Annotated in this window: 57 protein-coding genes (2 of these 57 cut by a window edge); 32 read left to right on the top strand and 25 right to left on the bottom strand. The window is 37.7% G+C overall.

The genetic code is table 11. From position 1 onward, the window contains the following. From J580_RS21285 to ribF, 4 genes are all read right to left on the bottom strand, one after another. A protein-coding gene (locus J580_RS21285) for an FKBP-type peptidyl-prolyl cis-trans isomerase (protein WP_014208021.1) crosses the window boundary here: on the bottom strand, positions 1 to 42 show its 5' end (the start). The gene continues 441 nt to the left of window position 1, outside the view; the window shows 42 of its 483 coding nt (coding positions 1-42); its start codon is at positions 40 to 42; its stop codon lies off the left edge, out of view. A 1-nt stretch (position 43) separates the two neighbouring features. Continuing rightward, on the bottom strand, positions 44 to 574 hold the full coding sequence (gene lspA, locus J580_RS21280; protein ID WP_005804840.1) for a signal peptidase II: 531 nt from the start codon (positions 572 to 574) through the stop codon (positions 44 to 46). Then, the gene (gene ileS, locus J580_RS21275) at positions 567 to 3404 is read right to left on the bottom strand and encodes an isoleucine--tRNA ligase (RefSeq protein ID WP_032005781.1); all 2838 of its coding nucleotides are present in this window, start codon (positions 3402 to 3404) and stop codon (positions 567 to 569) included. The genes lspA and ileS overlap by 8 nt, the downstream gene beginning before the upstream one ends. A 61-nt stretch (positions 3405 to 3465) precedes the next feature. After that, entirely contained in the window at positions 3466 to 4467 is a 1002-nt protein-coding gene (ribF, locus tag J580_RS21270) for a bifunctional riboflavin kinase/FAD synthetase (protein WP_032005779.1), read from the bottom strand. Positions 4468 to 4674: 207 nt separating this feature from the next. Here ribF and J580_RS21265 point away from each other — a divergent pair, with 207 nt between their 5' ends. Further along, complete coding sequence (locus tag J580_RS21265; RefSeq protein WP_032005777.1) at positions 4675 to 5808, top strand: TDT family transporter; 1134 nt, start codon at positions 4675 to 4677, stop codon at positions 5806 to 5808. 80 nt (positions 5809 to 5888) lie between these two features. Then, the gene (locus tag J580_RS21260; protein WP_002120771.1) at positions 5889 to 6455 is read left to right on the top strand and encodes a 5'-methylthioadenosine/S-adenosylhomocysteine nucleosidase; all 567 of its coding nucleotides are present in this window, start codon (positions 5889 to 5891) and stop codon (positions 6453 to 6455) included. 35 nt (positions 6456 to 6490) lie between these two features. Here J580_RS21260 and J580_RS21255 read toward each other — a convergent pair whose 3' ends face one another. From J580_RS21255 to ubiG, 12 genes are all read right to left on the bottom strand, one after another. Then, positions 6491 to 7111 (bottom strand): TetR/AcrR family transcriptional regulator, encoded by a 621-nt coding sequence (locus J580_RS21255; protein WP_005071782.1) that lies wholly within the window; start codon positions 7109 to 7111, stop codon positions 6491 to 6493. Between the two features lie 259 nt (positions 7112 to 7370). Next, positions 7371 to 8171, bottom strand: coding sequence for an ABC transporter ATP-binding protein (locus J580_RS21250; protein ID WP_032005775.1), 801 nt, complete (start codon positions 8169 to 8171; stop codon positions 7371 to 7373). A gap of 13 nt (positions 8172 to 8184) precedes the next feature. Then, positions 8185 to 8982, bottom strand: coding sequence for an aliphatic sulfonate ABC transporter permease SsuC (gene ssuC / locus J580_RS21245; protein ID WP_002120785.1), 798 nt, complete (start codon positions 8980 to 8982; stop codon positions 8185 to 8187). Then, the gene (gene ssuD / locus J580_RS21240; RefSeq protein WP_005071784.1) at positions 8979 to 10154 is read right to left on the bottom strand and encodes an FMNH2-dependent alkanesulfonate monooxygenase; all 1176 of its coding nucleotides are present in this window, start codon (positions 10152 to 10154) and stop codon (positions 8979 to 8981) included. Before ssuD ends, ssuC begins: the two co-directional genes overlap by 4 nt. Before the next feature lie 26 nt (positions 10155 to 10180). Continuing rightward, positions 10181 to 11164, bottom strand: a complete 984-nt coding sequence (locus J580_RS21235) for a sulfonate ABC transporter substrate-binding protein (RefSeq protein WP_032005772.1) — start codon at positions 11162 to 11164, stop codon at positions 10181 to 10183. 72 nt (positions 11165 to 11236) lie between these two features. Further along, complete coding sequence (locus J580_RS21230; protein WP_005804832.1) at positions 11237 to 12205, bottom strand: sulfonate ABC transporter substrate-binding protein; 969 nt, start codon at positions 12203 to 12205, stop codon at positions 11237 to 11239. Positions 12206 to 12541: 336 nt separating this feature from the next. Continuing rightward, the gene (gene argA / locus J580_RS21225; RefSeq protein ID WP_016802669.1) at positions 12542 to 13897 is read right to left on the bottom strand and encodes an amino-acid N-acetyltransferase; all 1356 of its coding nucleotides are present in this window, start codon (positions 13895 to 13897) and stop codon (positions 12542 to 12544) included. 120 nt (positions 13898 to 14017) lie between these two features. Next, on the bottom strand, positions 14018 to 14347 hold the full coding sequence (locus tag J580_RS21220; RefSeq protein ID WP_032005770.1) for an RcnB family protein: 330 nt from the start codon (positions 14345 to 14347) through the stop codon (positions 14018 to 14020). 240 nt (positions 14348 to 14587) lie between these two features. After that, positions 14588 to 15001 (bottom strand): RcnB family protein, encoded by a 414-nt coding sequence (locus J580_RS21215; protein ID WP_009387402.1) that lies wholly within the window; start codon positions 14999 to 15001, stop codon positions 14588 to 14590. Positions 15002 to 15216: 215 nt separating this feature from the next. Next, positions 15217 to 15963 (bottom strand): YciK family oxidoreductase, encoded by a 747-nt coding sequence (locus J580_RS21210; RefSeq protein WP_002120710.1) that lies wholly within the window; start codon positions 15961 to 15963, stop codon positions 15217 to 15219. Positions 15964 to 16031: 68 nt separating this feature from the next. Next, positions 16032 to 16733 carry an HAD family hydrolase gene (locus tag J580_RS21205; RefSeq protein ID WP_081403746.1) on the bottom strand — a complete coding sequence of 234 codons (702 nt, stop codon included), beginning with the start codon at positions 16731 to 16733 and terminating at the stop codon, positions 16032 to 16034. Continuing rightward, entirely contained in the window at positions 16730 to 17443 is a 714-nt protein-coding gene (gene ubiG, locus J580_RS21200) for a bifunctional 2-polyprenyl-6-hydroxyphenol methylase/3-demethylubiquinol 3-O-methyltransferase UbiG (RefSeq protein ID WP_032005766.1), read from the bottom strand. The genes J580_RS21205 and ubiG overlap by 4 nt, the downstream gene beginning before the upstream one ends. Before the next feature lie 180 nt (positions 17444 to 17623). Between ubiG and J580_RS21195 the strand changes: the two genes are divergently transcribed. After that, complete coding sequence (locus J580_RS21195) at positions 17624 to 18241, top strand: thiol:disulfide interchange protein DsbA/DsbL (RefSeq protein WP_005804825.1); 618 nt, start codon at positions 17624 to 17626, stop codon at positions 18239 to 18241. A gap of 89 nt (positions 18242 to 18330) precedes the next feature. Here J580_RS21195 and J580_RS21190 read toward each other — a convergent pair whose 3' ends face one another. Together J580_RS21190 and J580_RS21185 are read right to left on the bottom strand one after the other, a co-directional pair. After that, complete coding sequence (locus tag J580_RS21190) at positions 18331 to 18978, bottom strand: TetR/AcrR family transcriptional regulator (protein WP_002120773.1); 648 nt, start codon at positions 18976 to 18978, stop codon at positions 18331 to 18333. A 138-nt stretch (positions 18979 to 19116) separates the two neighbouring features. Continuing rightward, complete coding sequence (locus tag J580_RS21185; protein ID WP_000027531.1) at positions 19117 to 19755, bottom strand: TetR family transcriptional regulator; 639 nt, start codon at positions 19753 to 19755, stop codon at positions 19117 to 19119. Between the two features lie 173 nt (positions 19756 to 19928). On the opposite strand from J580_RS21185, the gene J580_RS21180 reads away from it, so the two are divergent. From J580_RS21180 to J580_RS23420, 6 genes are all read left to right on the top strand, one after another. Continuing rightward, entirely contained in the window at positions 19929 to 20954 is a 1026-nt protein-coding gene (locus tag J580_RS21180; protein WP_032005764.1) for a ferredoxin reductase, read from the top strand. A 30-nt stretch (positions 20955 to 20984) separates the two neighbouring features. Next, positions 20985 to 22127, top strand: a complete 1143-nt coding sequence (locus J580_RS21175) for a fatty acid desaturase family protein (RefSeq protein WP_081403752.1) — start codon at positions 20985 to 20987, stop codon at positions 22125 to 22127. Between the two features lie 159 nt (positions 22128 to 22286). After that, positions 22287 to 23003 (top strand): ribonuclease PH, encoded by a 717-nt coding sequence (rph, locus tag J580_RS21170; RefSeq protein WP_002120794.1) that lies wholly within the window; start codon positions 22287 to 22289, stop codon positions 23001 to 23003. A gap of 133 nt (positions 23004 to 23136) precedes the next feature. Then, positions 23137 to 23271 carry a hypothetical protein gene (locus tag J580_RS23930; RefSeq protein WP_255787789.1) on the top strand — a complete coding sequence of 45 codons (135 nt, stop codon included), beginning with the start codon at positions 23137 to 23139 and terminating at the stop codon, positions 23269 to 23271. 20 nt (positions 23272 to 23291) lie between these two features. Next, positions 23292 to 25460 carry a phosphocholine-specific phospholipase C gene (locus tag J580_RS21165; RefSeq protein ID WP_032005759.1) on the top strand — a complete coding sequence of 723 codons (2169 nt, stop codon included), beginning with the start codon at positions 23292 to 23294 and terminating at the stop codon, positions 25458 to 25460. 433 nt (positions 25461 to 25893) lie between these two features. Further along, positions 25894 to 26061: a hypothetical protein gene (locus tag J580_RS23420; protein ID WP_000938939.1), complete on the top strand. Its 168-nt coding sequence runs from the start codon at positions 25894 to 25896 to the stop codon at positions 26059 to 26061. Here J580_RS23420 and nadC read toward each other — a convergent pair. After that, positions 26058 to 26903: a carboxylating nicotinate-nucleotide diphosphorylase gene (gene nadC / locus J580_RS21155; protein WP_032005758.1), complete on the bottom strand. Its 846-nt coding sequence runs from the start codon at positions 26901 to 26903 to the stop codon at positions 26058 to 26060. The two genes, J580_RS23420 and nadC, sit on opposite strands and share 4 nt — an antisense overlap. A 171-nt stretch (positions 26904 to 27074) precedes the next feature. Between nadC and ampD the strand changes: the two genes are divergently transcribed. Continuing rightward, a complete protein-coding gene (gene ampD / locus J580_RS21150; protein WP_032005756.1) occupies positions 27075 to 27644 on the top strand; it encodes a 1,6-anhydro-N-acetylmuramyl-L-alanine amidase AmpD in 570 nt (189 codons plus the stop codon). Positions 27645 to 27716: 72 nt separating this feature from the next. After that, positions 27717 to 29267 carry a murein biosynthesis integral membrane protein MurJ gene (gene murJ, locus J580_RS21145; RefSeq protein WP_005804817.1) on the top strand — a complete coding sequence of 517 codons (1551 nt, stop codon included), beginning with the start codon at positions 27717 to 27719 and terminating at the stop codon, positions 29265 to 29267. A gap of 48 nt (positions 29268 to 29315) precedes the next feature. Here the strand turns inward: murJ and J580_RS21140 are convergent, their stop codons facing one another. The 5 genes from J580_RS21140 to J580_RS21120 all read right to left on the bottom strand — a co-directional run bounded on the left by J580_RS21140 (position 29316) and on the right by J580_RS21120 (position 34714). Continuing rightward, positions 29316 to 30011, bottom strand: a complete 696-nt coding sequence (locus J580_RS21140) for an FKBP-type peptidyl-prolyl cis-trans isomerase (protein ID WP_032005755.1) — start codon at positions 30009 to 30011, stop codon at positions 29316 to 29318. A 49-nt stretch (positions 30012 to 30060) separates the two neighbouring features. Further along, a complete protein-coding gene (locus J580_RS21135; RefSeq protein WP_032005754.1) occupies positions 30061 to 30786 on the bottom strand; it encodes an FKBP-type peptidyl-prolyl cis-trans isomerase in 726 nt (241 codons plus the stop codon). Between the two features lie 192 nt (positions 30787 to 30978). Next, the gene (locus tag J580_RS21130) at positions 30979 to 33162 is read right to left on the bottom strand and encodes a polysaccharide biosynthesis tyrosine autokinase (RefSeq protein ID WP_032005752.1); all 2184 of its coding nucleotides are present in this window, start codon (positions 33160 to 33162) and stop codon (positions 30979 to 30981) included. Positions 33163 to 33180: 18 nt separating this feature from the next. After that, positions 33181 to 33609, bottom strand: a complete 429-nt coding sequence (locus tag J580_RS21125) for a low molecular weight protein-tyrosine-phosphatase (protein ID WP_032005750.1) — start codon at positions 33607 to 33609, stop codon at positions 33181 to 33183. A 4-nt stretch (positions 33610 to 33613) separates the two neighbouring features. After that, on the bottom strand, positions 33614 to 34714 hold the full coding sequence (locus J580_RS21120; protein ID WP_032005749.1) for a polysaccharide biosynthesis/export family protein: 1101 nt from the start codon (positions 34712 to 34714) through the stop codon (positions 33614 to 33616). 354 nt (positions 34715 to 35068) lie between these two features. On the opposite strand from J580_RS21120, the gene tviB reads away from it, so the two are divergent. The 21 genes from tviB (at position 35069) to J580_RS21020 (ending at position 57041) form a co-directional block, all read left to right on the top strand. After that, entirely contained in the window at positions 35069 to 36343 is a 1275-nt protein-coding gene (gene tviB / locus J580_RS21115; protein ID WP_032005747.1) for a Vi polysaccharide biosynthesis UDP-N-acetylglucosamine C-6 dehydrogenase TviB, read from the top strand. A 13-nt stretch (positions 36344 to 36356) separates the two neighbouring features. Further along, positions 36357 to 37553 (top strand): UDP-N-acetylglucosamine 4,6-dehydratase, encoded by a 1197-nt coding sequence (locus J580_RS21110; RefSeq protein WP_032005745.1) that lies wholly within the window; start codon positions 36357 to 36359, stop codon positions 37551 to 37553. Then, a complete protein-coding gene (locus J580_RS21105; protein WP_032005744.1) occupies positions 37553 to 38701 on the top strand; it encodes a LegC family aminotransferase in 1149 nt (382 codons plus the stop codon). The genes J580_RS21110 and J580_RS21105 overlap by 1 nt, the downstream gene beginning before the upstream one ends. A gap of 5 nt (positions 38702 to 38706) precedes the next feature. Beyond that, on the top strand, positions 38707 to 39843 hold the full coding sequence (gene neuC, locus J580_RS21100; protein WP_032005743.1) for a UDP-N-acetylglucosamine 2-epimerase: 1137 nt from the start codon (positions 38707 to 38709) through the stop codon (positions 39841 to 39843). Continuing rightward, positions 39833 to 40927, top strand: coding sequence for an N-acetylneuraminate synthase family protein (locus tag J580_RS21095; protein ID WP_032005741.1), 1095 nt, complete (start codon positions 39833 to 39835; stop codon positions 40925 to 40927). Before neuC ends, J580_RS21095 begins: the two co-directional genes overlap by 11 nt. Next, the gene (locus J580_RS21090) at positions 40928 to 41569 is read left to right on the top strand and encodes a sugar O-acyltransferase (RefSeq protein WP_032005740.1); all 642 of its coding nucleotides are present in this window, start codon (positions 40928 to 40930) and stop codon (positions 41567 to 41569) included. Then, complete coding sequence (locus tag J580_RS21085; RefSeq protein ID WP_002063376.1) at positions 41562 to 42617, top strand: nucleotidyltransferase family protein; 1056 nt, start codon at positions 41562 to 41564, stop codon at positions 42615 to 42617. The genes J580_RS21090 and J580_RS21085 overlap by 8 nt, the downstream gene beginning before the upstream one ends. Before the next feature lies 1 nt (position 42618). Beyond that, positions 42619 to 43590 carry a Gfo/Idh/MocA family protein gene (locus J580_RS21080; RefSeq protein ID WP_032005738.1) on the top strand — a complete coding sequence of 324 codons (972 nt, stop codon included), beginning with the start codon at positions 42619 to 42621 and terminating at the stop codon, positions 43588 to 43590. A 10-nt stretch (positions 43591 to 43600) separates the two neighbouring features. Next, entirely contained in the window at positions 43601 to 44287 is a 687-nt protein-coding gene (locus J580_RS21075; RefSeq protein ID WP_032005737.1) for a cytidylyltransferase domain-containing protein, read from the top strand. Positions 44288 to 44290: 3 nt separating this feature from the next. Then, positions 44291 to 45061: an oxidoreductase gene (locus tag J580_RS21070; RefSeq protein WP_032005736.1), complete on the top strand. Its 771-nt coding sequence runs from the start codon at positions 44291 to 44293 to the stop codon at positions 45059 to 45061. Positions 45062 to 45099: 38 nt separating this feature from the next. Beyond that, positions 45100 to 46305 carry an oligosaccharide flippase family protein gene (locus tag J580_RS21065; RefSeq protein ID WP_032005735.1) on the top strand — a complete coding sequence of 402 codons (1206 nt, stop codon included), beginning with the start codon at positions 45100 to 45102 and terminating at the stop codon, positions 46303 to 46305. After that, entirely contained in the window at positions 46289 to 47233 is a 945-nt protein-coding gene (locus tag J580_RS21060; RefSeq protein ID WP_032005734.1) for a glycosyltransferase family 52, read from the top strand. The genes J580_RS21065 and J580_RS21060 overlap by 17 nt, the downstream gene beginning before the upstream one ends. A gap of 12 nt (positions 47234 to 47245) precedes the next feature. Further along, positions 47246 to 48283, top strand: coding sequence for an EpsG family protein (locus J580_RS21055; RefSeq protein ID WP_032005733.1), 1038 nt, complete (start codon positions 47246 to 47248; stop codon positions 48281 to 48283). A gap of 7 nt (positions 48284 to 48290) precedes the next feature. Further along, entirely contained in the window at positions 48291 to 49325 is a 1035-nt protein-coding gene (locus J580_RS21050) for a glycosyltransferase family 4 protein (RefSeq protein WP_032005732.1), read from the top strand. 6 nt (positions 49326 to 49331) lie between these two features. Further along, positions 49332 to 50159, top strand: a complete 828-nt coding sequence (locus J580_RS21045; RefSeq protein WP_032005731.1) for a glycosyltransferase — start codon at positions 49332 to 49334, stop codon at positions 50157 to 50159. 12 nt (positions 50160 to 50171) lie between these two features. Next, entirely contained in the window at positions 50172 to 50792 is a 621-nt protein-coding gene (locus J580_RS0104490; protein WP_025470407.1) for a sugar transferase, read from the top strand. A 24-nt stretch (positions 50793 to 50816) separates the two neighbouring features. Next, positions 50817 to 51692, top strand: coding sequence for a UTP--glucose-1-phosphate uridylyltransferase GalU (galU, locus tag J580_RS21040; protein ID WP_032005730.1), 876 nt, complete (start codon positions 50817 to 50819; stop codon positions 51690 to 51692). A 117-nt stretch (positions 51693 to 51809) separates the two neighbouring features. After that, entirely contained in the window at positions 51810 to 53072 is a 1263-nt protein-coding gene (locus tag J580_RS21035) for a nucleotide sugar dehydrogenase (RefSeq protein ID WP_032005729.1), read from the top strand. Next, positions 53069 to 54739 (top strand): glucose-6-phosphate isomerase, encoded by a 1671-nt coding sequence (gene pgi / locus J580_RS21030; RefSeq protein ID WP_032005727.1) that lies wholly within the window; start codon positions 53069 to 53071, stop codon positions 54737 to 54739. Before J580_RS21035 ends, pgi begins: the two co-directional genes overlap by 4 nt. Further along, a complete protein-coding gene (gene galE, locus J580_RS21025) occupies positions 54732 to 55748 on the top strand; it encodes a UDP-glucose 4-epimerase GalE (protein WP_032005725.1) in 1017 nt (338 codons plus the stop codon). The genes pgi and galE overlap by 8 nt, the downstream gene beginning before the upstream one ends. A 153-nt stretch (positions 55749 to 55901) precedes the next feature. Beyond that, the gene (locus J580_RS21020) at positions 55902 to 57041 is read left to right on the top strand and encodes an acyltransferase family protein (RefSeq protein ID WP_032005723.1); all 1140 of its coding nucleotides are present in this window, start codon (positions 55902 to 55904) and stop codon (positions 57039 to 57041) included. A gap of 70 nt (positions 57042 to 57111) precedes the next feature. Here J580_RS21020 and J580_RS21015 read toward each other — a convergent pair whose 3' ends face one another. Next, positions 57112 to 57671, bottom strand: the end of a protein-coding gene (locus J580_RS21015; protein WP_032005721.1) for a phosphomannomutase/phosphoglucomutase. Its footprint extends 811 nt past the window's final position; the window shows 560 of its 1371 coding nt (coding positions 812-1371); its start codon lies beyond the right edge, outside the window — the gene reads right to left on this strand; the stop codon is at positions 57112 to 57114.

Below are 57671 nucleotides of genomic sequence, written 5' to 3'. Positions count from 1 at the left end.
TTGGATACGAATTTCTTCGTTAGGTTGAATAATTTCGGTCATATTATGCATCCGAATTTTGGTTACGTTGCTTCTCAAGGAAGAATGTATCAATGAGTAGCAAAATCGTACCTAGAGTGATGGCACTGTCCGCAATATTAAAAGCTGGAAAGTGATGATTTTGGTAATAAACATGAATGAAATCGACCACATAACCTAGGGTAATACGGTCAATTAAATTGCCTAAAGCTCCACCTAAAATTAAAGCGATGGCTACAGGTAGCACCACCATTTTTTTAGGCATACGCATTAACCAAAATACAAAAAGTACTGAAACTAAGCCCGCCAAAGATGTGAAGAAATAGCGCTGCCATCCTCCTGCATCAGATAAAAAGCTAAAAGCTGCACCATAGTTATGTAATAGTGTCCAGTTTAAAAATGGAAGTACAGGTACAGGATCTGCATAGTTTAGATGTGTACTCGCAATCCATTTTGTCCATTGATCCAATACAATGGCAAGGACTGAAAGTCCAAGCCAAATCAGATTATGTGGATAAAACTGGAATAAGCCTTTTTTAGCTTGTGAATTAGGCATATTTTCTCACTTCGCCACGACCAGTGACGTTCACAATACAACGACCACATAAACCAGGATGATCGGCATGTGTATTTACATCTGGAAGAACGTGCCAGCAACGTGCACATTTTTCACCTTCAGCTGCAGATATTTGTACACGTAAGCCTTCCATTTCAGTTGCTTCACCTTGCTCAGCAAATGGATGTACTACTACTTGCGAAGTAATAAGAACAAAACGGAGTTCATCAGCCAGTTGGTTTAAAACTGTTTGTAATGATTCACTTGCCCAAAGTTCAACTTTGGCTGAAAGATTACTGCCGACAAGTTTAGCGTTACGCGCTGCTTCAATCTGTTTATTTACTGCAGATTTTACGCTAATCAATGTTTGCCAATCTTCTTCAGAAAGCAAGTTTGCTTTTGATGAAACAGGTAAGTCATACCATTCTGAAGTAAATACATACTTTTCAGTTTGTTCTGGAATCAATGGCCAAGCTTCTTGAGCCGTAAAGCTTAAGATTGGGCTCATCCAACGGATAAATGCTTGAACAATATGATAAAGCGCTGTTTGTGCAGAACGACGTGCCTGAGAATCCGCTTTAGTGGTGTATTGACGGTCTTTGATAATATCTAGGTAGAAACCACCTAAGTCATTAATACAGAAGCTTGTTAACGCACTACACACCACATGGAAGTTCATTTCTTCATAGGCAGTGATAATGGTTTGTTGTACTTCATTCGCACGCTGTAAGATGTATTGATCTAGAGCGATAAGGTCATCTACGTCCAGAGCATCAGTACTTGGTTTGAAACCATTTAGGTTCGCAAGCAAGAAGCGTAGGGTATTACGAATACGGCGATAGCTATCACTTACACGGCTAAAGATTTCTTTCGATGCTGCGATTTCATAACGGTAGTCGCTAGACGCTACATATAGTCGTAAACCATCTGCACCAAGCTGTTTGATGATTTCTTCAAGCGGGATATAGTTGCCTAAAGATTTCGACAATTTACGACCGTTTTCGTCCACTGTAAAACCATGAGTTAACAAGGCTTTATATGGCGCACGATTGTGAATTGCCATAGATGTTAATAAAGAAGATTGGAACCAGCCACGGTGTTGGTCTGAACCCTCTAAATATAAGTCAGCAGGGCTTTCTAATTCATCACGTTGCTCAAGTACAGCGTAATGCGTTGTACCAGAGTCGAACCATACATCGAGTGTATCGCGAACAGCGTTATATTGTTCAGCATCTTCACCGATGAAGTCTTTTGCTTCACGTTTGAACCATGCTTCGATGCCTTCTTCTTCGATCAGTTGAGCAACTTCTTCGATGAGTTCAGGTGTACGCGGGTGTAATTCGTTCGTATCTTTATGAACGAAGAATGGAATTGGAACACCCCAAGTACGTTGACGTGAAATACACCAGTCCGGACGGCCTTCGATCATTGATTCAATACGGTTTTTACCCCAGTTCGGTACAAACTCGATATCATTTTCAATGGCATTAAGCGCACCTTCACGTAAACCTTTTTGGTCCATGCTAATGAACCATTGTGGTGTAGCACGGAAAATAATAGGAGTCTTATGGCGCCAGCAGTGTGGGTAGCTGTGTTTAATTGGTTGATGAGCCCATAAACGGCCTACAGCACCTAAAGCTTCGATAATCTTTGGATTGGCTTTATAGATGTGCTCACCAGCATAGATTGGAGCAGTTGGAAGATAAACACCGTTACCACCCACTGGGTTATCTACTTTAAGGTTGTATTGAAGACCTACTTTATAGTCGTCTGCACCATGGCCAGGTGCTGTATGTACGGCACCTGTACCGCTTGTTGCAATAACGTGCTCGCCTAAAATAACTGGAACTTGACGATCAGTTAGTAAAGGATGTTGTAGGGTAAGGTTTTCAAGAGCCGAACCAGTAAAATCAGCTAAAACAAATGGGTTTTCAAGCTTGTAACGCTCAATCGCTGAAGCAACTAGGTCTTTAGCAAGAATGAAGTTTTGCTTACCGCGCTCAGTTGTCACTTGTACCAATTGATATTCAATTTCGGCATGCAACGCAACGGCCTGGTTAGCTGGTAATGTCCAAGGTGTAGTGGTCCAGATCACGATATCTGTTGGATCTTGAACTTCTACGTTTAAGCGAGCACTTAAATCTTTTAGATCGACAACGCCAAAACCAACATCAATTGCGTCAGATTTTTTATCTTCGTATTCAACTTCTGCTTCAGCAAGAGCTGAACCACAGTCCATACACCAGTTCACTGGCTTTAAACCTGGCTGGATATGGCCATTTTTCTGGATGAGACCTAGAGCACGAACGATATCGGCTTCTTGTTTGTAATTCATGGTGAGATAAGGATTATCCCAATCACCTAAAATACCAAGACGTTTAAAGTCAGTACGTTGTAAATCAATTTGTTTTAGCGCGTATTCACGGCAAAGTTTACGGAAAGTTGCTGCGTCAACTTTTTCGCCCACTTTACCTACTTTCTCTTCAACTTTTAGTTCGATTGGTAAGCCATGACAGTCCCAACCCGGAACATATGGTGCATCAAAACCTGAAAGCGTACGGCTTTTTACAATAACGTCTTTGAGTACTTTATTGACTGCGTGGCCTAAGTGAATTGTACCGTTCGCATATGGAGGGCCATCATGCAAAATATATTTTTTCTTGCCAATACGCGATGCACGAATCTGCTGATAAATGTTGTCGGTATACCACTCTTCTAACCATTTCACTTCACGTACTGCCAAATTTGCTTTCATTGCAAATTGAGTATCCGGCAGGTTTAGCGTGGCTTTGTAGTCCACTGCATTCTCAGGAGTTTGCTTATCGCTCATGCAAGTTTTCTTCCAGTTTAATCAGCTTGGGAGCTGACATGTTTTACAATCAAAATTCGAATTAAAAAGGAAATTGTGTCGTGTCGTTACGGTATTGTCGTAACTGTTGCACGTCATTATCAATTCCAGCCTTAAGTGCTTCAAGCGAAGGGTAGTTCAATTCACCATGAAGATAGTGAAGAAAAGTCACCCGCATAAATAAGCCATACAGATTAGCAGAAACATCAGGGAAATGTACTTCTAATCTCCATTCTGGATGTTCTTGCTGAATGGCGGGACGTGTACCGACATGACCTGCGCCATAGAGGCTATTTTCATGATATCCGGCAATTCCCGGTTTCTCTGGTGTTTCTTGGCGCACTTTTTCAGTGAGTGAAGTTGTTTCGCAAATGACTTCAACGCCATAAATACCGTTTAAACAAGGTTTGTGGCGGTTGAGACGAACATTAATGGTTGGAAAATCAAGAGTTCGTCCAATTTGATCGCCATATTGGACACGTCCAGTAATACTGTACGGACGGCCTAATAATTTAGCTGCTAAAGCGAGATTACCCACTTGAAGTACTTGGCGAATACGAGTTGAACTGACACGTTCACCTTCAAGTTCAATCGTATGTAAATTTGTGACTTGGAAGCCATAATCTTTTAAAAATTCACTGTTGCCTTGACGGTCTTTACCGAAATGAAAGTCATCCCCCAAAACTAATGACTGGGCATTTAATTTATTTTTTAATAAATCTGCGAAGGCTGATGCGCTCATGCTACGGAAATGTTCATCAAATTTAGCAACCGCAATATAGTCAACGCCAAGCTCGGCTAGGTATTCAACTTTTTCCCGTAATGAATTAATACGAGGAGGTGCATCGTAACCTTTAAAGAACTCAAGAGGTTGTGGCTCAAAAATCATGACCAGTGTTTTTAAGCCTTGTGCTGCAGCAATGTTTTTGAGTTGAGCAATCATCGCTTGGTGGCCTAAATGGACACCATCAAAATTACCAATAGTCACCGCTGTTGGAGGTAACTGAAAATTGGGCGATAACGCATTGAGACGAAGCAGTTTCATGAACTTAAAATATGGCTATTTTTGCAAGGGCTATATATTGCCATAATCTCACAGATTCGTCTTGTTGTTGTGTTTTTACTCAGTTATTTTTCAAAATGAATATCTTTATATTTAAAATATTGATGAATTAAATAAAAATAAATCAATTTTTCTTATTAGTGGTTTGCTCTACTATGTCTTTATCCACTCTTTGATTAGAGAACTAAGATGAAAAAACCCCTTTACCAATTAAATCAAAGCAAAGATGTTATACGACATTTTACCCCAAATTGGTTTACAGCGACTATGGGTACTGGCGTGGTGAGTATGATTTTAATCCAGCTACCATTTGCTCAATCATTTTTATTCACGCTAGCAACTTTGTTATGGCAATTTAATATTATTTTGTTCAGTGTTTTTTCAGTTCTTTATTTATTGCGGTTGTTTCTTTTCCCTCATGAAGCGAAGCAAATATTTAATCATCCAAATATGAGCTTGTTTTTAGGGGCTATCCCGATGGGGCTTGCAACGATATTAAATGGTTTTTTAAGCTTCGGTGTCGGGCTTTACGGTGAAGTGACAATCCATATTGCTCAAGCTTTATGGTACATCGATGTCTTTTTAGCACTGGTCATTGCGTGGATTGTACCATTTTGCATGTTTAGCCGTCAGAACCATCAGCTACATACGATGACTGCAATCTGGCTTTTACCTGTGGTTGCTTGTGAAGTAGCAGCAAGTTCTGCCGGCATGTTGGTTGCACATTTACCAGCAGATATGCATAGCTTTCATTTATTAATGGCTGGCTATGTACTTTGGGGAATCTCTGTTTTACCAGCATTCGCTATTCTGACAATTTTAATGCTGCGTATGGCTTTGCATCAGCTACCTGAAAAAGAAGTCGCTATTTCTAGCTGGCTCTCTTTAGGCCCGATTGGTACAGGTGCATTAGGTTTATTGTTATTAGGGCAGCAGGCACAAAGAGTGGCGCCAAATGTAGGATTTGACCAATTTGCGAATATCTTTCAAGCTTTAGGAGTTGTAGGTAGTCTCGTGCTTTTAGGTTTTGGGTTATGGTGGCTTGGTCTTGCGATTTTAACAACGCTTCGTCACGCAAAGACAGGTATTCCATTTAACTTGGGCTGGTGGGGCTTAACCTTTCCATTAGGTGTATTTATTCTCGCACTATTTAATTTAGGACATCAGGTTGAAATTGTATTCTTACAATACGTTGCTGTCGCATTGAGTATTCTGTTATTGACGATGTGGGGCGTTGTAATGAAGAAAACGCTAGCAGGAGCATATAGTGGTCAACTGTTTTTTTCTCCATGCTTAATCGCTTTACAACAAAAAGTGCAGTAATGATGAAAAGGTGCAAAAAGCTTTTGCACCTGATTTATACTTATTTTCTAACTTATTTAATTTTGATTTGAGCTTTTTGAATGAACACTGATATTGCTTTAATTATGGCACTTCCTAATGAATCTAAGGGTTTATTTGAACAAGCAGGTGTTGAAGTCCATTACAGTGGTATTGGTAAGATTAATGCTGCCTTTAAAGCATTTGAAGTTATTCAAAAAACAGGATGCAAAACTCTAATTAATTTAGGTACAGCGGGAAGCTCTGCATTTAATCGACATGATTTAGTCGAAGTAAAAACTTTTGTACAACGGGATATGGATGTTTCACCCCTAGGTTTTGAAGTAGGTGTAACGCCGTTAGATGATCATTTGGCGGCAGAGATTCATCTTCAACCACATTTTATTGATTTGCCAAAAGCAGTATGTGGAACAGGTGATTCATTTGAAACAGGTCAGCCAAAAGTAGCTTGTGATGTGGTTGATATGGAAGGCTATGCTTTAGCTAAAGTGTGCCATAAGTTAGGTGTACGATTAATTTCTGTGAAGTATATTACTGATGGGGCAGATGACACTGCACATTTGGATTGGGAAGAAAATTTATTGTTAGGCGCTCAGAAACTCCTAGCTCTTTATCAAAACCATTTCTAAAAAAAGATCGGCAAATTTGCCGATCTTTTTTTGTTTTAACGAGGCAATACGCCGTATAGCATCATATGTACCGTATGCTCAATCGAACGCTGAAACATACTGCGGTTACGAAGCGTTTTACCAGTCACCATTTCCATTTGAGTTGCAAAATCTGCATAGTTTTGCGTAAGGCCCCAAATATTTAAGATTAATAATTCCGGGTCGATATCTGGGGAAATCTTTCCTTCTTCTTGCCAAGTCTGAATGACTTTAGCTTTGCGTTTAAATAGCTTTTTCAAAGGCCCTTTCAGTATAGGCAAAATATGTGGAGCGCCTTGAATAATTTCTAGTGCAAACAATCTAGATGCTTTCGGTTGGCTACGAGACAGTTCGATTTTTTGAATTAAATAGTGAGATAAGGCTTCGGCTGGTTCTAATTCAGCTTCTAAAGTTTGTAAGGGGGCCAACCATTTTTGTAAAACGGTTGTGAGCACTTCTACATATAAAGACTCTTTATTTTCATAGTAATAGAAAATATTCGACTTATGCATGTCGGCGAGTTGGGCAATTTCATCCAGACTTGCTCCACTGAACCCATAGACTGAAAATACGTCAAGGGCCGCAGCAAGAAGCTGATTGCGCTTTTGGGTACTCTTTTTTTGTTCCATCTGCTGCATAATTAAAAAAATAATATTCCCATTGTAAGGGAAATTGTTTGATTTGTGCACAGGTGTCTTGCTTTTTTAATCAAAAAACAGCTAGTTATTTGCGTAATAGATATACTATTGTGCAAAAAATAGAGAGATTCACTAGTTTATTGTTATTCTTAAAAATATTTTTTAAATTTCGCCCTAAAAAAGAGCAATAAAACAGCAGTTTTATTGCTCGTAAATTGGGCATTTTTCGGCTGAGATATTCTCATTACTCATCACAACCTTAAGTTGCCAAAACCGCATCGAGTACTTGTTGCTCAAGCTGAGCAAAAGTAATGCTTTTTTTACGCGGGCGTGGCAAATTGACTTGGAAACTTTGAGCAATCTGACCCTTATCTAATAAGATAATACGGTCAGCCAATTGCACTGCTTCGCTCACATCGTGTGTGACCAAAATTGCAGTAAAGCCTTGCTCCTTCCACAAGTGCTCAATCAAGCTTTGCATCTCAAGACGAGTTAACGCGTCTAATGCACCCAAAGGTTCATCTAACAATAAAATACGGGGAGTATGTGATAGTGCACGGGCTAGGGCAGTACGCTGACGTTGACCACCTGAAAGCTGGGAAGGCCATTGTCCCGCTTTTTCTTTTAAACCTACTTTTTCTAGTAATTCTTCTGCTAAAGCATGTTGCGATTTTGGTAGCCCAAGTTGAACATTTTGAAGAATATTTCTCCAAGGAAGTAAACGAGGATCTTGGAACATTACTCGAATATCATCGTTCGTAATGCCTTCACGTAAATGCCGGGCAGATTTAAATTTGATTTCCCCAAAGCTGGCTTTTTCAAGTTGAGCAATTAAACGGAGTAACGTACTTTTGCCACAACCACTTCGACCAACAATTGCTAAAAACTCACCCGGCTGGATGTGTAGGTCAAGATCTTCGAGGACCTTTACCTCGCCATAGAATTTATAAAGTTGTTCAATCAGAATCTCTGCACCCAATATCGGTTCTTGAGATTCTATTGGTTCTTCCGGAATGAGCTGCACTTCATTCTGATTAATATTTAAATTCAGATTTGTCATGTTCTAAGCTCCCTTATTTCTGATATCCAGAGTGCCAACGTAGTAAATAGCGTTCCAAAAGCTGTGCTAAAACATCTGCCAGTTTGCCTAGTAAGGCGTACAGAAGAATACCAACCAGAACTACATCCGTTTGTAAAAACTCACGTGCATTCATGGTCATATAACCGATACCTGCTTGAGCTGAAATGGTTTCAGCAACAATGAGTAATACCCAAACCAAACCCAAAGCAAAGCGTAGACCAACTAAAATAGAAGGCATCGCACCTGGCAAAATAATTTCTTTGTAGAGCTGCCAACGTGAAAGTCCGTAGCTTTTACCCATCTCAATCAATTGAGGGTCAACTGATCGAATACCGTGATAGGTATTAATATAAATCGGGAAGAAAACACCTACTGCGACTAAAAATAATTTCGCTGTTTCATCAATACCGAACCACAAGATGACGAGTGGGATAAGTGCTAAGGCTGGGATGTTACGAATCATTTGTAAGGTCGTATCGAGCAGGGTAGAGGCGAAACGCGAAGACCCGTTGAGTAGGCCTAATAACAAACCTAAACCGCCGCCTATCAGAAGGCCAAGCAGTGCACGACCAGCACTGACTTTAACGTGCTGCCAGAGTTCGCCACTCACCAGTAGATGCCAAAAAGCGGAAACTACAGCAGTAGGTGCGGGTAAAATACGGCTTTCTAAAAGACCCGAACTTGAGGCAATTTGCCAAACAACCAATAGAAGAATAGGGAAAATCCAAGGCAGCAAACGCTGCCCGATTTGTTTTGTTCCACGTGAAACAACACTTTCAGCTTTGCTCATGCAGGCTCCTTGACGGAACTATTTTGCTTCTTCTCGTCTGGAACATAATTGTTGGCAATAATTTCACCGAAGGGACCGGTTAAATTGGGCTGAGCAAGTTTAGCGCGAGTTTCAATTGGTAATAACGGGAATACTAACTCTGCAAAACGAATTGATTCTTCAAGGTGTGGATAGCCTGAGAAAATGAAAGTATCAATACCTAAATCAGCATATTCCTGAATACGAGCAGCAACTGTTTCAGGATCGCCTACAAGTGCTGTACCTGCACCACCACGAACTAAACCAATACCAGCCCAAAGGTTTGGAGATACTTCTAGTTTGTCTCGATTACCGCCGTGGAGAGCCGCCATACGTTGTTGGCCTACAGAGTCCATTTGTGCAAATTTTTTCTGTGCGGCAGCAATAGTCGCATCATCAAGATATTGGATAAGCTCGTTCGCTGCTGCCCAAGCTTGTTCGTTGGTTTCACGAACAATCACATGCAAGCGAATACCATAAGTTAATTTACGGCCTTTAGCCTCAGCTTTGGCACGAACATGTTCGATCTTTTGTTTTACGGCTTCAGGTGGTTCACCCCACGTAAGGTAAGTATCGACTTGCTCAGCAGCCAAATCGACAGCGACGTCTGAAGAGCCACCGAACCAAAGTGGTGGGTAAGGCTTTTGAACAGGTGGGTAAAGTAGTTTTGCATCATCCACTTGTAAACGTTCACCGTGGAATGTAAAAGCTTCACCTGTATGTGAGCGTGTCAAAATCTCACGCCAGATTTTTACGTATTCATTGGCAGTTTGATAACGCGTTGAGTGATCTTCATATAAGCCATCACCGCGTAATTCAGCCTCATCACCACCAGTCACTAAGTTGAGTAACACACGGCCATTCGACAAACGGTCAAACGTTGCAGCCATACGTGCTGCCAAAGCTGGTGTGGTTACCCCTGGTCGTAATGCAACTAAAAATTTAAGGTGTTGAGTTGCATCAATTAGGCTAGCCGCCGTAATCCACGGGTCTTCACATGAACGACCTGTTGGAATAAGTACACCTTCATAACCTAAATTATCTACTGCCACAGCAATTTGCTTCATATAGGCATGGTCAACCTGACGAGCGCCTTTACTTGTACCTAAATAGCGACTATCACCGTGGGTAGGAATAAACCAGAAAATTTTCATGTGCATTACCTATATATCTATTGAAATTACTTGGCGCCCCAAACAGCTTGTTTAATGCTGATTGGTTTTGGAATGATGCCTTGTTGAGTAAAAATGTCTGCGAGTTGCTGCTGCTCAGCAATCACTTTACTGCTGAGTGGAGCTGCTGATGAAGGACGAGGACGGCGTTTAATAAATAAGTCACTGGTCGCAGGCTTCAGTCCTGTGCTTTGGCCAATGGCTGTTGCCGTTTCTGCTTGATGGCTTTGAACCCATTTGTCAGCTTGATTGATTTGTTTGATGAGCCCTGAAACAGATTTAGGATGTTGTTTAACAAAATTTGGAGCTGCTAAATAAAATGTATAGTTCGGGCTTAAGCCTTTACCCGATGCAAGAACACGAGCTTGATCTTCTAGTTGTGCTGAAGCGAAGTAAGGGTCCCAAATGGCCCATGCATCAACGGCACCTTTTTGAAATGCTGCGCGAGCATCGGCAGGGGTAAGCCAGATGGGGGTAATATCGCTCCAGTTTAGGCCTGCTTTACGTACAGCTTGCACAAGTAAGTAATGTGAGCTCGAACCTTTTTGCAGTGCAATGCGTTTACCTTTAAGGTCTTTTAGCTGTTTGAGCTGTGAGTTTTTAGGAACCAAAATTGCCGATGCCAATGGTTTAGCCGCTTCATAAGCAATATAATATAAAGACTTGCCAGCCGCTTGAGCATAGACAGGAGGTGTATCTCCAGTAACGCCTACATCAAGCGAACCGACAGCTAAAGCTTCTAAAATTTGTGGACCGGCAGGGAACTCATTCCAAGTAATTTTTGCATTTGGGAATTCTTGCTCAAATAGCTTTTGCTGTTTGGCAATTGCAAAGTTAATCGAGCTTTTTTGAAAACCAATACGAAGTTCTTTCACAGTTGGGTCAATTGCCCAAGCTGGTGCTGTGATTGTTAAGCCTAATACAGTAATTGCACTGATGCGCTTAACCAATTGTGTCCACTGACTCTTAATAAATAATGACTGATGTTGCATATTGATATCCTTGTTCCCCTTGAGGTCAGGCACAGCATTTATATGATTATTTAAGCCGTGCCCAAGCTAGGTTTATTTCAGTTTTAAAATGGCATCTTGAATGGTGAGTTTGTTTGGAATGAGCTTTTGTGCATAAAAAGCATCAGCCACTTGTTGTTGTTCTTGTGCCACCTTGTCAGAGATTGGCTGAACTCCAAAACCCATACGTGAAATGGAAGTTTTGAGTACATCAAACTCAAGTGCGGTAGGTTTTTCGAGTAACTTGGCAGCTTCATCCTGATGTGAACTTACCCACTCAGTGGTCTGGTTAAGTGTCTGTACAACAGTGTTGAGTACTTTCGGATTATTTTCTGCAAATTTACGGTCAGCTAAATAGAACTGATGATTACTCACCAAGTTTTCGCCTGTTGCTAAAACTCGGGCCTGAATTTGATGTTCAGCCGCTGCAAAGAACGGGTCCCAAATCACCCATGCATCGACAGCACCTTTTTCAAAGGCAGCACGTGCGTCTGATGGCGGCAAATAAACTGGTTGAATATCACTTAAGCTTAAGTTGTTGGCTTCTAAAACTTTTAACAATAGATAATGAACATTCGAGCCTTTGTTAAGAGCAACACGTTTGCCTTTTAAATCTTTAATAGATTGGATTGGAGAGTCTTTTTGTACCAATAGTGCTTCAGCTTTTGGCGCAGCAGGTTGGTTTGCGACATAGACTAAATTTGGATTGGCAGCCTGAGCAAAGATCGGTGGTGCTTCACCTGCTTCACCGAGTGAAACACTTCCTACGTTTAAGCCTTCAAGCAATTGAGGGCCAGCAGGGAACTCAACCCATTTCACTTGCACGCCTTGTTCTTTTAATGCTTTTTCTAAGTCACCACGAGCCTTTAAAATAGGAAGAATCCCATATTTTTGATAGCCGATATTTAAGGTTGTGGTGGCTTGTTCCTCTTTTTTGGCACAACCACTTAACATCATCACTCCTGCAAGGCTGGCCGCGATGACTGAATATTTTGCCCATGAAGTGGTGTTGAAAAGTGCCATGAGATTTCGTACTCCCCGAAAGAGAAAAAGAAAAAAATAATTGGATGAGCAGATACCCTAAATGGATTTTTATTTCAGAAAAAATAAGTATTCGGTCTTTATTTATGCAAAAAAAAGCTAAACACAATAGGCTATAAACTTATGCGAAAAAAAGATTTATCTAATAGAAATATATTTAATGAATTTTGATTAAGTTGATGTAAATAAAATAAAAAATATTAAAACCTTAAAAAATTTAGATTTAAAAAAAAGTACAACCATAAATTAATCGTGTTTACGGTTGTACTTTTTGAACTAAGCTTATCTGAAATAAGAATATCTTAAAATTAGCAAAGTCTAAGGAAGCAGTTTCTTAAAGACTAAAGAATTTCTTTGATAGTTATAGAGTGCCTGACGAGCATTTGGTAAGTCATCAACACTCACCTGATGGAAACCGTGCTCTAAGAACCAGTGGGCGGTACGGGTGGTTAAAACAAATAATTGACGAATACCTTGTTCTTTTGCCTTTTCTTCAAGGAATTGCAAAATCTGGCTACCACGGTTCGATTTACGATAACTTGGGTGTACTGCGACGCAGGCAATTTCTGCTGAACGTGTTTCATTAAATTCGGTTGGAATTGGATAAAGTGCAGCACACGCTAGAATCGTACCATCGCGCTCAATAACAGCGAACTGGCTAATCTCTTGCTCTAAACGTTCACGCGAACGATAAACTAAGATACCTTCTTCTTCTAATGGACGTAATAAATTCATTAAACCGCCCACATCTTGAATGTTGGCCATGCGAACTTCTTCATAATGCGCATCGGTAATCATGGTACCGATACCATCTCGAGTAAATAACTCTTCGAGAAGGGCGCCATCATAGGCATAAGAAATAAGATGAACGCGGTGTACGCCTGATAAAGATGCTTTTTTTGCCTGTTGCAAATGCAAGGTGAGTGTTGGGCTAATGGTTTGGTATTGTTGAATATAGTAGTCCAGTTGATGTGGGCTTAATTCACGTAATATTTGCTCATCTTCATTCAGCAATCCTTGTTGCTCACCTAGAAAAATGAGTTTATCTGCTTTTAAATAAGTTGCTGTTTTAGTTGCAACTTCTTCAGCTCTTAAGTTGAAAACCTCGCCTGTGGTGGAGTAACCCGTTGGCCCTAGCAGTACAATATTATGGTTGTCGAGGTGTCGATCAATCGCATCTGTATCAATAGAACGAACTTCACCTGTAAGCTGGAAATCCATGCCATCACGAATGCCATAAGGTTTAGCAGTCACAAAATTACCTGATACCACATCTATGCGAGCGCCGTACATTGGCGAGTTTGCTAAGCCCATAGAAAGCAATGCTTCTATTTCTAGGCGGATAGAACCTACAGCACTCATGACACAGCTTAAAGATTCACGTGTAGTAATACGGCTGTTGTCATAAAAAGGAGTTTCGATTCCTTTTTCTTTAAGATTTTGATTAATTTGCGGACGCGCACCGTACACGAGAATTAAGCGAATACCAAGAGAGTGCAATAAAGCAATGTCGTGAATGATATGTTCGAAATTAGGATGACGGACTGCTTCACCACCAAACATCAACACAAATGTTTTATCGCGGTGAGCATTAATGTAGGGCGCTGAGTGTCGAAACCAGTGTACATAATGCTGGGTGTTATTATGCGACTTACTTACAGGCTTACTTGACATACCGATCTCGAATCAACAGCAAAAAGATATAAAGATGATTCTAAACAAAAAAGATTAAAGCCGCATGTTTTCGATAAAAAAACACCCAAATTGAAATTTGGGTGCTTAAAAAGTTTTAAATTAGTAAACCACTCTAATGATTTTATGACTTTGTTCATTCACCAGTACATAATTTCCATTCACTTTATACCATTTTTGGTAACGACCTGGTTTAGTCAATTTTTGATGTTGACGATAGTCGATCACGTAACGTGAATGTCGATACTCATGCGGCACAATCTGACCTACTCGCCATGCATTGTGATGATCATCTTTTTTAATCACTTTAACTGTTTTTACTTCATGGTTTTGGTAATTGCCATGATGATTATGATCGTTTGGTGCTGCCATGGCTGTTGTTGCAACTAAACCACTAAGAGAAAGAACAATCGCTGTTGTTAATTTTTTCATTGTAAACCTCGAATGATGAGCTGAATTTCAATAACTAAAGATTAGTGAACAATTGCAGATAAATCGTGGAGGCCAAGAAGAATAAATGTGAAAACTCTCTATGAAATAAGAAGAAATTAAGAAAATTCATCATTTAAGAATATAAAAAATATTTTTATATTTAAGTTAGATAAGCAATAAAAAAGGATAAAACCCAGAGGCTTTATCCTTTTTATTCAGCGATAGCGAGGGTCTATCGCCTTAAAAACCACGAATACTCACAATGCTATTAGAATCTGTGTCGACTAAAATATAGTCATTGTTGATTTTATACCACTGCTGATTACGGCCTGGTTTTGGCAAGTTACTGTCTTTATAGTCGACTTTATAGCCATTACCACGATAGTGCTGTGGCATAACATAGCCAGGCTGCCAGCGATGTTGTTTTAAGCGTTCAAAGCCACGCTCTTCGCGCATACGGCGTTCGTCACGGATACGATCTTCATCATGATCACGTCCAAATCCTGGCCCACGATCATTCCACTCACCACGTGGACCTCCACCTTTAGGACCTTTGGGGCCATGGCCTCGGTCAAAAGGAGGATCAGCAAAGCTCGCCATACTGGTGGTTAGTACGGTTATGCAAAGGGCTAAGATGGTGAACAACTTTTTCATGATGCATCCTCGTTTACATCTGATGTCTCTCATGTTGAATACTCTACGCGCAAAATGCAGAGAAACTGTGAAGATCATTTAATGGTTCAATTAAAATTACGGATAGATCAAGGGTTTTTATCAATAATAAAAAAGGCTTGTATATCTTTTCAGGTATAGGCAAGCCAGATTTGATGATTGGCCGTAATTTAATTTAGCTTTTCATCTTTAACTTTTTAATCCTGTGCATCAATACTTTGACCATTGAGTGCCAAGCTGTCTTCACCCATTAAATAGAGGTAAGCAGGCAAGATTGACTCAGGTGTAGGTAGTGTCTTCGGATCTTCTTGTGGGTAGGCTTTCGCACGCATTGCAGTACGTGTTGCGCCTGGGTTAATGCAATTAAAGCGAATATTTGGATAAGTATTTTCCGCTGCAAAAATTTTACTCACTGCTTCAATTGCAATTTTTGAGACAGAATATGCGCCCCATAAAGCTCGTGCTTCACGGCCTACACCTGAGCTGGTAAATACAACAGAGGCGTTTTCTGACTTTTGCAAAAGTGGTAATAGAGCTTGAGTGAGGGCAAACGGAGCACGTAGGTTAACTGCCATCACGTCATCCCATACTTCTGTTGGGTAATGTGCTAGCTCTACACGTTCACCTAAAATACCCGCATTATGCAAAATACCGTCTAGACGTCCAAACTGCTTTTCGAGCGTATCGACTAAAAAGTCATAATCACGGTCAGAGGCACTTGAAAGCTGTAGTGGTAAAATCGCAGGTTGCGGTGCACCTAGACTCTCAATTTCATCATAAATAACTTCAAGTTTATTTAAGGTTCTACCATGTAGGACAACGGTTGCACCATGTAGGGCATAACTTAGAGCCGCAGCTCGCCCAATTCCATCACCAGCACCGGTAATTAAAATAATTCGATCTTTGAGTAGATCCGGACGAGGTTGGTATTCTGAATATTTCATTGGTAAACCTCCTTCTTTTTATATTGATAAAACGAATAACCTTTAAAAAAGTCTATAAAACTCTGATGTTAACTTATCATACGCTGATTATCATGTAGAGCAGGAAGCTTTTGACGTAACATATCGTGTAATTCTGTCACTGTATTTACAATCGAATCGGCCTGCCAAGCGGTTAAATCATCACGGTGTTCGATAGGTAAATAGCCATAAGCTGCCAAGATGGTATACATATCGGCATTGCGACCAGCATCAATATCACGAGGGTGGTCACCCACATAAATAATTTCATCTGCTGGGATATTTAACTGTTTAGCAGCCAAATACATTGGTTCAGGATCTGGTTTGGTTTTACTGACATCTTCAGGGCATACCAGAACCGCACAGCGTTCTGTTAGATTTAACTTTTCTAAAAGAGATTCACTTAATCCGCGTGGTTTGTTGGTCACAATACCCCACGGGATTTGCGCAGCTTCTAACTCTTCTAGAAGTGGATACATGCCTTCAAACAGATCTGTATCAACCACAATATTATTGCCGTACAGATCTAAAAAGTTTTGACGATGTGCCAAGAATATTGGGTTGGCCACATCTAGCTCTGGATAGACCAATTTCACCATCGCACGTGCTCCTTCAGACACCTGAGTGCGAATAAGATCGGCTTCTACAACAGGGCGTCTTGCATCACGGCACATTTGCTGAATAATACGAATGAAATCCGCAGCTGTATCGATAAGCGTACCGTCTAAATCAAATAAAACAGCTTTCATCATGCACCTGTATGAATCGTATGAACCATATAGTTAACGTCAACATTTGGCGCTAACCAGTAATGCTTGGTCAGTGGGTTGTAATGTAGTCCAGTCATTTCTTTTAACGTAAGACCTGCATTACGAATATCATGTGCCATTTCAGATGGTCGAATAAATTTATGATAATCATGCGTACCTTTTGGCAACATGCGTAGGACGTACTCTGCACCAATAATGGCAAATAAATAAGATTTTGGGTTACGGTTAATGGTCGAGAAGAACACATGGCCGCCCGGTTTAACCAGAGCCTGACAAGCTTTTACAATAGATGCTGGATCTGGAACGTGTTCCATCATTTCCATACAAGTCACCACGTCATATTGACCAGCCTGTTCTTGTGCTAATTCCTCTACAGGAATTTGACGATATTCAATATTTTGAACATTTTCTTGCTGAGCATGTAAACGGCCGACAGCTAGAGGTGCTTCACCCATATCGATACCTAATACATCTGCGCCACGACGTGCCATGCTTTCGGCCAAAATACCGCCACCACAGCCGACATCAAGTACTTTTTTACCAGCAAGACCGCCTGCACGTTCATCAATCCAGTTTAGACGTAGTGGATTGATTTGATGAAGTGGGCGAAATTCAGAATGTTGATCCCACCATTTGGCAGCAAGTGCTTCAAACTTTGCGATTTCTTGTAAATCAACATTCAATTGCGACATGGTGCTACCTCTAAACTTGAGTTATCTTTTTGGATGTAGTTCGCCGTTAGTGTAGCGATTATTGGGAAAAAAGCGATAAACCCAATAAAAAACTTCACAGAAGCAAAACGAATTTAGCATATTTGTTTTATATTTAGGGCATAAGCTAATGCATAACAACTTAGAGGAAAAGCTGTAGCAATGAAAAAATTGGTTTTGGGTGGTTTGAGTGCAGCAATTATGGCCGTATCGGGTGGTGCAATGGCAGCAGATTTTGTTGCTGGTAAAGACTACACCGTGATTGCCAATCCAGGCAAAGTGGAAGTTCCGGGGAAAATCGAAGTTCGAGAGTTCTTTTGGTATGGATGCCCACACTGTTTCAAACTTGAACCGCATATGCAAACGTGGTTAAAGCAGATTCCTAAAGATGTACGTTTTGTACGTACACCAGCTGCAATGAATAAAATGTGGGAACAAGGGGCGCGTACGTATTATACATCTGAGGCATTAGGTGTACGTAAACGCACGCATTTACCACTATTCCATGCGATTCAGGTGAACGGTCAACAAATTTTTGATCAGGCTTCTGCTGCGAAATTCTTTACTCGTTATGGCGTACCTGAGCAGAAATTTAATAGTACTTACAACTCGTTTGCAGTAACTGCGAAAGTTGCCGAGTCAAATAAACTTGCTCAACAGTACCAATTAACAGGCGTACCTGCAGTTGTCGTGAATGGTAAATATGTTGTGCAGGGTGAAGATGGTAAAGTCACTCAAGTTCTTAATTATTTAATTGAGAAAGAACGTAAAGCAAAATAAGTTGTTTAGGCTTTACTTCAAAAAAATGGGCTTCATGTGAAGCCCATTTTTATATTTAATTTATCGTTAATTATCACGAAATAATTCAATTAATTTTGCTGATTTTCATCTTCAATCTGAAAATTTAAAACATCAAAATTAGCTGTTTGAGTCGGCAGTGATAATGCCTGATTAATATATAAATTAATTAATTTTTGGCGAGAACCAATCGAACGCTGATAATAAGTAGAATTTAAAAGCAGTGATGCACCATAAGTCAGTGACCAGATATAAGACAAATAATCACGAATCGACATATCATAATTCAATGATTTTAAATAATTTTCGGTAATATCTTTAATTGCCAAAATACGCTGTTGGCGAATTTCATAAAGCTCTTCGAAAAGATGCTTCAACTTAGACTCTGTCATCGTCAGATTTTCTTCAAGTTGATGCAATAGAATCGTTTTCCCTGGTGCAAGTAAATGATGAAGCATGTAATGAGGAGCATATTCTTTGAAATCTGTATTATATTTTTTAGAAATTTCTAAAATTTGCTTTTCATTTTGAATAATGAGCTCAAGTAGAAGCTCATTTTTACTTCTAAAATGCTTATAAAGTGTGCCTTTAGCAATATCTAGCTCGGCCACTAACTCATCTAGAGTAATTTCCTGATTGTTTTCTAATAACAACTTTTCTGCCACGCTCAGAATTTTTTCTTTACGCATCAAAAACTGTGTATGACGATCAAGATTCATAGGTATTCCCACACCAGTTTGGCCTAACTAATAGTTTACTTCCTGTAAAAAAGAAAAAGACTTTTCTCGAAATTTTTAGCCTTTTTCTTTCTCTCTTTACGTATTACCACATAACCTGTTTTTTGTCATTTGCCGCTTCTATCGTTCCCAGTTTGCAATCCCTCTAAACAGTAAACGAACTTGTGTAGAAGCATTTTCAATAAAGGCTATTTGTTGCAGCTTGAGCTGTTCACCTTGATATTGTTTCGATAGGTTGAGCCACGTCATTGCCCATGTAAATGACATATTAGTCAAAATGGTAGATAAGACATTTAAGTCTTGAGGATTTTGAATATGTTTAAAATTTTCGAGTTTAGTAAGATCAGTTGTTAGATCTTCAATCAGAAATTCAATTTCTCTGGCAATTGCTGCACGGACTGTTTCTGAGCCACCCCAACGTTCAGCAATCATAAATTGCCATTGCTTAGGGCTATGATTTACCGCCTGCACAAATAGCTCAATACTGGTCTGGGTTTTAGCAGATTTATGTTGTAAATAACTTTGTCCAAGTTGATGTAAGACGCTTTTTAAATGTAAGGCAACTTGATCGACCAGTTCCTTGCCGAGTTCGTCCATGTCCTGAAAATGACGGTAGAACGCTGTCGGTACTAAACCTACTTCACGTGCAACTTCACGCAAACTGATACTACTGAACGAACGCCCAGACGTGCTTAGATGCAAGGCTGCATCGAGAAGTGCCTGACGACTTTGCTGTTTTCGTTCATCCCGTATCGACATTAAAAGAACCTATTTAAACCGTGAGCCAAAGTCTAACAAAAAAGAGCAAACTTTCATAAAAAAAATAGTGAACAAGTGTTGACTGAGTGAACAGTTATAAATATAGTGTACATATGTTCACTATACGAACATGTGTTCACTCAAATAAATAGCCAGATACAAAAGAGGAACGTATGAACGCAACACTTAGTTATCAGCCACATTGGGTTCGAGAAGATTTCGTTGATTTTGTCTTGCAGAAAATTAACGTGACTTGGGCGTGGAAAAGGGTACTTGCAGAAGTTACTGCAGTTCAGCCACTTCATACCGATATGGTGCTTATCAAGCTTAAACCGAATCGTAATTTTAATTTCGATCAGGTTCGAGCGGGTCAAAGTATTTTGCTGACTTTGCTTATCGATGGCGTTTACCAACAACGTAGTTACTCGATTATTGAAGTGACCCCTCAAGGTGAAATTGCTTTAGGCATTAAAGTCCAAGGCTTGGTGTCTCGTGCAGCTCAACTATTACATGTGGGTGAGTGTGTTGAGATTTCACAGCCACAAGGTGATTTTATTTTGCACCAAGGTCAGCATCCTGCGATTTTGATTGCGTCAGGAAGCGGTATAACTGCAATTTATTCACTCTTGCAGCAAGCTTTAAAACAGCAACTTGAACAAATTCATCTCATTTATTTTAATCGTGCGGAAATTTTTCATACTGAATTAAAAGCTTTGGCAGAACAGCACCCGCAGCTTCAATATCACTTTTTTAATACCACCGAGCAAAAGCAGCATTTAACTGAAAGCTTACTGCAAAAGCTGGTTCCAGATTTCGAGCAAACAGCAACTTATGTTTGTGGTCATCATGGCATGATGCAGCAAGCCAATGAAATTTATGCACAAAAAGGTGCTCAGTCGCAGCTTTATCAAGAGTATTTTCAGCCACTTCAAGTGACTGGTACACATGTAGCACAGCCTGTTATTTTCCGCCGTGCTCAACACGAGTTTTTAGCTGAAACAAATTTACTGAGCAGTGCAGAACAAGCTGGTTTACGCCCACAACATGGTTGCCGTATGGGTGTCTGCAATAAATGCAGCTGTACCAAGGTAAGCGGAGTTACTCAAAATCTATTAACTGGTGAAATTGAAGATCAACCGAACCGCCCAATTAAACTATGCGTGAGCCAGGCATTAAGCCCAGTCACAATTGATCTATAAAAAGAATTAAAGAGGATTAACCCTATGAATATGGCATTAGAATTTTCTACTGTTTCTAAATCTGCTCATTTAACACCTGAACAGACTGAAGAGTTTGGTCGCCGTGTTGAGCAGATTCGTCAAGACGTTATGCAAAGTCTTGGTGAGCAAGATGCAAAATATATCTACAAAGTACGTAATTTTGTTCGATATACCGAAATCGCATCGCGTGGCATGTTGATGTTTGGTGGTTGGATTTCGCCAGTCTGGCTACTAGGCACAGGCTTATTAGGTATTTCTAAAATTGTAGAAAACATGGAACTTGGTCATAACGTCATGCACGGTCAGTTTGACTGGTTAAATGAACCAAGCCTGAACGGTAATACTTACGATTGGGATACCATTGCATCGGGTGATGACTGGCGTGAAACACATAACTATGTGCACCACACCTATACCAATATTGTCGGTAAAGACCATGATGTCGGTTATGGTATTTTGCGAGTAAGTGATCAACAGAAGTGGGAACCCCGCCACCTGTTTAATATTCCTCTAGGTCTACAGTTAATGTTTTTCTTTGAGTGGTATGTAGGCGTGCAAAACTTACATCTTGAAGATGCATTAGTTTATAAAACCAAGAGCTGGAAACAGGTTTGGAAAGATTCGGCTAAAGTCCGTAAAAAAGCCACGCGCCAAGTCTTAAAAGACTATGTGTTTTTCCCTGTGATCTCTGGCCCTATGTTTTTACCAGTTTTTGCAGGAAATGTAGTTGCGAATATTATTCGTAACTTGTGGTCATCTGCGGTGATTTTTAATGGTCACTTTACTGAAGATGCAGAAACATTTGAGCCTGATAATACAGACACTGAAACTAAGGCAGAGTGGTACTTACGCCAGATTCGTGGTTCAAGTAATTTTAGTGGTACAGAATGGCTACATTTTATGAGTGGTAACTTAAGCCATCAGATTGAGCATCATTTATTTCCAGATATGCCAGCTAACCGCTATAAAGAAGTAGCACCGAAAATTAAGGCACTTTGCGCTGAATATGGCATTAATTACAACGAAGCGAACTTTATGCGTCAGTTCTGGAGTGTATGGGTACGTTTAGCGAAATGTTCACTGCCAAACCATACCACAGGAAAAGTGATGCAGACATTAGAAAAGTTAAAAGCAAAATTTAAATTTGCATAATCTCAGTTAATTCAAAATAGCTCCTTTTTAGGGGCTATTTTTATTTTTGAGTTATGAAACTTGTAGACTTACATTTGAAAGTAGGGAATAAACTCAACCTGTCAAAATCCTTTGCTATACTATGCCCAAGTTTGTATTTAAGAGAAGTTAGGAAGGATTATGCGTATTGACCAACGTGCATTAGACCAATTACGTGAAGTGAAAATTACACGAAACTACACCCGTTATGCTGAAGGTTCTGTGCTGGTCGAATTTGGTCACACCAAAGTCCTTTGTACTGCAAGCATTGATAACTCAGTGCCACGCTTTTTAAAAGGCCAAGGCCAAGGCTGGGTAACGGCAGAATATGGCATGCTACCGCGTTCAACACATTCACGTTGTGACCGTGAAGCGGCTCGTGGTAAACAAACTGGCCGTACTCAAGAAATCCAACGTTTGATTGGCCGTAGCTTACGTGCGATGGTTGATTTGAAAAAGCTTGGTGAAAACACGATTACTATCGACTGTGATGTCATTCAGGCTGATGGCGGTACGCGTACTGCTTCAATCACTGGTGCTGCTGTAGCATTAGTTGATGCGATGAATGTTTTATTGTCTCAAAAGAAAATTAAGCATGATCCGCTTAAAGGGTTGGTTGCTGCAATTTCTGTCGGTATGTATCAAGACGAAGTGTTGCTTGATCTTTGCTATGAAGAAGACTCGAACTGTCAAACTGACTTAAATGTAGTAATGACACAAGCTGGCGAGTTTATTGAAATTCAAGGTACTGCCGAAGACAAACCGTTTACCCGCGCTCAAAGCAATGCCATGTTAGAAATGGCTGAAAAAGGGATTGCCGAGCTCATTAAAAAGCAACAAGAAGCTTTAGGCTGGTAATTTTACGCTTTCTGAAAAACGCATCTTCGGATGCGTTTTTTTATGCCTTCATCAAACCGACATAAAAACATCACTTGCCTGTCACTTTTACGCTTTATTAGTAGTTCGCATTTAAACCGTTTGGAAAAAACCAATGCGAAAACTTTCACTTTTATTAATTACCTCTTTAGCACTCATGCTCAGTGCTTGTAACGATGATAACGACTCAGATAATTCATCGCCAACAACACCGCCCACCAGTAATTGCAAAATGCACTGTGCACCATAATAAGAACTAGGATAGAACTAATGAATCGTCGCGAATTTCTTTTAAACTCTACAAAAACCATGTTTGGGACAGCTGCTTTAGCGAGTTTCCCGCTGAGTATTCAAAAAGCCTTAGCTATTGATGCCAAAGTTGAAAGTGGAACTATTCAAGATGTTAAACACATCGTGATTTTGACTCAGGAAAACCGTTCATTTGATAATTATTTTGGAACACTCAAAGGTGTACGTGGTTTTGGTGATCGTTTTACCATTCCAATGACGGAAAGCCGAAAGGTTTGGGAACAATATGATGCGAATAAAAAGAAAGTATTGCCTTACCATTTAGATAGTCGTTTAGGAAATGCTCAGCGTGTTTCAGGTACACCTCACTCATGGTCTGATGGCCAAGCAGCTTGGGACAATGGCCGTATGAGTGATTGGGTCGCTTATAAAAAACCACAGTCGATGGGCTATTATAAAAAACAAGAAGTCGAATATCAGTTTGCTTTAGCGAATGCTTTTACCATTTGTGATGCTTACCACTGTGCTATGCATGCTGGGACCAACCCAAACCGTAAGTTTATTTGGACTGGAACTAATGGTCCTACAGGTGCAGGTGTTGCGAGTGTTGTAAATGAATTTGATGGGATTGGGGCATCAACAGAAGGTTATGAATGGACGACTTATCCTGAGCGCTTACAGCAGGCTGGCGTAACATGGAAAGTCTATCAAAATATGCCAGATAACTTTACCGATAACCCGTTAGCTGGTTTCAAACAGTATCGCCGTGCAAATGAGCAATCTGGTCAACCTGTCAGTAACGACACGCTAACGTGTCCAGCATACGACGAAAAGATTGATGCGACTCAACCACTTTACAAAGGTATTGCCAATACCATGCCAGACGGTGGTTTTTTAGGAACTTTTAAAGCTGATATCGCCCAAGGTAAATTACCGCAGGTGAGTTGGTTGGTCGCTCCTGCAACTTACAGTGAACATCCGGGGCCATCTAGTCCTGTACAAGGTGCTTGGTATATTCAGGAAGTATTAAATGCATTAACTGAAAACCCTGAGCTGTGGAGCCAAACCGTTTTATTGGTGAACTTCGATGAAAATGACGGTTTCTTTGACCATGTTCCTTCACCAAGTGCACCGTCTAAAGATGTAAACGGTGTTGTATATGGAAAAACGACTTTAAACGATCAGCAAGTGTCTTATGAGTACTTTAACCATCCAGCAGTAGCGACTTCAAAATCTCAACCTAAGCCAGATGGTCGAGTGTATGGACCAGGTGTACGTGTTCCAATGTATGTGATTTCGCCGTGGAGCCGTGGAGGATGGGTAAATTCTCAAGTCTTTGACCATACCTCTATTTTACAGTTCTTGGAAAAACGCTTTGGTGTGCAAGAACCTAACATTAGTCCTTACCGCCGTGCTGTATGTGGTGATTTAACGACGGCATTTAATTTTAAAACACCGAACCTTCTGCCTGTTGCTGAACTAGATGGGAAGAAAACCAAAGCCGAAGCCGATGCGATTCGTGTTGCTCAAGCTTTATTGCCACAAGTTCCTGTTCCGAGCCAGCAGCAATTTCCTCAGCAGGAAATGGGAATTAGGCCATCACGTGCTTTGCCATATATTTTGCACACCAGTGCCAAAGTCGATACCACTCAAAAAACGGTTAAGCTGATGTTCTCTAATACAGGTAAACAGGCAGCCGTTTTCCATGTCTATAACCGACTAGATCTAACAGTAATTCCACGTCGTTATATGGTTGAGGCGGGTAAACAGCTCGATGATGTATGGAATGCTACAAATGGGCAGTACGATTTGTGGGTGCTTGGACCAAATGGTTTCCATCGCGCGTTTAAAGGCGATTTGAGTCAAGCTAACCAGACTCAAGTATTACCGGAAATTAGAGTGTGTGTGGAAGAGTGTGATGCGAATTTGTATTTAAAAGTGCGTCATGATGGTAATAAGTCAGTCAAGCTAAACGTCAAAGCAAATGCTTATCTTCCAAACAAGACATGGACGATTGAAACCAATAGTTCTGAAAAAGAATTAGTTTGGGATATGTCTGAATTTGGTGGCTGGTATGACTTCACTGTGACTTTAGCTGATGATACTACTTTCAGTCGTCGTTTCGCAGGCCGTATAGAAACTCAAGAAGATTCAATTTCTGATCCATATATGGGTTATCTAGAGTCTTAGGTTGGTAAGTTATTTCTGTTAATGAAGGTATTGAAATTTATTCCTCATTAATTGGTGCTAAAAGTCATCTGCAACCTGTCTATAATCTATAAGGATCTTATTTTTGCAACAAAATAGGATAGAGGATGAAAGTGGGCAGGTTTTGCAGATGACAATGCCTTTGGTTACTTTGGGCAAAACCAAAGTAACAGAATGAGCTGTTGGCAAAAAATTCTAAGCGATAAGACTCTGTCGCGTAGGAAAAGAGATATCCATGTCACGATAGTAAATAAAGGGAGTTATGCTGTTGATATAAAATATTATGTGGGAATATGCTGTCGTATAGATGAATAATAAAAATAAAGACTTACCTTTTGTAACAGAATCTCCTAAGCCTGGTCATATTTATCTTTTACCTTGAAACCCTGAATTTTTAAAGTAATGGGGAAAATTTATGCTACAAGGTTTTATTGTATTATTAGCAGTAGTGACATTTGTTCTAATGGCTGCCGATCCACGTGATAGTGGGGCACAAGCGACTCAGTCAGCGTGGCAAAAAACACAAGCGGCAGACATGACCAAGTCGCAAAAAAATACCAATAATGACGCAGATTTTATCTAAGCATTAAAACGCATAGATAAATCAACAGCTCTAACGTCTTTAGTTAGGACGCCCATAGAAATATAGTCAACGCCAGTGGTGGCAACTTCACGCAAGTTTTCAATGGTGATATTGCCAGAGGCTTCGAGTTTACAGCGACCTGCTACATGTTTAACTGCATCAATCATTTGCTGTTGACTGAAGTTATCGAGCATGACAATGTCCGCCCCAGCTTCAAGCGCTTGATTTAGTTCATCCCAAGTTTCAACTTCGACTTCAACAGGTTTGCCCGGTGCAATTTGATGTGCTTTGGTGATTGCTTGAGCAATACCACCCGCTGCCATAATATGGTTTTCTTTAATTAAGAACGCATCAAATAAGCCAAGACGATGGTTTTGTCCGCCCCCGATAGCAACCGCATATTTTTGTGCAATACGTAAGCCTGGTAGAGTTTTACGTGTATCGAGAAGTTTTGTATTTAAACCTTCAAGATGTTGAACATATTCAGCAGTTTTTGTTGCAACAGCAGACAAAGTTTGAATAAAGTTTAAAGCAGGGCGCTCTACAGTCAGTAAGCTACGTGCAGAACCAGCAAGCTTTAAAAAGGCTTCGTTTGCAGCAACACGTTCACCTTCTTGTTTTAGCCAAGTCACCTGAACAGTATTGTCATAAGCTGAGATGAGCGCATTAACCCACGGTTGTCCAGCTAAGACCATATCTTCGCGGCTAATAATGGTTGCCGTGGCTTGCTCATCTTCAGGTGTGAGCATAGCGGTAATGTCACCGTCCCCAATATCTTCTTGTAATGCTTGTTGAATATTGATTTGAATTGATTGTTCAAGCAAAGACTGAGGTATGCTCATACGGTTTCCATTTTGTCGATGACCCTAAAACTTGCGATATATTAGCATCGTCGACCTGAAAAATAAGCTATTTTATGAGATTAATCGCGATAAACAATCGCATTTACTGCTTTGAAAAGCGCATAACTGTTTTAAACTAAAACAATTGGCAAGCAATTTATTGGCGTCTCAATGAAGCAAATCACACCGTATGAAGTTATAGATGGACAATTAAAAGGGGCGAGACAAATCCCTTCTCCAAATTTTAACCAGCGTCCGACTGGCACCGAAATTCAAATGATTGTGGTTCATAATATTAGTTTGCCGCCGTCTCAATTTGGAGGTGGCTATATTGAGCAGTTTTTTCAAAACAAGTTAGATTGGTCAGTTCATCCTTATTTTCAGACTATTGAAGGCATGCAAGTTTCTACACATCTGTTAATTTTACGAACAGGTGAAGTTCTACAGTTTGTTAACTTTAACGAGAGAGCATGGCATGCAGGGCGTTCAAGTTATTTAGCCAAAGTAGAATGCAACGATTATTCAATTGGTATAGAACTTGAAGGAAGTGATGATTTACCTTTTGAAGATGTACAATATGAAGTATTAACTGACGTTGTTACTGCTATTCGCCAAGCTTATCCAGAAATTAAAAACCATATTGCAGGGCATTCAGATGTTGCTCCTGGCCGAAAAACCGATCCAGGCCCTTATTTTAAATGGCAGCACTTTAGACAATTGTTAGCTCAGAAAAAAACTTGAGTTTGTTCATCATTTCACAACGAAAAGATTTTCTAGTTTCATTACAATAGCGTCTTTCGAATATAGCTGTAGGTGAGTGCGATGGCATTGTGGCGATCGACTTTTATTGTCAGTGCAATGACGATGTTGTCACGAGTGTTAGGATTAGTACGTGATGTCGTATTGCTCAACGTGTTTGGTGCAGGTAAAGATTTTGATACCTTCGTCGTCGCTTTTCGTATTCCTAACTTCTTTCGACGACTATTTGCCGAAGGCGCCTTTTCTCAGGCCTTTATCCCAGTCTTAACTGAATATAAAACAGGTCGAGCACACGCTGAAGTACAGATCTTAATTAGTCGGGTATTTGGCTGTTTGCTAACAGTTATGACCTTACTCACTTTTGTGGCTATGGTTTTAGCACCTGCAATCATCTATATGTACGCACCGGGCTTCCACAGTGATCCAGAAAAGTTCGATTTAGCCGTCAGCATGTTCCGTTTGACTATTCCATATCTAATGTTTATGTCGCTCACGGCTTTTGCTAGCAGCATCTTAAATAGTTATGGTTCGTTTGCCTCACCAGCTTTTTCACCAGTTTTGTTAAATGTAGCGATGATCGCAGGAGCGTGGTGGCTTACGCCGTATATGGCTGAGCCAATCAAAGCATTAGGCTGGTCAGTTGTTGCGGCTGGGGTATTACAGTTAGCGATACAAATTCCTGAATTGTGGCGTAAAAACCTACTGATTCCACCTAAAGTTGATTTTAAACATGAGGGTGTAGAGCGTATTTTAAAATTAATGCTTCCAGCATTATTTGGTGTATCGGTGACTCAGATTAACCTATTGCTAAATACGATTTGGGCATCTTTCATGCAAGATGGTTCAGTGTCTTGGCTCTACAGTGCTGAACGCATGACTGAGCTACCTTTAGGTTTAATTGGGGTTGCGATTGGTACAGTAATTTTGCCTTCGCTTTCTGCCCGTCATGCAGAGCAGGATCAAGCAAAGTTCCGCGGCATGATCGACTGGGCTGCAAAAGTCATTGTATTGGTAGGATTACCGGCAAGTATTGCTTTATTTATGCTTTCAACACCGATTATTCAAGCATTATTCCAGCGTGGTGAGTTTGATCTACGTGATACACAAATGACAGCTCTAGCATTGCAATGTATGAGTGCAGGTGTAATTTCTTTCATGCTGATTAAAGTATTTGCACCTGGTTTCTATGCACAACAAGACACAAAAACACCAGTGCGCGTAGGCTTAATGTCGGTCGCAGCTAATGCAATTTTAAACGTTGTATTTATTGGTTTCTTTAAGCTTATTGATTGGCATGCAGAACATATGGCACTTGCACTAGCATCTTCAGGTTCAGCGTTAGTAAATGCCGGTTTACTCTACTTCTATTTGCATAAGCGTAATATTTTCCGATTTGGTCCGCATTGGAAGAAATTAGGACTTCAATATGGTTTAGCGAACCTTGCCATGATTGCAGCGCTTTGGTTTGGGCTCAATTGGTATAACGGAGAGCTTTCACAGTGGTTACGTGTTGCCGAAGTCGTAGGGCTATGTGTAGTTGGGATAATTGCTTACCTGATCGGTTTAATCCTTACGGGTTTTCGACCTAGAGATTTAAAACACTAAAAATAAAAAAAGCGATCTTAAATGATCGCTTTTTTTATACTAATACATTTATTTTGGCAAAACTTGCAGCAATTCAATATCGAAAATTAAAGTGCTATTCGGACCAATCGTATCACCTGCACCGACTTCACCGTAAGCGAGATTTGCAGGGATAAAGAAACGGGTTTTACCGCCTTCTTTCATGGTTTGCAGACCTTCAGTCCAGCCTGCAATCACTTGGCTAAGCTGAAATTCAACTGGATGATTACGTGCGATTGAGCTGTCAAATACAGTTCCGTCGAGTAAACGACCTTCATAATTCACTTTAACACGTGATACAGCTTTCGGTTTTTTACCTGTACCTTCTTTTAATACTTGGTATTGGAGGCCTGATTTAGTCGTGATTACGCCCGATTTTTTTGCATTATCAGCAAGAAATGCAGCACCTGCTTGAGCATTTTGTTGTCCTATTTTTTGAAATTCAACAAGCTGCTTAGCTTCTAAAGTTTTTTTATAATCATTAATCGCTTTCGCCATTTCTTCGTCAGTTAAGCGTGCGGTTTTGTTCTGAGCACCTTCTTGTAAACCCTGATAAAAAATATCAAGATTTAGATCTGTTAAAGCATCAGTATTATTACGGCCCATTAAATAGCCATAGCTATAGCTAAATTGTTCTTTCGCCGGGCTTTTATTTGTAATAGGTGCAGCAGCAAAAACAGATAAACTCATCGTTGATGTTGCAATAATTAAACCGATTTTTTTCATGCCGTTTTCCAAAAAAAAGGAGAGTACTGTTTTACTCTCCTGAATGTTTTTATTTCACTGAAATGAGTTCTACATCAAAAATCAGCGTACTGTTTGCTGGAATGCCAGGAAGTTCCTGAGGGCCATAAGCAAGATTAGATGGAATGAAGAACGTCGCTTTACCACCTTCTTTCATGAGCTGAAGTCCTTCAGTCCAGCCTGGAATAACCTGATTGAGTGGAAACTCAACAGGCTCACCGCGCTTATAAGAACTATCAAAAACTTGACCGTTAATTAAACGGCCTTCGTAATGTACTTTAACCATAGACTGCGCAGTTGGTTGTTTACCTGTGCCTTCTTTAGTGATGATATATTGCAAACCAGACGCTGTAGTTTTTACACCAACTTTTGTTTTATTTTCTGCAAGGAATTGAACATCTGCAGATTCAGACGCTGCACCAGCGGCTTGCTCTGGTTTATCTTGTTGTTGCATTTTTTGCTGCAATTCTTTTTCATAAGCAGCAACAGCAGCTTTTAACTCTTCTTGAGTATATGCACTTGGTTGCTTATTACGAGCATCATGAATCCCTTTCACAAATGATTTTGTGTCAAGTTCAGGTGGAGTTTGCTGAGCAACTTCGTACCCAAGAACATAACTGATTTTTTCAATTGGAGAGGCATTTTTATTTGCTTTGCTTCCGACTTCTGTGGTCGGATGTTGGCTTGCATAATAAACTGGTACAAGTGCAGCACCGCCTAAAACTACAGCGACAGCAATGGGTAAGGCTTTACTCATAAAAGGTTCCAAAAATAATCATTTGAGTCTAAAAAGGCTGCTTTTGATCTTAGCATGCTTAAGCATAGAATGTTTAAGAAAAAAAACGAGTGGTTTTTTATATATTTTAGTTAGTTTTAGTAGGAGTAGACTTAAAAAAATCTTAAATAAAAAAACCGGATCATTTGATCCGGTTCTCTTATCACTTTACGATTAATCTTCTTTTTGTGCTTTATAAGCATAGGCATAGTTATAGCCATAACCATAACCCGCGCTCGCACGTTGAATATCGTTAAGGATAAAGCCGTTGACTTTAACACCTGCTTGTTCAAAGCGATTAAGCGTTAATTCAAGCTCTTTCATTTGCGACTTAGCATAACGCGCAACAATTAAGTTCACACCAGTATATTGTGAAATAATAATACCATCGGTTACTGCAAGTACTGGTGGAGTATCGATAATGATATGATCATATTGACTTTGTAGCTGTTCAAGTAACTCTTTAAATTGGTTTGAGCTTAAAATCTCTGAAGGATTTGTTGGGCTTTTACCACGAGTAATCACATCAAGGTTAGCAACTTGAGTTTTGTGTAATACTTTTTGTAGATCAGCTTGTCCACTTAATAATTCAGAAAGACCTGGTTTCACATCAACGTCGAAGTATTTATGCATATAACCACGGCGCATATCGGCATCAATGAGTAGTACGCGTTTATCACCTTGAGCGAAAATAGTTGCAAGGTTGGTCGAAATAAATGATTTACCCACTTCTGGAGAAGGGCCAGCAATCATAATGATATTATTTTTTGCATTTGCTAAAGCAAAGTGAATCGCGGTACGGATACTACGTAAGCTCTCAATTGCGATGTCATCACCATTTTTAACAGCAAGAATAGGAATACTTTTCTTCTTCTTTAAAATCTTGATACGGCTTTCTTGAATTGGAGAACGTGGTACGGTTGCATAGACTGGTAAATCCAACTCATTTTCAATTTGCCCAGAATCTTTAATGCCTGTACGTAACATATTACGTAGTAGGGCGACTAGTATTCCAATAAAACCACCAGCAATAATGGCTAAAATTAAAACAATTAGCTTTTTAGGTTTAATTGGTTCAACTGGTTCAACAGCAGTATCGACGATCCGTACATTACCTATTTCGCCTGCTTTGGCAATACGAAGTTGCTGATAAGTATTCAATAGGGCCGTATAGAGCTGAGTTTTTACTTCAACTTCACGATACAGTTGTAAATATTGGCGTTGTACATCCGGCAATTGCTTTAGAGTACTGTTGAGTTCGCCAATTTGTTTATTAATGGCTGCAATCTGCCCATTAATTTCACGCATTGCAGGATGTTCAGCAGTGTATTTTGCAACCATTTCAGCTTGTTTTTGTTCAAGCTCTGCTTTTTTAGTTTCTAAAGTAATACTCTGAGTTAAATACAACTCAGACTCTTTGGTCACATCAACGGTGTTGTATTGTTGGCGGAATTTATTAAATTGACGCTCTGCATCATCTAGTTGTTTTTTTAGATCTGGGAGTTGTTCATCCAAAAACTTTAAGGTTTGAGCAGATTCAGCTGAGCGACGTTCAATATTTTGTTCGCTATAAGTTGCTAGAATTGCATTTAAAACTTTGGTTATATGCTCTTTATCTTGACCTTGATAAGTTAGCCCTAAAACACCGGTAAGCTTGCCTCGTTCACCGACAGAGTAGTTTGCACTAATAGCATCTACTGCTGCAGGTAAAGATAAGTTGGCAATATTATAAGTTGCATCGAGTTGGTCTTTGGTAAAGATTGCTACTTTCCATAAGCCCTGTGGTCCTACAACCGTGTTAGCTTTGTTTAATGGAACAGTTAATAGGATCTCTTCTGTTTTTGGATCAGTTAAGCGTAAAGACTGCTTATCGAAATTAAGAAGTAAATTCTTGTCTAAATAATCATTAGGAATTTCAAATTGACGGATTTCAAAATTTTTTAGTCCATCTTTAAATAAAACCGATTTTTTAGTGTACTCGGTTTTGTACTCAGTATCGCTTAATAAACGATGAGTAAGCGTATTTTCAGTGCTGGAAACTTGTATATTAAGATGTAAATCTTTAATGACCGAGCCCAAAACTAGACGAGATTTTAAAATTTCAATTTCCGCTTGAGCTGGCGACTTTTGCTCTACCATTTGAGACAAATCACCTAAAAGCGCAGCGGATGCACCTTTACTATCTTCAACCTGAACCAGAGCATCAACCGAGTAGGTGTCGGGTGTTACACGTAAATAGAGAAGGGCACACACAAGACTCAAAATGATGCAGAGTGCTATAAGTTTCCATTGAGCAATCAATGAAAAAAACAATTCTTTTAGATCAATTGTATCTTCGGTATTGGTATTTTGGTTCATAAGTTTAAAATCTTGGTGTTAAATATAAGGTTTCCAGTCAGCAATACACTGTTGAATGAGTTGGCAAGTTTCATCAAAAATAGCTTGATCGTGTTGATAAGGATCTGGCACATTTTTGTTTTGCCAATGTCCTAAGCGATAGGTTTTACCTTTTGCAAAGGGCCAAGTTTGCTCAATATGTTTTTGCTGGTTGTGACTCATGACCAAAATAAGGTCGGCTTTTTTAATATGCTCAGCATTTAGTTTACGTGCGACATGAGGTTGCATGTCGATACCTAAGCGTTGCATACAAATTTGTGCTTTATTGTCTGCTTGATGCCCCACTAGTCCAGAAATACCCGCAGATTCAATATTTAACTGTGGATATTCGTATTTTAAGAAGTATTCTGCCATAGGACTACGGCAAATATTTCCAATACAAACCACCAAAATATTTTTAATTTGCATAATATTATTGGCCCAAACGATCTATGTTATATAAAGCATTTGAGAATGGAATAATCTGGTTAATCACACGCTGCCAACGAGTTAATCCAGTCGCATCAACATAGACAATATCATTACTCCGTAATTTAAACTGATTAGCCAAACCGAAGTCACCAATACTCATTAAATTCAAATGATAAATTTCAGTTGTATAGTCATTAGGATTAGTACGTACCACATAAATTCGACTTGCACTTGCAGAGTTCGGGTTAATTCCTAAACTTTCACCTAAGGCATCAGTTAAGGTCATGCCTTGATCACGCATTGGTAACGCTTGGTTTTTACCTGATTCGCCCATCACATAAATTTTCTGGTTTTCACGAGTGCTGACATAAATTGTATCATTTGGTTGAACGAGTAGCTTATGTAGTGAATAACCCGCTTTCTCTAGATCAATTGTATTTAAGTTATAAGTTCGGCCATTTCGAATGAGTTGAATATAAGTATTGTCCCCAGTCGTAGTTACACCACCGGCTAAACCTAATGCTGTGTAAATACTTACGGGCTGATCACTTAAATAAAATTGACCACCTTTAGTGACACTACCTTGTACAGAAAAGCGCTGACCTTCATAGGAAAGTACTCGTACAACCACATCTGGATTCTTTAAAAAGCGCGCAAGTTGACTACGGAGCTCACGGTTCACTTGAGCAAGTGTTTTGCCCGATGCTTTATAACGGCCAACTAAAGGAAATTGAATATACCCACTTTGATCAATTGGGTAACCATTAGCCTGAATAGATTGTTCATTACTAATGCCATTAACTGGAGGGGTAATTTCCGGATAAGCCCAAAGTTGAATAGAGAGTACATCACCAGGGCTTAAGCGGTAAATTGATTGCTGAGTTTTAAATAAACTTGCATAGTCACGTTGATAGTCTATTTGAGCAGGTTGTATTGCTGGTAGTGTTTCTTGAGAAATTTTAACAACATTAACCGTAGTTCCAAGGTCAGTTTTATAAATGCCTTCATTTGGAATGTCATAGGTTTGTAAGCCGGAAGTGACTGCACAGCTAGCGGCACTCAAACTTAAGGCAAGAACAGAAAAAAACTGGCAATACTTCACACGCAACCCTTTGTGTATTTATCTTTAATTGATATTGTCTACTGCATAGTAACAATTGCATTAAACGCAGGTTGAACAGATTCTAGCTGAAAAGAAATGAAAAAACACCGAAAAAATCGCAGGGCTTTGTATGTTTAGTTTATCTGGGGCTGAGTTTTAAACAGCGGTCATGGTGTAGAAATATTAAAAATGTATAATTTTGGCTAAATTGGCAAAGATTACTTATAAATGTTGTAAACACATTTATACAATTGGCGTACGGTGCAAACTTAAAATCTGATATAGTACGTTGCATTGTAAGTGCCAAAAGCATGATTTATTAGATATAAACTCTAAGGAAAAAGGCTCGTTTATATGCAAATTGCCAATTTAAAAATAGCAATTATTGGGTTGGGCTATGTAGGCTTACCATTGGCAGTTGAGTTTGGGAAAAAAGTACCTGTCGTTGGTTTTGATATTTATCAAAAACGTATTGATGAGCTCAAAAACGGTAAAGATCATACCTTAGAAGTATCAACACAAGAATTACAACAAGCGGTGCAATTAAGTTATACCGCTGACTTGGCGGACTTAAAAGACAGCAACTTCTTTATTGTAACGGTCCCCACTCCAATTGATGACTTTAAACAACCGGATCTTACGCCTTTAATTAAAGCATCGACCAGTATTGGTCACGTGCTTAAAAAGGGCGATGTGGTAGTTTATGAGTCAACGGTATACCCAGGCGCAACAGAAGAGGTATGTATTCCTGTTTTGGAAAAAGTTTCAGGTTTAAAATTTAATCAAGACTTTTTCGCAGGTTATAGCCCTGAGCGAATTAACCCAGGTGATAAGCTTCACCGCGTAACTAATATTTTAAAAATTACTTCAGGTTCTACACCTGAAATCGCTGATTATGTTGATGAAGTATATAATCTGATTATTGAGGCAGGAACTCATAAGGCGCCGAATATAAAAGTAGCAGAAGCTGCCAAAGTGATTGAGAACACCCAACGTGATGTCAATATTGCTCTTATTAATGAATTGGCGCTTATTTTTAATAAATTAGATATTGATACAGAAGATGTGCTTAAAGCCGCGGGTACAAAATGGAATTTTTTACCATTCCGTCCTGGGTTAGTTGGTGGACACTGTATTGGGGTAGATCCATATTATTTAACCCATAAAGCCCAATCTATTGGATTGCATCCGGAAATTATTTTAGCGGCCCGACGCTTAAATGATCGTATGGGTGAACATGTGGCAACCCAACTTATCAAAGAAATGGTGAAACAGCGTATACAAGTTGTTGGTGCTCGTATTTTGGTGATGGGTCTTAGTTTTAAAGAAAACTGTCCAGATATTCGTAATACAAAAATTGTCGACTTTATTAAAGCCCTTAAAGAATATGATCTCGACTTAGATATATATGATCCATGGGTCGATGATACAGAAGTACAACACGAATATGGTTTAGCACCAATTAAAGAATTACAACAAGGCTTGTATGATGCGATCGTCATTGCGGTAGCACATAACCAGTTTAAATCCATGAGTGTTGAAGAGTTCCATGCTTTAGGTAAAGAAAAGCATGTGCTTTATGATTTGAAATATGTTTTGGATAAAGAAAGTTCAAATATTAGACTTTGATTAGGGTTTTATAATGTCTACAGATATTCAATTAAATTTAATTGGCAGAACACAAGAGCTTTTTGTTGATGATATTCAACATTGGAATAATAAGTTAATCGAAATTGTTTCCTCATCGAAGTTTTTAGTTTTAGGGGGGGCGGGGTCTATTGGCCAAGCAGTTGTTAAAGAAATTTTTAAACGTAATCCTAAGAAACTACACGTTGTTGATATTTCAGAAAATAATTTGACAGAAGTTGTTCGTGATATTCGTAGCTCATTTGGCTATATCGATGGTGATTTCCAAACATTTGCACTAGATATTGGCTCTGCTGAGTATGATGCATATATTCAGAATGATGGTGATTTTGACTACGTTTTAAATCTTTCCGCTTTAAAGCATGTGCGTAGTGAAAAAGATCCGTTTACATTAATGCGAATGATTCATGTCAATATTTTGAATACTGAAAAAACGATTCAGCAGTCTATTGAAAAAGGCGTGAAAAAGTATTTCTGCGTTTCGACAGATAAAGCTGCTAACCCTGTAAATATGATGGGTGGCTCAAAGCGTATTATGGAAATGTTCCTTATGCGTCAAAGTCAGCATATTGATATTTCCACGGCTCGTTTTGCGAATGTTGCATTTTCAGATGGTTCTTTATTACATGGTTTTAATCAACGTATTCAGAAAAACCAGCCAATTGCTGCGCCAAATGATATTCGCCGTTATTTCGTTACTCCAAAAGAGTCAGGTGAGTTGTGCCTCATGTCTTGTTTACTAGGTGAGAATAGAGATATTTTCTTCCCTAAGCTTAGCGAGCACTTACACCTCATTACTTTTGCTGATATTGCAGTCAAATATCTTAATAACCTTGGATATGAGCCGTATTTGTGTGAGTCTGAGGATGAAGCGCGTAGCTTAATTCAGACTTTGCCAAAACAAGGAAAATGGCCTTGTTTATTTGCTGGAAGCACAACTACGGGTGAGAAAGATTTCGAAGAATTCTTTACCGATAATGAAACTTTAGATATGCAACGTTTTAATAATTTAGGGGTTATTAAAAACGAGCTAAATGTTGAAGAAGATAAATTGCATGTATTTGAAGAAAAAATTCATGCAATGCTATTAAATAAGCAATGGAATAAAGAAGAAATTGTTGATCTATTTAACTATATGATGCCTAACTTTGGACACAAAGAAACAGGTTTATATTTAGATGGGAAAATGTAATGGATACTTCTAAATTTAATCAGTTTGTACGAGACATTTATCGTACCAATAATTTTATTCCATTACATGAACCTCGTTTTCTTGGTAATGAAAAAAAATATGTATTAGATACGATTGATAGTACTTTTGTCTCTAGTGTTGGTGCATATGTAAACGACTTTGAAGCCAAAGTTCAACAGTTTACAGGCTGTGCTAAAGCTATTGCGACTGTTAATGGAACAGCTGCATTACATATTGCTCTTTTACTAGCTGGTGTAAAGCGCGACGATATCGTAATTACGCAAGCTTTGACTTTTGTCGCAACTTGTAATGCCTTGTCTTATATTGGCGCGGAACCATTATTTATTGATGTTTCATTGAAGACACTCGGCTTGTGTCCAAAAGCATTAGACGCTTATTTGCAAGAAAATGCTTTTATTGATGACCAAGGTGTATGTAAACACAAAGCAACGAATAAACGTATTTCTGCAATCGTTCCAATGCATACATTTGGCCATCCAGTTGAAATTGATGAGCTTCAACAGGTCGTAACTAAGTGGAATATTGCATTAGTTGAAGATGCTGCTGAAAGTTTAGGTTCTTACTACAAAGGTAAACATACCGGAACTTTTGGTTTAGTTTCAGCACTTAGCTTTAATGGAAATAAAGTCATCACTACAGGTGGCGGCGGTATGGTCTTGTGTCAAGATGAAGAACTTGGCATAAGAGCGAAGCACATTACGACAACTGCAAAAATACCGCATCCTTATGAGTTTTATCATGATGAAAATGGTTTTAACTACCGTTTACCAAATTTGAATGCTGCTTTAGGTTGTGCACAAATGGAAGGCTTGGAAGGTTTTCTTGCTAAAAAGCGTGATTTAGCTCAGCAATATCAAGATTTCTTTAAAGATAGTGATATTTCATTTGTTGTGGAACCTGAAGACTGCCGATCTAACTATTGGTTAAATGCCATTGTTTGCAAAGATAAGGCTCAACGAGATTTGATTTTGGATGAAACCAATTCAAATAAGGTTATGACTCGCCCAATCTGGACTTTAATGACCAGATTGCCAATGTACCAAACTGCATTACAAGGCGATTTAACTAACTCATTATGGTTGGAAGAAAGAGTTGTAAATATTCCAAGTTCGGTTCCTTTGGAGTAATAAGAATGAAAAAAATAGCCGTTTTTACAGGAACTCGGGCTGAATATGGTTTGCTGTATTGGTTAATGCGAGATATTCAGCAAGATCCAGAGCTAGAGTTACAAATTCTAGCTACGGCTATGCATTATTCACCTGAGCATGGCGAAACTTGGAAAACTATTGTTCAAGATGGTTTCGAAATTACCGAATCGGTAGAAATGCTATTGTCATCTGATACGTCGTCCGCTGTTGTGAAATCAATGGGTGTTGGCTTACTTGGATTTGCAGATGCATTGAAACGTATGCAACCTGATTTATTAGTTGTTTTGGGTGATCGTTTCGAGGCTTTGGCAGTGACTCAAGCTGCTTTAATCATGCATGTACCTGTTGCACATTTGCATGGTGGTGAAATCACTGAAGGTGCATATGACGAATCAATTCGTCATGCGATTACTAAAATGTCTAATATTCATTTTGCCGCGGCAGAGGAATATAAGAAACGAATTATTCAATTAGGCGAGCAACCAGATAAGGTATTTAATGTTGGCGCGCTAGGGTTAGATCATATCCAGCGTACAACATTTAAAAATATTACAGAATTAAGCGAATTATATGATTTTGATTTTTCAAAACCATATTTTCTCATTACTTATCATCCCGAAACTAATTTACTAGAAGAAAATGTTGCGCCTTTATTTGATGCACTTAAGCAAATAAAAGATGTCAATTTTGTCTTTAGTTATCCAAATGCCGACAATGGTAATACTAATATTGTGAAAGCAATGCTTGATTTAAAAGCACAGTTGCCAGATCGCGTATTGCTTGTAAAGAGTTTTGGTATTCAAAATTATTTAAGTGTTTTGAAAAATGCTTTAGCTATGGTGGGTAACTCATCAAGTGGCTTATCAGAGGCTCCTGCGTTACAGGTTCCAACAGTAAATATTGGTGATCGTCAAAAAGGACGTTTGCGTTGTGAATCTATCCTTGATGTTAAATTAGAGGAAAATGAAATTTTAGAAGCATTGCAAAAAGCAATTAATTTCCCAGACGATGAATTGAGTAAAGTTGTTCCACCATTAGGGTTAGGCAATACTTCTCAGAAAATAATTGAACTTATTAAAACGACGGATTTTAAAAAGAAGGCACCATTTTATGATCTTTAATCAAGACGAAATTTATGTCATTGCAGAAATTGGTGTAAATCATAATGGCTCTGTAGAGTTAGCAAAAGAGCTTATTTTAAAAGCCAAAGAATGCGGTGCGAATGCTGTCAAATTTCAAACATTTAAAGCAGATAGTTTATTATCTGATCAAACTGAAATGGCTGCATATCAAAAAGAAAATACTGGTTCTAGTCAAAGCCAATTAGAGCTTGTAAAAAGTTTAGAGCTCACTTATGAGCAGACAGAAGAAATACAGAAATTTTGTGATGAACACCAAATTACTTTTATTTCAACGCCGTTTGACTCTGATAGTTTGAAGTTCTTGGTGAATGAGATCGATGTACCTTACTTGAAAGTCTCATCTGCTGATATTTCAAATTTACCGTTTCTTTATGAAATTGCATGTTCAAAAAAGCATGTCATTTTATCTACAGGAACAGCAAGTTTAGGTGATATTGAACAAGCCTTATCAGTATTTGCTTTTGTTATCGATAAGGGAACAGACGTTCGACCGTCTCAGCAGTTATTTAGAGAAGCTTATTCTAAAATTTCAGTACGTAAACAGTTGAAAGAACAGGTTTCTATCTTACACTGTGTGACTCAATATCCAGCCTTATTTGAAGAAAGTAATCTTAAAGCCATTTCAACTTTAAAAAATGTATTTGATTTGGCAACAGGGTTTTCTGATCATACGCTTGATGAATACGCAGCGGTTATTGGTGTAAGTCTTGGTGCCCGCATTTTCGAGAAGCATATTACATTAGATAAAACGATGGCTGGCCCAGACCACGCAGCATCAATGGAACCAGATGAATTTAAGCATTATGTCGAAATTTTGCATAAAACACATGCAGCTTTAGGCGACGGTATTAAATTTATGCTAGAGCAAGAGAGCGATAACTATTACCTAGTACGTCGTAGTATTGTGGCTAAAACAGATATTGCGGAAGGGGAGCTTTTAACCTCTGACAATGTCACGACAAAACGAGCTGGTCGCGTTTGTTTAGAACCAAATAAGTATTGGGATGTTGTTGGTACAAAAGCAAAACGTAGCTTTAAAAAGAACGATTTTATTGAAATTTAAATGAAAAAACTGGCGATTTTTGGTTCAGGTGGCTTTGCAAAAGAGCTAGTAGATTTAGCAATAGATCAAGGCTACCGCCATATATTTTTTTTAGAAAGAAATGCCAAAGATGGTGACACCTTACTTGGTTTCCCCATTTTGCCTGAATCAGTAATACCGACATTAACGGATACGGTATATGCGATAGGTGTTGCTGATCCGAAGATTCGTAAAAGAATATATGAAGCTTATGCCGATTTATCTTATCCCAATTTGATTCATTCTCAATCATCACTTGGCTATGGCATTCGAGAATTGCTAGAACATAGTAAAGGTGTGGTAATTGCAGCTGGAGCGAGAATTACAAATTCATGTCGTTTTGGTCATTTTATTATAGTAAGTTTTAACAGCACAATTGGGCACGACTGTATTCTAGAAAACTACGTTTCTGTCATGCCAGGTGTTAATGTGTCTGGTTGTATTCATTTGAAGCAAGGCACTTACATTGGAACAAATGCTGCTATTTTGCCGGGCAAAAGTCCAGAGCAATTGAAATATTTAGGTGAAAACTCCGTTATAGGCGCGGGTGCCGTGGTTGTGAAACATACGGAACCGAATAAGGTCTATATTGGATCACCTGCTAAGGAATTAAGTCGTGACTAGAGATGTTAATAATATAATTTTGCATAAAAATGATTCAATTTTGAAAGCATTAGAGCTACTTGATCTATATGCTTTAAGAATTGTTTTGGTCGTTGATGATCACAATCAATTGATCGGAAGTATTACAGACGGTGATATTCGTAGAGGGCTTTTAAAAGGCCAAGATGTGCATGCAGCTGTTGAAACAATCATGCATACTAATCCTTATAGTATTGAAGAAGGTAGCTTAAATAACCGCCAGATTTTTGAGATCATGCGTGAAAAAAGTTATCTGGCATTACCAGTAATTAAAAATAATCAGCTCGTTAATATTATTACGCTTGATGATTTGATTCGTAAAAAACGTAAAGAAAATCCAGTTTTTATTATGGCTGGGGGGTTTGGTACACGTTTACGCCCATTGACAGATACATGCCCAAAACCAATGTTACCTGTTGGTGGTAAGCCTTTACTAGAAACCATTATCTCAAGCTTTAAAAATCAAGGCTTTTATAAATTTTATATTTCTACTCACTATTTACCAGAAGTGATTAATGAGCATTTTGGTAATGGTGAGAAGTTTGACGTACAGATTCAATATGTACATGAAACTGATCCGCTTGGAACTGGCGGTGCATTGAGTTTATTGCCAGCATCAGATATTAAATTGCCATTCATTGTGATTAATGGTGATGTACTAACAAACATGAATTTTGAAAAATTATTGGACTTTCATGAAAAGCGCGAAGCTATTGCAACGATGTGCGTGAGAGAATTCCAATATCAAATTCCTTATGGCGTAGTTAACTCTGAAGATAATGTAATACAAAGTATGACTGAAAAACCAAGTTATTTCTTTGATATTAATACAGGTATTTATGTCATTTCCCCTGAATTGTTGGCACAAGTTAATGCACAGTTTATTGGTATGCCGACTATCTTAGAACAGCAAATGGAAAAGAAAAATAAAGTCTTAAGCTATCCTTTACATGAATATTGGCTCGACATCGGTCATATGGAAGACTATAACCGTGCGCAAAAAGATATTCATATGTTGGGTCTAGAATAATATGAAAAATATTGCTGTTATTGGTTTAGGTAATATTGCTACCCGACATCGTCGTAACCTTAAAATGCTTTTTCCTGAGGCAAAATTAATTGTGATGTCTGCTAGTGGTCGTATTCCTAAAGAGCCGGTGACTGATAGCGATCATATAGCAGAAAGTATTGATGAAATTATTCAGTTGCAAGTTCAGTTTGCAATAATTGCCTCACCAGCTCCTTTTCATGCCCAACATGCAATACCACTTATTAAAGCAGGTATCCCTGTATTAATAGAAAAACCAGTTTCAGTTACCCAGACAGATGCTCAAGCTTTAATTGATGCAGAAGCCCAGTATAAGACACCTGTAGCAGTAGGTTACTGTTTGCGCTATTTACCTTCAGCGCAGCAAGTACGACAAATGATACAAGAGGGTGTCATTGGAAACTTATATAATGCATTTATTGAAATTGGTCAGTATTTACCAGATTGGCGACCTACCAAGGATTATCGCGAAACAGTATCTGCTAAAACTGAATTGGGTGGAGGAGTCCTATTAGAGCTGAGCCACGAGTTAGATTATGCTCAATGGATTTTAGGTTCGCTTACTCCTAAATATGTCGTTTTACGTGCTTCAGAAGAGCTCGGTTTAGAAGTCGAGGATAATGCCGATCTTTTAATGACAACAGCGAAAGGAGCTGTTGTTAATATCCACTTAGACTTTTTGCAGCGTAAAGCACATCGTAAATGCCGTTTTATTGGCAGTGAAGGATGTATTGAGTGGGATTTAATTCGAAATGAAGTTGTGCTTATTAAGGCTAAAGAGCAACAAGAAATTTATAGTGCCCCTGAGTGGGATAAAAATCAAATGTATTTAGAAATGGTTACCGATTTTATTAGAAAAATAAACGGACAGCCAAACCAATCTATAAGTCTGCAAGAAGCTGAAAGAACAGTAGGTCTGATTGTAGAGATGAAAGAATTTGTGACGAAAGAATGAGACTGCTTATATGAGAAATTTTGCATTTATTTTTGCTAGAGGCGGCTCTAAAGGTTTACCTGGAAAAAATATTAAACCATTGGCAGGAAAACCGTTATTACAATATTCAATTGATACCGCTTTAGCATCGGATTTGATTGAACAAGTTTTTGTTTCAACAGATGATCAGGCTATTGCACAAGTCGCTATAGAAGGTGGAGCAACTCTTATAGAGCGACCTGCTGAACTAGCAACTGATCAAAGTCCAGAATGGTTGTCTTGGCGTCATGCAGTTGAGTGGGCAACTGAGCACTATGGCTCATTTGACGGGTTCGTTAGTTTACCTGCAACTAGTCCCTTACGTAGCCAAGAGGATGTAGAGGCTGCGATTTTAAAAAGACAAGCAGAGACAGCTGATATTTGTATTGCAGTTACACCTGCAAGCCGCAGTCCATATTTCAATATGGTTAAGTACAATGAGGCTGGTTTTGTTGAGCTTGTCAATCAGCCTGAAGGTGAGGTATCACGCCGTCAAGATGCTCCCAAAGTTTTTGATATTACAACAGTAGTCTATGCGACAACACCTGAGTTTGTATTAAATAACTATGGTTTATTTTCAGGAAAAGTTGCGAGTATTGAAGTGCCAAAAGCAAGAGCTGTGGATATTGATGATATTTACGATTTTCGTTTAGCTGAAGCTATTATTAAAGGTGAATAACTGATGCAAAATTTATTAGAGAATAAAACCTTTTTAGTAGCTGGTGCCGGTGGACTACTAGGAACACGTTTGGTGGCGGCTATATTAGAGCAAGGCGCAAAAGTTATTGCTGCTGATATAAACCTTGAATCTATGGCAACTCGATTAAGTAGTTTGGGAGTTGATCCTACAAACGAAAAGTTATCGTTGGTTTCTTTAGATGTAACAAATGAATCAAGTGTAAAGTCATTTTTTTCAACAGATCTTAAAATTGATGGAGCTGTTAATACAACATATCCACGTAATAAGACATATGGTTCACATTTTTTTGATGTGACCCTTGAAAGCTTTAATGAGAACTTATCACTACATTTAGGTAGTATGTTTTTGTTCACTCAGCAATGTGCAAAATATTTTACACAATGTCAGACTCCTTTTTCGCTTGTGAATATTTCATCTATTTATGGAGTCGTTGCTCCAAAATTTGATATTTATAACAACACAAAAATGACAATGCCTGTTGAGTATGCTGCAATTAAATCGGCAACACTCCATTTAAACAAATACACAGTTGCTTATGTCAACGATAGTCGATTCCGCATTAATTGTGTAAGTCCAGGTGGTATCTTTGATCATCAACCTGAACCATTCTTAGAAGCATATAAGAGCCATACTCATGGGGCTGGTATGTTAGATGTTACAGAAATCATAGGTTCAGTTTTATTCTTACTTTCTGAACAATCAAGATATGTAACAGGGCAAAATATTATTGTAGATGACGGTTTTAGTTTATAAATGAAATTTAGTGCAATCAAAAAGTATAGGGCTATTGAATGAAGGTATTAAAAGATAGCTTTATTTATTTGATTGGGGAGCTTTTTGCGAAAAGTCTCCCCTTTCTGATGTTGCCATATTTAACGCGTAAACTTGGCCCAGAAGGTTTTGGGGAGTTATCATATTACCTAACTATGTTGTCTTTATTTGTTATATTTGTTGGATTAAGTCAAGATGGTGCTGTTACACGTTATTTCTATTTTTACGGTAAAAAAGCTTTAAATACAGTTGTTAAAGCGGGCTATTTATTTAATATTGCTATTTCTTTCGTCCTTTTGCTGGGTTGTTGGTGGTTTAAAGCGGAAATCATGGCATATGTTGTACTGGCAACAATGTTCCAATCTTTTGTCAATGTCCAACTTGCATTAAGACAGTGTCAAAAGCAACCGTTCAAATATATTACAATCCAAATTATTTTATCCTTAACCAATGTCCTATTTACAGTTGCTGCTCTTGAATACTTCAGTCAAGATCTAGTAGCTTATCGAATATTAGCCATTGTTATTGCTAATTTTACTACATTTTTAATTGCAAGTTTGATATTGGGCGATCTATTTAGAGATAATTATCGCTTTACATGGCAAAGACTGCGTCTCGGGCTATTTTATATTTTTTCGTTTGGGCTACCGCTTATTCTGCATCAGTCTAGCTTCTTTGTTAAAGGGCAACTAGATCGTATTTTTATTTATCAACAATACTCAAAAGCAGAACTAGGAGTTTACTCAGCTGGTGTACAAATAGCAGCTGTATTACCAATTATTCTAATGGCACTCAATAAAGCGATTGTGCCATATTATTATCAAGCACTTAAGGATAACTCTTTAACTATAACTAAGATAAAAAAATATACATTATACAGCTTGCCTTTAAGTATACTGCCTGCTGTAGTAGGTTGGCTTTTGCCTGAACAAGTATATTTATGGTTTTTAGGACAAAGTTATGTGGGTTCAAAGTACTATGTTGTGATGTATCTACTGGGCTTTGGAGCTAACCTACCATATCTTATGTTGGTAAATTACTTCTTTTATCATGGCAAAAACCTAATGATTTCTAAGATAACAACGTTATCATCAATCGTGTATCTAGTCTTTTTATATTTCTTTGCAAAAGAATCCGTAGAACTAATTCCTTATGCATTGTTAATAAGTAATTTTGTATTGCTAATAGTTTTTTGGAAGAGAGTCGAGAATGCGAGAACAATCTAATAAAAACTTGTTGGTCTGTTTAACACCATTACAAATGTTAATAGCATCAAAAATTGTAGAGCAAAATCCTGCATCTTATGATGTACTATGTTTATCATATAATAAAAATGAAAAATATGACCATTATTTCAATAAGTTAAGTCTGGTTTGTGAGAACTCATATAGGTTTATAGTTTATTCTGAAAATAAAATATATAGAATTTTTGATTTCGTTCGCTTTAAGTTTTATCTTTTTAAAATTTTAAAAAATAAATATAGTAAGATTTATTTAGCTAGTATAGATAATCCTTTTTTTCATTTACTATTATCAGTAGTGAAAAAGGATCAAATTTTAACTTTTGATGATGGAACTGCAAATATTTATCAGAAAAGTAATTATTATAATTATCAGAATAAATCTGCTTTACAAAGAGTTGTATTAAAGTCTTTAGGAAATAAGTATAGCACTAAAAGAGTGATTAATGAGAGTGAAAAACACTTTTCAATCTATAAGGGATATAAGAATATTATAGATAATACTAGTTATATTCCAATAATATCTGCTGCTGATCTACCATTATTTGATAAAAAAATTAAGATTTTCTTAGGACAACCTATTCATAATTTAAAGGGTGGTGACGCTGAGAAAATTTTAAGTTTTATAAAAAAAATAGGAGTGGAATATTATTTTCCGCACCCTCGAGAGAATAAAAGGTATGATGGAATAGATTACATTGATTCACCATTAATATTTGAAGACTACATTTTAAAATTGTTGATAGAGGGTTATTTTGTAGAACTTTATACTGTGCTTAGTACAGCTGCTCTTAATGTTGCATCCTTGAGAAATATTGAAATAATAGTGCTACATGAAGAAAATTTAGGTAAAAACTATGCTGAATTTTATCAGTTGTTCGAATCTATTGATTGTAAAACTTTGAATTTTTAGGTTGCTATTGAGATGATCTTGAGAGTAAAAAAAGAGTTCTTATGGTTTCTTATATTAAGTATTCCTTTAGCAATTCTAGTAGGAGATAGGGGTGCTACTCCTGATACTCAGATATATTTTGATGTTTTCAAATATATTAACAATTACAACTTATTAAATCCAAAAGAATTTTATGTACAAACAGGGATGGAAATAGGATTCGGTTGGTACAGTTGGTTACTAAGTTATTTGACTAGCTCTAGTTTTCTTCTTTTTTCATTTTTTTCTTTATTAAATTTCTATTTTATTTATAAAACTGCAAGAGCTTTAAAATTACCATACTTTTATTGTTTGCTATTCTATGTCCCCAGCGCTTATTTCTTTATGCAGCAATTTATGCAGATGAGACAAGGTTTAGCTATAAGTATGGTGATATTCTCTATAGTTAGATTGTTCCAATCTAGGACAGATCTCTTTGCTTGGTGTGTTCTAATAGTATCATTTTTTATACATCAAACATCGGGATTAGTTTTTATATTTGCTGTTATATTTTACTTATTAAAAAATAACTTTTTACTTTCAATAGACAGAATTAAAATAACCTTAATTTTAGCATTTTTTGTTTTTGTTGTTTTATTTAAGTTTTTTTTATTAAATTTTTTGGTTGGATCATTTGAAAGATTGCAGAGTTATGCAAGTACTGATAATTATTCAGAAGATATTGCATTATTTAGTCTACCAAATATAAGAACTATGGTTGTAGTTTCATTTCTTTTATTTTTTTCAAAAGAAAATATTTTAAAAAGAGATGAGTATAAGTTCTTTCTTTATTTAATGGTTATAGCTTTAGCAGCAAGGGTGGGATTCTCTGAGTTTGCTATTATGAGTGGTCGTTTATCAACGGCATTTTCATATGTTGAAATATTTGTGTTACCAATTTTGTTTTTAAGTCGCTTTAACAAACTTTACTGTTTATTATTTGCAATAGTTTACTTTATTTTACAAATAGTTATAACTTTAGGTTTTCAAGCACCTTATCTTCTCGATTTGTACTTTTCTCCTTTATATTGAGTAATATATGAAAATTCTTTTTATAATTAATTCTTTAAAGAATAAATCTGGTTCTGAGCGTGTCGCTGTTGAATTAGCCAATAAAATGTCAGCTATAGAAGATTATGATATTACGTTATTAAACAGAGAGTCGACTAAAAATAATACCGCATATCCTGTTGCTGATAATGTGGAGGTAGTAAATTTATCTGGTAATTTATTTCAGTTTTATATCAAACTTAAAGAATATATTTCTACCTCACATTATGATGTAGTAGTTGTTCATAATATGGGTAAATTGTCTTTGCTATGTGCTTTTGTACCAAATATTAAAAAATTAGTGGTGCTTGAACATGTTTCTTTTGTCAGTCGTCCTCAGAAAATACAAATTTTAAGTAAACTGTTATATCGAAAAATTGATCAAGTTGTGACTCTTACTCAAAATGATAAAGAGCAATTTGATAAATTTCATTCAAATGTGCTTGTGATACCTAATTTTTCGCCATTTCCTATTAGCTCAACACATCAGCAGAATAATAAACAGATTGTAACAATTGGCCGTTTAACTGAGCAGAAAAATTATATGCATCTGCTTCAAGCATGGGAGAAAATACAGCCATCTATTCCTGAGTGGCAGTTAAATATTTACGGAGAAGGTGAACATTATTCAATGTTAGATGACTACATTACTAGAAATTCTCTTCGAAATGTGACTTTAATGGGGACAACTTCTAACGTAAAGCAAGTATACGAACAATCTAACTTCTTTGTAATGTCATCAAAATATGAAGGCTTACCCATGGTGTTAATAGAGGCACAAAGTTTTGGTTTACCTGTTGTTTCATATAATTGTCCATATGGCCCAAGTGACGTCATTCAAGAAAATAAAAATGGATTATTAGTGGAAGATCAAAATATTGATAAATTAGCAGAAGCAATTTTAAAACTTGCGTCATCTCCAGATTTGTTAGAGTGCTTTTCTCAAGAATCGTTATTAAATGCTAAAAAATATCAACCTGAACAAATTTTGAAAATTTGGATTGAAAAAGTCTTGCAAGGATAAAGTTTTATGTTTTCTGTATTAAGCTCTATTTATCACAAAGAGCATCCAGCACACTTTAATGCTTGTATGGAAAGCATTTGGGATAAACAAACTTTAAAACCTACAGAAATTGTTTTAATTGAGGATGGCCCTTTATCACCTGAATTAGATCAAATTATTGCTAAATGGCAAGAGAAATTAGGTAAAGTTCTTCATATTAAGAAGCTTGAAAAAAATGTTGGAACAGGGAAAGCAAAAAATATTGGATTACAAGAATGTACCTATGACATTGTATGTATAGTTGATACAGATGATATTTATGTGCCAGAAAGATTTGAAAAACAAATTAAATTTTTAGAAAAAAATCCTGATGTATCAATTGTAGGGGGGCAAATTCTTGAGTTTGTTGAAGATACTCAAAACCCGACAGGTATGCGTAACGTTCCTTTATCAAATGAAGATCTAAGAAATTATGCAAAGAAGCAAAGTCCGTTTAATAATATGACGATTACATATCGGAAGTCCCATATTCTCGAGGTTGGTGGCTATCAACATCATTTGTGGATGGAAGACTATAATCTCTTTTTACGGGTGATCGCTAAGGGACATAAAATTCAGAACTTACCAGATGTATTGGTTTATGCACGCATTGATAATGGTATGCATGGACGTCGTAAAGGTTTCCAATATATTAAAAGTGAAAAACAGTTACTAGATTTAAAAAAACAACTAAAGTTACAAAATCCTCTATATGCTAACATGCTGTTTCTGGTACGGTCTGCGTTTAGACTGTTACCAGCAAATTTATTGGGTAAAATTTATAATACCTTTCTTCGTAAAGATATTAAAAAATGAGTGAATGAAAATATGAAGCGTTTAGTAGACATAGTCATTTCTTTAATAGCTTTAACTGTGCTGTCGCCAATATTTCTGATTGTTGCTTATAAGGTTCGTAAAAATTTAGGGTCACCCATATTCTTCTATCAAGAAAGACCAGGAAAGGACGGAAAATTATTTAAAATGATTAAGTTTCGGTCAATGAAAGATGCTTTTGATGCAGAAGGAAACCCATTGCCAGATGAGGCACGTATTACCCCATTTGGTCAGAAATTGCGCTCTACAAGCTTAGATGAAATGCCTCAGCTCATTAATGTACTGAAAGGTGACATGAGTGTAGTTGGACCTCGTCCAATGCTTAAAGACTTTGTTGCATTATACTCACCAGAGCAGGCACGTCGTTTAGAAGTGCGTCCTGGAATGACAGGTTTGGCTCAGGTAAGTGGCCGTAATGAACTTGACTATGAAGAACGATTTAAGTGTGATGTGTGGTATGTCGACAATCACAATGTTTGGGTTGACTTTAAAATTATGTTTAAAACAGTCAAAGTGATGACTAAACGTGAAGGCATTAACGCGCCAGGACATGTTGGACCATCTTTATTTAAAGGTAATGATGCTCCAGAAAATGTTGATTCTTCTGTAAAGTAAATTTTATATCTTGAAATCTTTGTTATGATCAAAAAAGCAGTTTTACCCGTAGCCGGTCTAGGCACACGTTTTTTACCAGCAAGTAAGTCAATTCCAAAGGAAATGGTGACTGTTGTTGACCGTCCAGCCATTGAATATGTGGTGCGTGAGGCAATTGAAGCAGGCATTGAACAAATTATTTTGGTAACTCACTCTTCAAAAGCGTCAATTGAAAATTATTTTGATCGAAACTTTGAATTAGAAACAACATTAGAGCAAAAAAAGAAATTTGATTTACTTGCAGAAATTACCCAAATTGTTCCACCTCATGTGAGTGTTGTAAGTGTAAGACAACCTCAGCCTTTAGGTTTAGGGCATGCAGTTTTATGTGCAAAGAGTATTGTTGGCCAAGATGATTTTGCTGTGTTATTACCAGATGTTTTGGTAAAAGATGACTCGGGGCGAAATGATTTAACCCGTATGATTGCACGTTATGATGCCAGCCAAGCCGCACAGATTATGGTAGAAGCCGTACCTGATAACCTTGTTGATCAATATGGGATTGTAGATGTAGCACATAGCCCTAACGAGGGTGAAAGTATTGCTATGCAAGGCATTGTTGAAAAACCTGCTGTTGGCTCTGCACCTTCTAATCTTTCTGTGGTGGGTCGCTATATATTACCTGCAAAAATTATGCAACTTTTGGAAAACACGCCAAAAGGTGCGGGTAATGAAATTCAGTTAACAGATGCGATTGCGATGTTACAAGAAACAGATATTGTTGAAGCCTATCGTATGCAAGGCCAAACTTTTGACTGCGGTAGTAAGCTTGGTTATTTAAAAGCTGTATTACATTATGGAATTCAACATCCTAAATTAGGGTTAGAATTTAAACAGTTAATTCAAGAACTTAAGTTGTAGTATTGTGTAGTTCTACTTAAGCATTTGTAAAAACTGCTGAATATAATAAACAATCAATATATTCTCTTCCCTTAACGGGAAGAGAAATCTATAGAATATTAAAAAATCAGGTGTGCAATGAAAATCGCAGTGTTTGGAACCACCTTACACGCTGGTGTAATGGCAGCATTACTAGCTGAATATGGCAATCAGATTTATTGGTGCACAAGTGTCACCTGCGAAGAAAATATTTCTGTACTTTCCTATCAAGATCAAGAAGTTAATAATTATTTAAATAAGCAAAGAAGATCGGGTTTTCTACAAGAAAGTCCTTTTTCTGCTATTCCTCTTGATGTTGAGGTTTATTTATTCTGTTTTAGCCCCACACAAATGCAACTTGCTTTAAATACGGTTGAGAAGTTAAGCCAACGTCCTATTGTTCATCCTAGATTAATGGTAAATGGTTCTACGTTTGGCTTACATGGAACTGATCAGTTAAAACAATATTTACCAAAAGACGAGTGGGTCTATTTCCCTGATGTAATTCAAGAAGGGAATGCTATTAACAGCGTATTGAATGTAAAACATGTCATTGTTGGTGTTGAGTCCAATCATGCACGGGATACAATGCAAGAGCTGTTACGCCCATTTTTCCGTTTTAGTTATCAATATTTATTTATGCCGATCTTGGATGCTGAGTTTACCAAACTTAGTATTTCTGGCATGTTGGCGACCCGCATTAGTTATATGAATGACTTAGCTATGGTGGCAGAGAAACTCGGTATTGATATAGCTAACGTAAAGCATGGTATTGCGGCTGATACACGTATTGGTGCGGCTTATTTGTCCGCTGGAGTTGGTTTTGGCGGTGAAAATTTTTCGCATGATATTTTAACCCTTTCGAGTACTGTTTCTGAAACTGGGGCGAAAAGTCGACTGTTAGAGCAGGTATGGGCGATTAATGAACAACAAAAAGAAATTTTATTCCGTAAGTTGTGGAATTACTATCATTGTAATTTGAATGGTAAAACCGTGGCTATTTGGGGTGCATCCTTCAAAGAAAATACCTCAAGCATACATAACTCGCCAATTCATATTTTATTAGCTGCATTGTGGGCGCAAGGTGTAACTGTACGTTTGCATGATCCTCAAGCATTAGATGAAATTGCCGCTACATATGGTGACCGTAAGGATTTAATACTGTGTACTGATCAATATGAGGCTACTCGAGGTGCACATGCCTTATGTTTGGTTACCGCATGGAAACAGTACTGGAGTCCTGACTTTAAGCAGTTACAACAATTGATGCAACATCCTTTAATTTTGGATGGGCGTAATATTTATGACCCAGCATATGTAAAGGCTAAGGGCTTTGCTTATGAAGGAGTAGGTCGTTTATGAGTAAATCTATCGAGAAATTTCCTAAAGAGTTGGTTTCACCTTTACTAAAATTACAGTTAATGGGTGAGAAAAATTCAAAGTTACATATAAAAGAGTTGTTCGCATCAGAACCGGATCGCTTTCAACAATATTCTATAAAATTTGATCCATTAGTTTTTGATTATAGTAAGCATCGTGTTACGAAAGACATTTTGGAACAATTGATTGCTCTTGCGAAAACTAAACAATTAAATCAATGGATAGAGCGTCTTTTTTCACAAAACAAAGTAAATTGTACAGAGCAACGTGCGGCAATGCATTGGGCATTACGCTTGCCAGTTGACTATTCAAAGTTTCCAGAATTAACGGCACAAGTCCATAGTCAGTTGCAACGTATGTATGCTTTAGTGGAAAAGATCCATGCTGGACAATATCGTGGTGCAACTGGTGAAGTGATTCAAGATGTTGTGAACATTGGTGTGGGTGGTTCTGATTTAGGGCCACAAATGGTCACGCATGCGTTGTCAGATTTTAAAGTGAAAACGGCTAAACCTTTAAATGTTCACTTTGTATCGACTATGGATGGTAGTCAGTTATCGGAATTACTCCACCAACTTCGTCCAGAAACTACACTATTTATTATTTCTTCAAAATCTTTTGGAACGATTGATACTTTATCAAATGCCCAAACCGTACGTCAGTGGCTTGAAAAAACTTTGGGAACACATGCCCGAGTTTTAAAAAGTCATTTTGTTGGAGTATCAACAAAAGCAGATAAAATGACTGAATGGGGGATTGCCCCAGAAAATCAATTACTGCTTTGGGACTGGGTAGGTGGCCGTTACTCATTGTGGTCATGCATTGGTTTACCTATTGCGCTGAGTATCGGGGTTGAAGGTTTTCAACAACTCTTAGCTGGTGCTCATGCAATAGATGAACATTTTCAAAATACAAGTTATGAGCAAAATATTCCTGTTTTAATGGGATTATTAGGCGTTTGGAACAATAATTTTTTAAATATTCAAACACATGCCGTATTGCCTTATGATGGTCGATTAAAGTATTTCGCTGCTTATTTACAGCAGCTTGAAATGGAATCTAATGGTAAATCGGTACAACGTGACGGTCAAAAAGTCGAACTCGATACGTGCCCAATTGTATGGGGTGAAGTTGGACCAAATGCTCAACATGCCTTCTATCAGTTATTACACCAGGGAACTCAAGCAGTCAGCTGTGACTTTATTGCCCCAGTCCAACGCTATAACGCTGACCATTTTACCTATGTTGAAAATGCAGACGCTTTGGTCGAACAGCATCATCTTGCATTATCGAATTGTTTGGCCCAATCAAGATTATTGGCCTTTGGTAATGACGCTTTAGACTCAACTGAATTAGAAAAACTGCCGATTTACAAGCAATATGAAGGTAACCAACCGAGTTCAACCTTATTATTGAAAGAGTTAAATCCATATAGTTTGGGAATGTTAATTGCTTTATATGAGCATAAAGTTTTTGTGCAGTCTGTAATTTGGAATATTAACCCGTTTGATCAATGGGGTGTCGAAAAAGGTAAACAGATTGCTGATCAGCTATTACCTATTTTAAATGGGGTTCAAAATGATCTTTCATCATTAGATGCCTCAACACGTGGATTAATTAAAATATTATTAGGAAAAGTAGATGGCTAAAATCCTAGTTACTGGTGGAGCTGGTTATATTGGTTCACACACCTGTGTAGAGCTTTTAAATGCTGGCCATGAAGTTATTGTTTTTGATAATCTATCAAATAGCTCTGAAGAATCATTAAAGAGAGTTCAGGATATCGCACAAAAGAGTTTAGCTTTTGTGCAAGGTGATATTCGTAATGCAAATGAACTTGATCACGTGTTTCAGGAACATTCAATTGATGCGGTTATTCATTTTGCAGGTTTAAAAGCAGTTGGTGAAAGCCAGGAAAAACCGCTGATTTATTTTGATAATAATATTGCTGGTAGTATTCAACTCGTTAAGTCAATGGAAAAGGCTGGTGTTTATACACTTGTGTTTAGTTCTTCTGCGACCGTATATGACGAGGCCAATATATCTCCATTAAATGAAGATATGCCAACAGGTATGCCAAGTAATAACTATGGCTATACAAAACTGATTGTTGAGCAATTATTGCAAAAACTGACAGAGTCAAATTCTAAATGGTCAATCGCATTACTTCGTTATTTTAACCCAGTTGGTGCACATAAGAGTGGCCGTATTGGTGAAGACCCACAAGGTATTCCAAATAATTTAATGCCATATGTGACTCAAGTTGCTGTAGGTCGCCGTGAAAAGCTATCTATTTATGGTAACGACTACAATACTGTAGATGGGACTGGGGTACGTGACTATATCCATGTAGTCGATTTAGCGAATGCACATTTATGTGCTCTAAATAATCGATTAGAAGCGACAGGTTGCAGGCCATGGAATATTGGTACAGGTAATGGTTCATCAGTTTTGCAAGTTAAAAATACATTTGAACAGGTTAATGGTGTCCCCGTTGCTTTTGAGTTTGCACCACGTCGAGCTGGCGATGTAGCAACATCTTTTGCCGATAACGCTCGTGCAGTTGCTGAGCTAGGTTGGCAACCACAATATGGTTTAGAAGATATGCTTAAGGATAGCTGGAATTGGCAGAAGCATAATCCTACAGGGTATAAATAAGGCTTCGTTTGTAGTAAATTTTTTTAAAAATTATTTTGATGCTTTAGTTCATATAGAACTAAAGCATTTAATCAGATATTTTTAAGATATTAAAAGTGTTAGAAGTATTTTCTAACTATATTTGAAGATTTTTTATTAATAAAAGTATTTCTAATGGATAAAGTACACTCCGCTGAAAGTTTAAGGGGGTTAGCCTGTCTAGCCGTAGTTTTTTCACATTTTTTTGGAACTTTCTTTCCTCAACTACATAATTTTTATAGTAGTAACTTACCAAAATTTGAATTTATTGAATCGATATATAATTCCCCCTTTGCATTTTTTTATTCTGGTACAGGGGCTGTTTTTGTATTTTTTGTATTAAGTGGTTATGTGTTAACATTATCTTTCTTAAAATCAAAAGATTCAAAAAGAAAGTTAAAAGAATCTTTAATTAAGCGTTATCCTAGATTAGCTATACCTGCAATTTTTTCTTGTGTATTAATGTGGGCCGTACTTCATTTTTCTGTTGATCTGGAGAATGTATCGGAATGGTTCCGTTCAGTAGGGTCTAAAGTTCCTAATTTATTCGATGCTATATACTCTGGTGCGATAGGATCATTTATTTTTGGAGAAGCAAAGTACAACCCTGTTCTGTGGACTATGCAAATAGAATTATTAGGTTCTTTAATTATTTATTTTATTTGTTTTTTTCAAAAAAATAATATTATTAAATATTTATTTATTTTAATAAGTATTTTGGCTTCGATGTCATTATCATTTATAGCATTTTTAGGCATATTAAGTTTTATACTTGGGCACTTTCTATATTTTTTTTCTAGAAGAATTCCTGAATTTGTATGTATTTTTCTTTTTATTGTTGGCTTGTATTTCTGTGGAGCCCATAATGAGAGTATTAGTTATAATTTTTTTAGTAAAATACTAGGGGAAAGGACATATAATATTCTAAACTTTTTTGGAGGAGGATTAATTGTTTTTGCATCAATTAAATCCAATATTATTGATAATTTTTTTAATAAAAATATTTTCTTGTTATTAGGTAAGTTGTCATTTTCAATATATTTAATTCATATTCCTATTATGTATATTTTAGGAGCCCCAATATTTAATATATTTTTCAGTGAAGGTTTCAATTTTTTAACTTCTGCACTAATTTCTATATTTGTCTCTCTGTTTTTTTCTATCACCTTTTCATTTTTATATAGTAGATATGTTGATGATTTTGCAATCAGATTCTCTAACAAATTATCTAATTTAATATTGAATAAAAATAAAATTTTTGAAAAAACATTATAGTGTGTAAGGCCTTAGATGAAAATAAAAGAGATGGGAAAATAATTTTTCCATCTCTTTAAAAATAAAGATATTAAGATTGAATCAACCTATTCAATTCATCTACATAATGCTGCATTGGCTGAGCTTGGCGGTCTGCACGGCTTTCAATATTGAGACGTAATAACGGTTCAGTATTTGAAGCACGCACATTAAAACGCCATGCGCCAAAGTCGAGGCTTACACCATCGGTACGGTCAATTTGTGGATTTTGATCGGCATAAAAATCAAAAATCTTTTGAATAGTGATCTGTGTATCAGCTACTTTAAAGTTGATTTCACCACTGCAAGGAAACTTGGTAATCATATTTTCAACGAGTGTTGAAAGTGATTGTCCTGTTTCAGAAAGCAGGGCAACCGTAAGTAGCCACGGAATCATACCGCTGTCACAGTAAGCAAAGTCACGGAAATAGTGATGGGCACTCATTTCACCACCATATACGGCATTGTGTTCACGCATCACATCTTTAATGAACGCGTGACCAGATTTTGACTGTACAGCGACACCTTTGTATTCATCTACGATATCAAATGTGTTCCACACTAAACGCGGGTCATGCACAATTTTCTCGCCTGATTGCTTAATCAAGAAAG

The sequence above is a fragment of the Acinetobacter sp. 1542444 genome (genome assembly GCF_000581835.1).
Taxonomy (GTDB): domain Bacteria; phylum Pseudomonadota; class Gammaproteobacteria; order Pseudomonadales; family Moraxellaceae; genus Acinetobacter; species Acinetobacter pittii.
This window is presented reverse-complemented; position numbering and strand designations above follow the sequence as displayed.

What these genes read in the sequence shown, in the direction of transcription:
- ampD (WP_032005756.1), top strand. Translation starts at nt 27,075, where the DNA reads ATGAAGCAAATCACACCGTATGAAGTTATAGATGGACAATTAAAAGGG.
- J580_RS21050 (WP_032005732.1), top strand. Translation starts at nt 48,291, where the DNA reads ATGAAAATTCTTTTTATAATTAATTCTTTAAAGAATAAATCTGGTTCT.
- J580_RS21260 (WP_002120771.1), top strand. Translation starts at nt 5,889, where the DNA reads ATGAACACTGATATTGCTTTAATTATGGCACTTCCTAATGAATCTAAG.
- J580_RS21055 (WP_032005733.1), top strand. Translation starts at nt 47,246, where the DNA reads ATGATCTTGAGAGTAAAAAAAGAGTTCTTATGGTTTCTTATATTAAGT.
- tviB (WP_032005747.1), top strand. Translation starts at nt 35,069, where the DNA reads ATGCAAATTGCCAATTTAAAAATAGCAATTATTGGGTTGGGCTATGTA.
- J580_RS21090 (WP_032005740.1), top strand. Translation starts at nt 40,928, where the DNA reads ATGAAAAAACTGGCGATTTTTGGTTCAGGTGGCTTTGCAAAAGAGCTA.
- J580_RS21045 (WP_032005731.1), top strand. Translation starts at nt 49,332, where the DNA reads ATGTTTTCTGTATTAAGCTCTATTTATCACAAAGAGCATCCAGCACAC.
- ssuD (WP_005071784.1), bottom strand. Translation starts at nt 10,154, where the DNA reads ATGAAAATTTTCTGGTTTATTCCTACCCACGGTGATAGTCGCTATTTA.
- lspA (WP_005804840.1), bottom strand. Translation starts at nt 574, where the DNA reads ATGCCTAATTCACAAGCTAAAAAAGGCTTATTCCAGTTTTATCCACAT.
- J580_RS21165 (WP_032005759.1), top strand. Translation starts at nt 23,292, where the DNA reads ATGAATCGTCGCGAATTTCTTTTAAACTCTACAAAAACCATGTTTGGG.
- neuC (WP_032005743.1), top strand. Translation starts at nt 38,707, where the DNA reads ATGAAAAAAATAGCCGTTTTTACAGGAACTCGGGCTGAATATGGTTTG.
- J580_RS21095 (WP_032005741.1), top strand. Translation starts at nt 39,833, where the DNA reads ATGATCTTTAATCAAGACGAAATTTATGTCATTGCAGAAATTGGTGTA.
- J580_RS21250 (WP_032005775.1), bottom strand. Translation starts at nt 8,171, where the DNA reads ATGACAAATCTGAATTTAAATATTAATCAGAATGAAGTGCAGCTCATT.
- ubiG (WP_032005766.1), bottom strand. Translation starts at nt 17,443, where the DNA reads ATGTCGCAATTGAATGTTGATTTACAAGAAATCGCAAAGTTTGAAGCA.
- J580_RS21060 (WP_032005734.1), top strand. Translation starts at nt 46,289, where the DNA reads ATGCGAGAACAATCTAATAAAAACTTGTTGGTCTGTTTAACACCATTA.
- J580_RS21065 (WP_032005735.1), top strand. Translation starts at nt 45,100, where the DNA reads ATGAAGGTATTAAAAGATAGCTTTATTTATTTGATTGGGGAGCTTTTT.
- J580_RS21190 (WP_002120773.1), bottom strand. Translation starts at nt 18,978, where the DNA reads ATGAATCTTGATCGTCATACACAGTTTTTGATGCGTAAAGAAAAAATT.
- nadC (WP_032005758.1), bottom strand. Translation starts at nt 26,903, where the DNA reads ATGAGCATACCTCAGTCTTTGCTTGAACAATCAATTCAAATCAATATT.
- galE (WP_032005725.1), top strand. Translation starts at nt 54,732, where the DNA reads ATGGCTAAAATCCTAGTTACTGGTGGAGCTGGTTATATTGGTTCACAC.
- galU (WP_032005730.1), top strand. Translation starts at nt 50,817, where the DNA reads ATGATCAAAAAAGCAGTTTTACCCGTAGCCGGTCTAGGCACACGTTTT.
- J580_RS21265 (WP_032005777.1), top strand. Translation starts at nt 4,675, where the DNA reads ATGAAAAAACCCCTTTACCAATTAAATCAAAGCAAAGATGTTATACGA.
- ribF (WP_032005779.1), bottom strand. Translation starts at nt 4,467, where the DNA reads ATGAAACTGCTTCGTCTCAATGCGTTATCGCCCAATTTTCAGTTACCT.
- J580_RS21125 (WP_032005750.1), bottom strand. Translation starts at nt 33,609, where the DNA reads ATGCAAATTAAAAATATTTTGGTGGTTTGTATTGGAAATATTTGCCGT.
- J580_RS21235 (WP_032005772.1), bottom strand. Translation starts at nt 11,164, where the DNA reads ATGCAACATCAGTCATTATTTATTAAGAGTCAGTGGACACAATTGGTT.
- J580_RS21070 (WP_032005736.1), top strand. Translation starts at nt 44,291, where the DNA reads ATGCAAAATTTATTAGAGAATAAAACCTTTTTAGTAGCTGGTGCCGGT.
- J580_RS21110 (WP_032005745.1), top strand. Translation starts at nt 36,357, where the DNA reads ATGTCTACAGATATTCAATTAAATTTAATTGGCAGAACACAAGAGCTT.
- J580_RS21175 (WP_081403752.1), top strand. Translation starts at nt 20,985, where the DNA reads ATGGCATTAGAATTTTCTACTGTTTCTAAATCTGCTCATTTAACACCT.
- J580_RS21255 (WP_005071782.1), bottom strand. Translation starts at nt 7,111, where the DNA reads ATGCAGCAGATGGAACAAAAAAAGAGTACCCAAAAGCGCAATCAGCTT.
- J580_RS21080 (WP_032005738.1), top strand. Translation starts at nt 42,619, where the DNA reads ATGAAAAATATTGCTGTTATTGGTTTAGGTAATATTGCTACCCGACAT.
- J580_RS23420 (WP_000938939.1), top strand. Translation starts at nt 25,894, where the DNA reads ATGCTACAAGGTTTTATTGTATTATTAGCAGTAGTGACATTTGTTCTA.
- ssuC (WP_002120785.1), bottom strand. Translation starts at nt 8,982, where the DNA reads ATGAGCAAAGCTGAAAGTGTTGTTTCACGTGGAACAAAACAAATCGGG.
- J580_RS21205 (WP_081403746.1), bottom strand. Translation starts at nt 16,733, where the DNA reads ATGATGAAAGCTGTTTTATTTGATTTAGACGGTACGCTTATCGATACA.
- J580_RS21075 (WP_032005737.1), top strand. Translation starts at nt 43,601, where the DNA reads ATGAGAAATTTTGCATTTATTTTTGCTAGAGGCGGCTCTAAAGGTTTA.
- pgi (WP_032005727.1), top strand. Translation starts at nt 53,069, where the DNA reads ATGAGTAAATCTATCGAGAAATTTCCTAAAGAGTTGGTTTCACCTTTA.
- J580_RS21140 (WP_032005755.1), bottom strand. Translation starts at nt 30,011, where the DNA reads ATGAAAAAAATCGGTTTAATTATTGCAACATCAACGATGAGTTTATCT.
- J580_RS21185 (WP_000027531.1), bottom strand. Translation starts at nt 19,755, where the DNA reads ATGTCGATACGGGATGAACGAAAACAGCAAAGTCGTCAGGCACTTCTC.
- J580_RS21230 (WP_005804832.1), bottom strand. Translation starts at nt 12,205, where the DNA reads ATGGCACTTTTCAACACCACTTCATGGGCAAAATATTCAGTCATCGCG.
- J580_RS21035 (WP_032005729.1), top strand. Translation starts at nt 51,810, where the DNA reads ATGAAAATCGCAGTGTTTGGAACCACCTTACACGCTGGTGTAATGGCA.
- J580_RS21195 (WP_005804825.1), top strand. Translation starts at nt 17,624, where the DNA reads ATGAAAAAATTGGTTTTGGGTGGTTTGAGTGCAGCAATTATGGCCGTA.
- J580_RS21105 (WP_032005744.1), top strand. Translation starts at nt 37,553, where the DNA reads ATGGATACTTCTAAATTTAATCAGTTTGTACGAGACATTTATCGTACC.
- J580_RS21210 (WP_002120710.1), bottom strand. Translation starts at nt 15,963, where the DNA reads ATGAAATATTCAGAATACCAACCTCGTCCGGATCTACTCAAAGATCGA.
- J580_RS23930 (WP_255787789.1), top strand. Translation starts at nt 23,137, where the DNA reads ATGCGAAAACTTTCACTTTTATTAATTACCTCTTTAGCACTCATGCTC.
- J580_RS21180 (WP_032005764.1), top strand. Translation starts at nt 19,929, where the DNA reads ATGAACGCAACACTTAGTTATCAGCCACATTGGGTTCGAGAAGATTTC.
- J580_RS21135 (WP_032005754.1), bottom strand. Translation starts at nt 30,786, where the DNA reads ATGAGTAAAGCCTTACCCATTGCTGTCGCTGTAGTTTTAGGCGGTGCT.
- J580_RS0104490 (WP_025470407.1), top strand. Translation starts at nt 50,172, where the DNA reads ATGAAGCGTTTAGTAGACATAGTCATTTCTTTAATAGCTTTAACTGTG.
- argA (WP_016802669.1), bottom strand. Translation starts at nt 13,897, where the DNA reads ATGTCAAGTAAGCCTGTAAGTAAGTCGCATAATAACACCCAGCATTAT.
- J580_RS21020 (WP_032005723.1), top strand. Translation starts at nt 55,902, where the DNA reads ATGGATAAAGTACACTCCGCTGAAAGTTTAAGGGGGTTAGCCTGTCTA.
- rph (WP_002120794.1), top strand. Translation starts at nt 22,287, where the DNA reads ATGCGTATTGACCAACGTGCATTAGACCAATTACGTGAAGTGAAAATT.
- J580_RS21130 (WP_032005752.1), bottom strand. Translation starts at nt 33,162, where the DNA reads ATGAACCAAAATACCAATACCGAAGATACAATTGATCTAAAAGAATTG.
- J580_RS21220 (WP_032005770.1), bottom strand. Translation starts at nt 14,347, where the DNA reads ATGAAAAAATTAACAACAGCGATTGTTCTTTCTCTTAGTGGTTTAGTT.
- ileS (WP_032005781.1), bottom strand. Translation starts at nt 3,404, where the DNA reads ATGAGCGATAAGCAAACTCCTGAGAATGCAGTGGACTACAAAGCCACG.
- J580_RS21215 (WP_009387402.1), bottom strand. Translation starts at nt 15,001, where the DNA reads ATGAAAAAGTTGTTCACCATCTTAGCCCTTTGCATAACCGTACTAACC.